General features: G+C 35.6%; 55 protein-coding genes and 1 rRNA gene (1 of these 56 only partly in view). 18 read left to right on the top strand and 38 right to left on the bottom strand.

What is annotated here, in order from left to right; translation table 11 throughout:
• Positions 1-79 (bottom strand): 16S ribosomal RNA (locus tag Q3V31_RS24440); the annotation flags it as partial.
• 411 nt (positions 80-490) lie between these two features.
• Here Q3V31_RS24440 and Q3V31_RS24435 point away from each other — a divergent pair.
• Positions 491-847 (top strand): YgzB family protein, encoded by a 357-nt coding sequence (locus Q3V31_RS24435; RefSeq protein ID WP_000511739.1) that lies wholly within the window; start codon positions 491-493, stop codon positions 845-847.
• 90 nt (positions 848-937) lie between these two features.
• Here the strand turns inward: Q3V31_RS24435 and perR are convergent, their stop codons facing one another.
• From perR to Q3V31_RS24405, 6 genes are all read right to left on the bottom strand, one after another.
• On the bottom strand, positions 938-1366 hold the full coding sequence (perR, locus tag Q3V31_RS24430) for a peroxide-responsive transcriptional repressor PerR (protein ID WP_000237831.1): 429 nt from the start codon (positions 1364-1366) through the stop codon (positions 938-940).
• A 298-nt stretch (positions 1367-1664) separates the two neighbouring features.
• Positions 1665-2120: a thioredoxin-dependent thiol peroxidase gene (gene bcp, locus Q3V31_RS24425; protein ID WP_000633720.1), complete on the bottom strand. Its 456-nt coding sequence runs from the start codon at positions 2118-2120 to the stop codon at positions 1665-1667.
• Between the two features lie 44 nt (positions 2121-2164).
• The gene (locus tag Q3V31_RS24420) at positions 2165-2569 is read right to left on the bottom strand and encodes a potassium channel family protein (RefSeq protein WP_000964348.1); all 405 of its coding nucleotides are present in this window, start codon (positions 2567-2569) and stop codon (positions 2165-2167) included.
• 72 nt (positions 2570-2641) lie between these two features.
• On the bottom strand, positions 2642-3427 hold the full coding sequence (locus Q3V31_RS24415; protein WP_000990191.1) for an ABC transporter permease: 786 nt from the start codon (positions 3425-3427) through the stop codon (positions 2642-2644).
• Positions 3428-3431: 4 nt separating this feature from the next.
• Positions 3432-4223, bottom strand: coding sequence for an ABC transporter permease (locus tag Q3V31_RS24410; RefSeq protein WP_000521526.1), 792 nt, complete (start codon positions 4221-4223; stop codon positions 3432-3434).
• Positions 4216-5229, bottom strand: coding sequence for an ABC transporter ATP-binding protein (locus Q3V31_RS24405; protein WP_000843654.1), 1014 nt, complete (start codon positions 5227-5229; stop codon positions 4216-4218). The genes Q3V31_RS24410 and Q3V31_RS24405 overlap by 8 nt, the downstream gene beginning before the upstream one ends.
• Before the next feature lie 127 nt (positions 5230-5356).
• On the opposite strand from Q3V31_RS24405, the gene hemL reads away from it, so the two are divergent.
• The 3 genes from hemL to Q3V31_RS24390 all read left to right on the top strand — a co-directional run bounded on the left by hemL (position 5357) and on the right by Q3V31_RS24390 (position 12650).
• Positions 5357-6655, top strand: a complete 1299-nt coding sequence (hemL, locus tag Q3V31_RS24400) for a glutamate-1-semialdehyde-2,1-aminomutase (protein ID WP_001011870.1) — start codon at positions 5357-5359, stop codon at positions 6653-6655.
• Positions 6656-6856: 201 nt separating this feature from the next.
• Positions 6857-11302 (top strand): glutamate synthase-related protein, encoded by a 4446-nt coding sequence (locus Q3V31_RS24395; protein ID WP_329767410.1) that lies wholly within the window; start codon positions 6857-6859, stop codon positions 11300-11302.
• Positions 11303-11561: 259 nt separating this feature from the next.
• Positions 11562-12650, top strand: a complete 1089-nt coding sequence (locus Q3V31_RS24390) for an FUSC family protein (protein ID WP_000765794.1) — start codon at positions 11562-11564, stop codon at positions 12648-12650.
• Positions 12651-12663: 13 nt separating this feature from the next.
• On the opposite strand, the gene Q3V31_RS24385 is transcribed toward Q3V31_RS24390, so the two are convergent.
• The 4 genes from Q3V31_RS24385 to Q3V31_RS24370 form a co-directional block, all read right to left on the bottom strand.
• Complete coding sequence (locus Q3V31_RS24385) at positions 12664-14424, bottom strand: ABC transporter ATP-binding protein (protein ID WP_001161607.1); 1761 nt, start codon at positions 14422-14424, stop codon at positions 12664-12666.
• 54 nt (positions 14425-14478) lie between these two features.
• Positions 14479-15009, bottom strand: coding sequence for a nucleoside tri-diphosphate phosphatase (ntdP, locus tag Q3V31_RS24380; protein ID WP_000506630.1), 531 nt, complete (start codon positions 15007-15009; stop codon positions 14479-14481).
• 319 nt (positions 15010-15328) lie between these two features.
• A complete protein-coding gene (locus Q3V31_RS24375; protein WP_000997589.1) occupies positions 15329-15583 on the bottom strand; it encodes a YgaB family protein in 255 nt (84 codons plus the stop codon).
• A gap of 188 nt (positions 15584-15771) precedes the next feature.
• Positions 15772-16053, bottom strand: coding sequence for a gamma-type small acid-soluble spore protein (locus tag Q3V31_RS24370; protein ID WP_000039043.1), 282 nt, complete (start codon positions 16051-16053; stop codon positions 15772-15774).
• Positions 16054-16178: 125 nt separating this feature from the next.
• Between Q3V31_RS24370 and Q3V31_RS24365 the strand changes: the two genes are divergently transcribed.
• Positions 16179-16355: a hypothetical protein gene (locus Q3V31_RS24365; RefSeq protein WP_002094743.1), complete on the top strand. Its 177-nt coding sequence runs from the start codon at positions 16179-16181 to the stop codon at positions 16353-16355.
• An 82-nt stretch (positions 16356-16437) separates the two neighbouring features.
• Here the strand turns inward: Q3V31_RS24365 and mutY are convergent, their stop codons facing one another.
• The gene (gene mutY / locus Q3V31_RS24360; RefSeq protein WP_000171387.1) at positions 16438-17535 is read right to left on the bottom strand and encodes an A/G-specific adenine glycosylase; all 1098 of its coding nucleotides are present in this window, start codon (positions 17533-17535) and stop codon (positions 16438-16440) included.
• A gap of 149 nt (positions 17536-17684) precedes the next feature.
• Here mutY and Q3V31_RS24355 point away from each other — a divergent pair, with 149 nt between their 5' ends.
• On the top strand, positions 17685-18665 hold the full coding sequence (locus Q3V31_RS24355; protein WP_000379144.1) for a metal-dependent hydrolase: 981 nt from the start codon (positions 17685-17687) through the stop codon (positions 18663-18665).
• Positions 18666-18689: 24 nt separating this feature from the next.
• Here Q3V31_RS24355 and Q3V31_RS24350 read toward each other — a convergent pair whose 3' ends face one another.
• Positions 18690-18956, bottom strand: coding sequence for a YfhJ family protein (locus Q3V31_RS24350; protein ID WP_000997857.1), 267 nt, complete (start codon positions 18954-18956; stop codon positions 18690-18692).
• 122 nt (positions 18957-19078) lie between these two features.
• Here Q3V31_RS24350 and Q3V31_RS24345 point away from each other — a divergent pair, with 122 nt between their 5' ends.
• The gene (locus Q3V31_RS24345) at positions 19079-19237 is read left to right on the top strand and encodes a small, acid-soluble spore protein K (protein WP_000517891.1); all 159 of its coding nucleotides are present in this window, start codon (positions 19079-19081) and stop codon (positions 19235-19237) included.
• A 46-nt stretch (positions 19238-19283) separates the two neighbouring features.
• Positions 19284-19436, top strand: a complete 153-nt coding sequence (locus tag Q3V31_RS24340; RefSeq protein WP_000122093.1) for a YpzG family protein — start codon at positions 19284-19286, stop codon at positions 19434-19436.
• 64 nt (positions 19437-19500) lie between these two features.
• On the opposite strand, the gene Q3V31_RS24335 is transcribed toward Q3V31_RS24340, so the two are convergent.
• Entirely contained in the window at positions 19501-19818 is a 318-nt protein-coding gene (locus Q3V31_RS24335) for a YfhH family protein (RefSeq protein WP_001057021.1), read from the bottom strand.
• Between the two features lie 13 nt (positions 19819-19831).
• Positions 19832-20644, bottom strand: coding sequence for a recombination regulator RecX (gene recX, locus Q3V31_RS24330; protein WP_000268515.1), 813 nt, complete (start codon positions 20642-20644; stop codon positions 19832-19834).
• An 81-nt stretch (positions 20645-20725) separates the two neighbouring features.
• On the opposite strand from recX, the gene Q3V31_RS24325 reads away from it, so the two are divergent.
• From Q3V31_RS24325 to Q3V31_RS24310, 4 genes are all read left to right on the top strand, one after another.
• Positions 20726-21631 (top strand): TIGR01777 family oxidoreductase, encoded by a 906-nt coding sequence (locus Q3V31_RS24325; protein WP_000684399.1) that lies wholly within the window; start codon positions 20726-20728, stop codon positions 21629-21631.
• A gap of 120 nt (positions 21632-21751) precedes the next feature.
• Positions 21752-22882 carry an amidohydrolase gene (locus Q3V31_RS24320; protein WP_000698286.1) on the top strand — a complete coding sequence of 377 codons (1131 nt, stop codon included), beginning with the start codon at positions 21752-21754 and terminating at the stop codon, positions 22880-22882.
• A gap of 241 nt (positions 22883-23123) precedes the next feature.
• Complete coding sequence (locus tag Q3V31_RS24315; protein ID WP_329767409.1) at positions 23124-23681, top strand: GNAT family N-acetyltransferase; 558 nt, start codon at positions 23124-23126, stop codon at positions 23679-23681.
• Between the two features lie 110 nt (positions 23682-23791).
• Positions 23792-23911 carry a YfhE family protein gene (locus Q3V31_RS24310; protein WP_000358484.1) on the top strand — a complete coding sequence of 40 codons (120 nt, stop codon included), beginning with the start codon at positions 23792-23794 and terminating at the stop codon, positions 23909-23911.
• A gap of 374 nt (positions 23912-24285) precedes the next feature.
• On the opposite strand, the gene Q3V31_RS24305 is transcribed toward Q3V31_RS24310, so the two are convergent.
• The 11 genes from Q3V31_RS24305 to nagE form a co-directional block, all read right to left on the bottom strand.
• Entirely contained in the window at positions 24286-25452 is a 1167-nt protein-coding gene (locus Q3V31_RS24305; RefSeq protein ID WP_016128292.1) for a diglucosyl diacylglycerol synthase, read from the bottom strand.
• Positions 25453-25914: 462 nt separating this feature from the next.
• Positions 25915-26646 carry a pyruvate formate-lyase-activating protein gene (gene pflA, locus Q3V31_RS24300; protein ID WP_000238490.1) on the bottom strand — a complete coding sequence of 244 codons (732 nt, stop codon included), beginning with the start codon at positions 26644-26646 and terminating at the stop codon, positions 25915-25917.
• Positions 26647-26715: 69 nt separating this feature from the next.
• Positions 26716-28965 carry a formate C-acetyltransferase gene (pflB, locus tag Q3V31_RS24295; RefSeq protein ID WP_000195494.1) on the bottom strand — a complete coding sequence of 750 codons (2250 nt, stop codon included), beginning with the start codon at positions 28963-28965 and terminating at the stop codon, positions 26716-26718.
• 339 nt (positions 28966-29304) lie between these two features.
• Positions 29305-30852, bottom strand: a complete 1548-nt coding sequence (locus Q3V31_RS24290) for a glycosyltransferase family 2 protein (protein WP_001130019.1) — start codon at positions 30850-30852, stop codon at positions 29305-29307.
• Entirely contained in the window at positions 30845-31810 is a 966-nt protein-coding gene (locus Q3V31_RS24285; protein ID WP_000037039.1) for an NAD-dependent epimerase/dehydratase family protein, read from the bottom strand. Before Q3V31_RS24285 ends, Q3V31_RS24290 begins: the two co-directional genes overlap by 8 nt.
• Entirely contained in the window at positions 31807-33051 is a 1245-nt protein-coding gene (locus tag Q3V31_RS24280; protein ID WP_097872334.1) for a nucleotide sugar dehydrogenase, read from the bottom strand. The genes Q3V31_RS24285 and Q3V31_RS24280 overlap by 4 nt, the downstream gene beginning before the upstream one ends.
• Positions 33041-34651, bottom strand: a complete 1611-nt coding sequence (locus Q3V31_RS24275) for a glycosyltransferase family 2 protein (RefSeq protein WP_141534431.1) — start codon at positions 34649-34651, stop codon at positions 33041-33043. Before Q3V31_RS24275 ends, Q3V31_RS24280 begins: the two co-directional genes overlap by 11 nt.
• Positions 34602-34796: an LSm family protein gene (locus Q3V31_RS24270; RefSeq protein ID WP_000899472.1), complete on the bottom strand. Its 195-nt coding sequence runs from the start codon at positions 34794-34796 to the stop codon at positions 34602-34604. The genes Q3V31_RS24275 and Q3V31_RS24270 overlap by 50 nt, the downstream gene beginning before the upstream one ends.
• A 16-nt stretch (positions 34797-34812) precedes the next feature.
• Entirely contained in the window at positions 34813-35214 is a 402-nt protein-coding gene (locus tag Q3V31_RS24265) for an LSm family protein (protein WP_000335535.1), read from the bottom strand.
• 193 nt (positions 35215-35407) lie between these two features.
• Complete coding sequence (locus tag Q3V31_RS24260; RefSeq protein WP_071735288.1) at positions 35408-36658, bottom strand: serine hydrolase domain-containing protein; 1251 nt, start codon at positions 36656-36658, stop codon at positions 35408-35410.
• A 264-nt stretch (positions 36659-36922) separates the two neighbouring features.
• The gene (nagE, locus tag Q3V31_RS24255) at positions 36923-38416 is read right to left on the bottom strand and encodes an N-acetylglucosamine-specific PTS transporter subunit IIBC (RefSeq protein WP_000938875.1); all 1494 of its coding nucleotides are present in this window, start codon (positions 38414-38416) and stop codon (positions 36923-36925) included.
• 324 nt (positions 38417-38740) lie between these two features.
• On the opposite strand from nagE, the gene glsA reads away from it, so the two are divergent.
• Together glsA and Q3V31_RS24245 are read left to right on the top strand one after the other, a co-directional pair.
• Positions 38741-39670 carry a glutaminase A gene (gene glsA, locus Q3V31_RS24250; protein WP_001149848.1) on the top strand — a complete coding sequence of 310 codons (930 nt, stop codon included), beginning with the start codon at positions 38741-38743 and terminating at the stop codon, positions 39668-39670.
• 176 nt (positions 39671-39846) lie between these two features.
• Positions 39847-40188 (top strand): DUF3969 family protein, encoded by a 342-nt coding sequence (locus tag Q3V31_RS24245; RefSeq protein ID WP_000766602.1) that lies wholly within the window; start codon positions 39847-39849, stop codon positions 40186-40188.
• A gap of 159 nt (positions 40189-40347) precedes the next feature.
• On the opposite strand, the gene ytaF is transcribed toward Q3V31_RS24245, so the two are convergent.
• Complete coding sequence (ytaF, locus tag Q3V31_RS24240; RefSeq protein ID WP_071735287.1) at positions 40348-40959, bottom strand: sporulation membrane protein YtaF; 612 nt, start codon at positions 40957-40959, stop codon at positions 40348-40350.
• Between the two features lie 130 nt (positions 40960-41089).
• Between ytaF and Q3V31_RS24235 the strand changes: the two genes are divergently transcribed.
• Complete coding sequence (locus Q3V31_RS24235; protein WP_090814104.1) at positions 41090-41743, top strand: helix-turn-helix domain-containing protein; 654 nt, start codon at positions 41090-41092, stop codon at positions 41741-41743.
• Between the two features lie 102 nt (positions 41744-41845).
• Here Q3V31_RS24235 and Q3V31_RS24230 read toward each other — a convergent pair whose 3' ends face one another.
• The 3 genes from Q3V31_RS24230 to Q3V31_RS24220 form a co-directional block, all read right to left on the bottom strand.
• A complete protein-coding gene (locus Q3V31_RS24230) occupies positions 41846-43120 on the bottom strand; it encodes an acetylornithine deacetylase (protein WP_001071199.1) in 1275 nt (424 codons plus the stop codon).
• Between the two features lie 108 nt (positions 43121-43228).
• Positions 43229-44650, bottom strand: a complete 1422-nt coding sequence (locus Q3V31_RS24225; RefSeq protein WP_000969263.1) for an amino acid permease — start codon at positions 44648-44650, stop codon at positions 43229-43231.
• A gap of 105 nt (positions 44651-44755) precedes the next feature.
• A complete protein-coding gene (locus Q3V31_RS24220; RefSeq protein ID WP_000859494.1) occupies positions 44756-45010 on the bottom strand; it encodes a biotin/lipoyl attachment domain-containing protein in 255 nt (84 codons plus the stop codon).
• Positions 45011-45311: 301 nt separating this feature from the next.
• Between Q3V31_RS24220 and Q3V31_RS24215 the strand changes: the two genes are divergently transcribed.
• Together Q3V31_RS24215 and Q3V31_RS24210 are read left to right on the top strand one after the other, a co-directional pair.
• Positions 45312-46715 carry a sigma-54 interaction domain-containing protein gene (locus Q3V31_RS24215; RefSeq protein ID WP_090814103.1) on the top strand — a complete coding sequence of 468 codons (1404 nt, stop codon included), beginning with the start codon at positions 45312-45314 and terminating at the stop codon, positions 46713-46715.
• A gap of 80 nt (positions 46716-46795) precedes the next feature.
• Entirely contained in the window at positions 46796-46999 is a 204-nt protein-coding gene (locus Q3V31_RS24210) for a hypothetical protein (protein WP_000063866.1), read from the top strand.
• A 52-nt stretch (positions 47000-47051) separates the two neighbouring features.
• Here Q3V31_RS24210 and truA read toward each other — a convergent pair whose 3' ends face one another.
• The 6 genes from truA to Q3V31_RS24180 all read right to left on the bottom strand — a co-directional run bounded on the left by truA (position 47052) and on the right by Q3V31_RS24180 (position 52979).
• The gene (gene truA, locus Q3V31_RS24205; RefSeq protein WP_016128283.1) at positions 47052-47789 is read right to left on the bottom strand and encodes a tRNA pseudouridine(38-40) synthase TruA; all 738 of its coding nucleotides are present in this window, start codon (positions 47787-47789) and stop codon (positions 47052-47054) included.
• A gap of 56 nt (positions 47790-47845) precedes the next feature.
• Complete coding sequence (gene rlmD / locus Q3V31_RS24200) at positions 47846-49225, bottom strand: 23S rRNA (uracil(1939)-C(5))-methyltransferase RlmD (protein WP_000615190.1); 1380 nt, start codon at positions 49223-49225, stop codon at positions 47846-47848.
• A gap of 10 nt (positions 49226-49235) precedes the next feature.
• Positions 49236-50099, bottom strand: a complete 864-nt coding sequence (locus Q3V31_RS24195; protein WP_000269429.1) for a DNA-3-methyladenine glycosylase family protein — start codon at positions 50097-50099, stop codon at positions 49236-49238.
• A gap of 60 nt (positions 50100-50159) precedes the next feature.
• Positions 50160-50942 carry a delta-lactam-biosynthetic de-N-acetylase gene (gene pdaA, locus Q3V31_RS24190; protein WP_000875963.1) on the bottom strand — a complete coding sequence of 261 codons (783 nt, stop codon included), beginning with the start codon at positions 50940-50942 and terminating at the stop codon, positions 50160-50162.
• Positions 50943-51068: 126 nt separating this feature from the next.
• The gene (fumA, locus tag Q3V31_RS24185) at positions 51069-52592 is read right to left on the bottom strand and encodes a class I fumarate hydratase (protein ID WP_000413543.1); all 1524 of its coding nucleotides are present in this window, start codon (positions 52590-52592) and stop codon (positions 51069-51071) included.
• Between the two features lie 204 nt (positions 52593-52796).
• Positions 52797-52979, bottom strand: coding sequence for an SE1561 family protein (locus Q3V31_RS24180; RefSeq protein WP_000513558.1), 183 nt, complete (start codon positions 52977-52979; stop codon positions 52797-52799).
• Between the two features lie 213 nt (positions 52980-53192).
• Here Q3V31_RS24180 and yfkAB point away from each other — a divergent pair, with 213 nt between their 5' ends.
• Entirely contained in the window at positions 53193-54320 is a 1128-nt protein-coding gene (gene yfkAB, locus Q3V31_RS24175; RefSeq protein WP_000156001.1) for a radical SAM/CxCxxxxC motif protein YfkAB, read from the top strand.
• 36 nt (positions 54321-54356) lie between these two features.
• Here the strand turns inward: yfkAB and Q3V31_RS24170 are convergent, their stop codons facing one another.
• Both Q3V31_RS24170 and cax read right to left on the bottom strand, forming a co-directional pair.
• The gene (locus Q3V31_RS24170) at positions 54357-55154 is read right to left on the bottom strand and encodes a YfkD famly protein (protein WP_002094746.1); all 798 of its coding nucleotides are present in this window, start codon (positions 55152-55154) and stop codon (positions 54357-54359) included.
• 81 nt (positions 55155-55235) lie between these two features.
• A protein-coding gene (gene cax, locus Q3V31_RS24165; RefSeq protein WP_002094747.1) for a calcium/proton exchanger crosses the window boundary here: on the bottom strand, positions 55236-55362 show its 3' end. 929 nt of this gene lie beyond the right edge of the window; the window shows 127 of its 1056 coding nt (coding positions 930-1056); its start codon lies beyond the right edge, outside the window — the gene reads right to left on this strand; its stop codon occupies positions 55236-55238.

Genomic DNA, 55362 nt, shown 5'->3' with positions numbered 1-55362 from the left:
CTCAATCCATTCGCTCGACTTGCATGTATTAGGCACGCCGCCAGCGTTCATCCTGAGCCAGGATCAAACTCTCCAATAAAGTTAGTTTGTCTAGCATCTAAAAATAAAAATTGACGTTCACATTGTTTGTTTCGTTCAGTTTTCAAAGAACTACTTGGTCGCTCATTTGCGACTTCCTTATGTTAACATCTTCGTTTTTCGATGTCAACTAAGTTTTTCATTTTCTTTTTTGTCGTTTTCTGCGTTTCCGCATCAGCGACATTTATTAATATATCATGCAGTATATATAGGGTCAATACTTTTTCAAAAAAAATTTCACATCCCGTTAAAAACTTTAAAAACACTTGAACGATAACATTCTATCTCCCAATGTATTCTTTTTACATGGCTATACGCCTTCCTATTTTACACCTTATCATTTCACTAGGTTTATACGAGAATGAAAATTCTGATTTTTGTGTTATATTATTATTATAGGAGTGTGGTGGGAATGGGCATTAAATATTCGAACAAAATCAATAAAATTCGGACCTTTGCATTAAGTCTAGTATTTATCGGTCTCTTCATTGCATACTTAGGAGTTTTTTTCCGTGACAACATTATTATTATGACAACATTTATGATGGTTGGCTTTTTAGCTGTTATCGCTAGTACTGTCGTTTACTTTTGGATTGGTATGTTATCCACTAAAACTGTACAAATTATTTGTCCAAGCTGCGATAAGCCAACAAAAATGCTCGGTCGTGTCGACGCATGTATGCATTGCAACCAACCTTTAACACTCGATCCGAGTTTAGAAGGAAAAGAATTTGATGAGAAGTACAATAAAAAAAGCTATAAAGGGTAACACTTGTTTTCACTTTGATCAGTATTTTTTCATCTCCATATAATAAAGAAAGAGGGTGACGTAATCGTCACCCTCTTTCTTTATTATATATTACGCCTTATGACACTCTGGACAAACGCCATAAATTTCTAAGCGATGACTATTAATAACGAAGCCTGTCGTTTTCGCAGCTTCCTCTTCAAGCTGTTCCAAACCTCCATAAGGAAAATCAACAATCTTACCACATTTTTCGCAAATCACATGATAATGTTGACTTGTAACATAATCAAATCTACTTGAAGCGTCTCCATAAGTTAATTCCTTTACAAGTCCAACCTCTTTAAATACACGTAAGTTATTATAGACAGTTGCAACACTCATATTTGGAAACTTACCTTCTAATGCTTTATAAATGTCATCCGCTGTTGGGTGCGTCATAGATTCCACAAGGTACTCTAAAATAGCATGACGCTGTGGAGTAATGCGTACACCCGTATTTTTCAGCATTTCTAGCGCTTCTTTTAATTCTTCTTTGACCACCGTCATGCACCCCGATTCTATACGGATTATTATTTTATAATTCTTATAAAGAGTGTACTCCTTTTCTTATAAATCGTCAATATTTCTACTATAAGTATGTGGTTTATTTTTGTATATAGCCTTATTCTTATATATCTTTCCCCATTTTCTATACATTTACATAGAAAAAAAGTGCGACATAATCGCACTTGGAATACTATCATCTGAGGAGGTATGCCCTACACTTCACTTTATGTAAGACGATAAAATATGTATAGACACTCGCCTTACTTCTATATATTTTATCTCCACAATGAATTTACTTTATATAAGAAAGAACATCCTCAATATGTCCTTTCACTTTCACTTTACGCCATTCTTTTACAAGCTCACCATCTTTATTAATAAGGAATGTAGAACGCTCGATTCCCATGTATTCTTTCCCAAAGTTCTTTTTCAATTTCCAAACATCGTACAATTCTGCTACCTTATGATCTTCATCTACTAAAAGTACAAATGGAAGCTCATGCTTCTCAATAAATTTCAGATGTCTGTTCGCTGAATCAGGGCTTACACCAAGAATAACTGTATCTTTCTCTTGAAATAATCCATATGCATCTCGAAAATCACATGCTTCAGTTGTACACCCTGGAGTCATATCTTTCGGATAAAAATATAGAACTACATTTTTACCACGAAAATCAGCTAAGCGAACTTGTTCCCCGTTACTTCCCTCTAATGTAAATTCTGGAGCCATTTCTCCTACTGTGATCATTGTTATCACTCCTACTCTTTTCTTTTACTATATCAAATGCTATCTTATTTTTCATTTTCTATTACAGATCTCATTACAAAAGCAAACGGTAATGTATATCCAATTAGTGCTTCTGCAATTGCAATCCATCTCCCTATTCCAATCGGAGCTATATCACCGTACCCAACGGACAATAAAGTAACTGCGCTAAAATACAAGCAAATTTCTACAAGTTGAAAAGATTGGGCATGCAAGCTTTCTCCATCTTCTTTCAAAACTGCAAAACCCATTTCTTCTAATACAACATAACTTAACCCAAACGCAATCAGTACCGTTGTATAAATTAAAAATAAGGAGGCTAAATTATACAGCGAAAAGAAACGCCTAGAATCTGAATATGAACTCCATAATAATTGGACACTTCTCAAAATAGCGATTGCTGCAATTAATAGAATAAATCCCCATAACATGTCCTCCACCTCATTTTATATGTATGAGGACTATAGCTGATTTATCCCTTAGAAGCGAACAAGCTTCTATAATTAATTTCCTGCACCGCGATATCGTTTGACCCCTTGATTCCAAAGGGTAATTGCAATAGTAAAACAGATAATACCAACAAATGGTGTCGCAAAAGCATAGCTATTCCACTCTGTTTTCCTTAAAAAGTATGCTGCTGGATATACCCCCACAAATGCAAACGGTAAAACAAACGTTAAAACAAAGCGAATAACACGGTTATAAATATCAACAGGATAGCGTCCATAATTCCCTATGTTATACATAAGCGGCATAATCGAACTTTTCGCATCCGACCAAAACCCAAGGCTTGCAAGCGTAACAAATATCCCACCATACACAAGCGCCCCTCCCCCTACCATTAGTAGGAATAAGAAGAAATCATACCAGTAAAAAGATAACTGTAATTCTACTGCTGCATATCCCATTACAATAATTCCTGTAATCGCTCCAATTAAAGATTCGAGTTCCATTCTTTCTAATATAATTTGAAACAAACTATGGATCGGTCTCGTTAATATACGGTCCATTTCTCCTTTAATAATGTAACGATCATTAAAGTCCCATATATTAAAGAAAGCTGAAAAAATGGCAAACGGTACTAAAAAGAAACCGTAAATAAAGATTACTTCTTCTCGGCTCCACCCTTTTAGTGCTTGGGTATGTCCAAACACAACAAGAATGAAGATTAAATTAACAGCTTGTAGTGATAAATCTGAAAGTAATCCGACGATAAAATCGCCACGATACTCCAATTTTGTTTTTATATATTGACTTGCATATTGCAAAAATAATTTTATATACATCATCTCATCATCCCCCTTGTACGATTAGACGTTTTCTCGCCGTTTTCCACATCAGTACAATTGGAATAATAAGTATAATTGCCCAAATCATTTGAAATAATAAAGCTTCATATAACTTACTCCCTTGTATACCTTCAGAGAAAATCATACTCGGAATATAACTAATTGCTTGAAACGGTAAAAACACCATTGCTTTTTGGGCCCATAACGGATAAAAACTAATCGGTAATAATAGACCAGAAAATAAATCGATAACAACACGTTTCGCATACATAATTCCACTATTATTAAATAAGAAGAATGTAAGCATTCCTGTCATTAAATTTATTTGTGTATTAATGATAAAACTAAATATTAAAGATAAGAAGAAATATAACCACGTTTGAAAATTCGTTGTAATTTGTAATGAAAATAATAACGTAACCATAACCATACCTGGAATTGAAAAGAAAGCAAAACGAAATATCCCTTCTCCAAGACCTTGCATAACTTTCATACCTAAATAGTTATACGGACGAATTAGCTCTACCGCCACACGTCCTTCTTGAATTTCCATCGCAATTTCTCTATCTATATTATTGAAATAAAAAGCACGCGCCATCCATGCGATCGCAATATACGTAGTCATTTGCGAAATAGATAAACTTTCAATATTTTCTTTCCCGCTATAAATCGCTTGCCATAAAAAATAATACGCACCGATATTAATCGTATAAATTAAAATCCCGCTGTAATAATTTGTACGATAGGCGAGCATCATTAAAAAGCGAATTCGAATCATTTCAATATACTTACCCATGCATAATACCTTCTTCATAAATGTTACGAATAATTTCCTCTGTAGACACTTCGTTAATTTTCAAATCTTTAATTTGAAAGGCCTGTACTACTTTAGAAATCAACATAGAAATGATAACTTCTTCATTCGGTATTTTTGCCACCCAAGCGTTTTCTTCTTTCGCCTTTGACCAAGCAACATGACTATCTGGCATAACCATTGATAACTCCTGGTATGAAACTGGGGCAATAAATTGAAAATGTATTTCCTTCTCTGCTCCCCACTGCGTACGAAGATTATTTAAAGAACCGTCATACATAATATTTCCTTCATCAAGCATGATAACGCGTTCACATAAAGCTTCAATATCAGTAATATCATGCGTCGTTAATAAAATTGTTGTTTTATAACGTTCATTCATCTCTTTTAAAAATTCTCGTATTTTCAATTTCACAAGAACATCAAGTCCAATTGTTGGCTCATCTAAAAATAATAATGGCGGATTATGAATTAACGCCGCTGCTAGTTCACAACGCATTCTTTGACCAAGAGATAATTTTCGTACCGGTTTATCTAATAAAGGACCGATATCTAACGTTTCAATAACATGTTCCATATGTTCCTTATACTGAGCGTCTGATACACCGTACACTTTCTTCAACAAACGAAATGATTCTTGTACAGCAATATCCCACCAAAGCTGTGAACGCTGACCAAACACGACACCAATTGTTCTTACAAATTCTTCTCTCTGTTTGTGCGGATTCATTCCATTCACTGTAATTTGTCCTGATGTCGGAGTCAAAATCCCTGTAAGCATTTTAATTGTCGTTGATTTACCAGCACCATTCTCACCAATATAACCGACCATTTCACCTTGCTTCACAGTAAAAGAAACATCATTTACTGCTGGTACTATTTTATAATTACGATTTAATAAATCGCGAAATGCACCCTTTAATCCCGGACGACTTGAATAGGCTGTAAACTCTTTACGTAACCCTTGTACCTCAATTACCGATTTCATAATCGGACCCCCTTCCTAAATGTCACAACGAATAGTTTACCCAACTGCTCCTTCTATCACAAACAATACGTCTTTTCAAAAAACATGTTAGAATAATACATAGATTTTTGTAAGGAGATGAATTGAAGTGAATTTCACAAAATCAGAAGCGTTACATAAGGAAGCTTTAGAACATATCGTTGGTGGTGTTAACAGTCCTTCCCGTTCTTTCAAAGCAGTTGGAGGCGGTTCTCCGGTTGCAATGGAACGCGGAAAAGGTGCTTATTTCTGGGATGTAGATGGAAATAAATATATCGATTATTTAGCAGCATACGGTCCTATTATTACTGGACATGCTCACCCGCATATAACAAAAGCAATTACAACTGCTGCTGAAAATGGTGTACTATACGGAACGCCAACAGCACTAGAAGTAAAATTTGCAAAAATGTTAAAAGAAGCAATGCCCGCATTAGATAAAGTCCGTTTCGTAAACTCTGGTACAGAATCCGTTATGACAACCATTCGTGTTGCCCGCGCTTACACTGGTCGCACAAAAATTATGAAATTCGCTGGTTGTTACCACGGTCATTCCGATTTGGTACTTGTAGCAGCTGGCTCTGGTCCTTCTACTCTTGGAACTCCTGATTCAGCTGGTGTGCCACAAAGTATTGCACAAGAAGTTATTACCGTTCCCTTTAATAATGTAGAAACGTTAAAAGAAGCTTTAGATAAATGGGGACATGAAGTAGCAGCTATCCTTGTAGAACCAATCGTTGGAAACTTCGGTATCGTAGAGCCTAAACCTGGATTCCTTGAGAAAGTAAATGAGCTTGTCCATGAAGCTGGCGCATTAGTAATTTATGATGAAGTTATTACTGCTTTCCGCTTTATGTACGGTGGTGCTCAAGACTTACTTGGCGTGACACCAGACTTAACAGCACTTGGTAAAGTTATCGGCGGTGGCCTTCCAATTGGCGCTTACGGTGGTAAGAAAGAAATTATGGAACAAGTTGCTCCGCTCGGCCCTGCATACCAAGCTGGTACAATGGCTGGGAACCCTGCTTCTATGGCATCCGGTATTGCATGTCTTGAAGTACTTCAACAAGAAGGCGTATACGAGAAATTAGATGCACTTGGCGCAATGCTTGAAAAAGGAATTTTAGAACAAGCTACAAAACATAACATCGATATTACAGTAAACCGTCTAAAAGGTGCATTAACTGTATACTTCACGACAAATACAATTGAAGATTACGATGCAGCCAAAAATACAGATGGGGAAATGTTCGGTAGATTCTTCAAGCTAATGCTTCAAGAAGGTATTAATTTAGCACCTTCTAAGTATGAAGCATGGTTCTTAACAACAGAACATACAAAAGAAGATATTGAATATACAATTGAAGCTGTCGGCAGAGCATTTGCTGCTTTAGCAGACAATAAATAACCCCTATAATTAAAAGGAAAAAAGAAAGCAACCTTTCTTTTTTCCTTTTTTCTATTTCATAAATCCCTCATTAATAGTATAATTATTCATAATTATCTGTTTTACATTCTTTTATATCCTTACTATCCCTGTATACAAGGCTACTTACGCCTTAAATAGTAAGATTATTCAAAATTCATTTTCCAGAGGGGGGATTGACGGATGCTCAATAAAAAAAATAAATGGACACCGTCTTTATTTCGGAATTATAAAAATACAGAACATGATGCGTGTGGAATCGTTTCCGTTATGGGAAAACGAAGAATTCCTACAAAAGAAAACATCGACCTTTGTATACAATCACTCGTCAAAATGAATCATAGAGCTGGTTTCATTAATGGCGAAGGAGATGGTATCGGAATTCATATCGACATGCCAAAAGCACTTTGGAATGAAAAACTGAAAAGTAGCGGATATAATCCAACGATTGTGGATCATCCCCACTTTATCGTTGGACATTTTTTTCTAAACAAAAAAGAAAACATTGCTGAGTTAAAAGATTACATTCGTACGCAACTAAACAATGAAAAATTGACAATTGTTCTCGAAAATGATGATGTAATAAACTCAGATGCACTCGGTCCTCTTGGTAAACAAGAAGAACCTTTATTTTGGCAAGTTGCCCTTATCGCTGAAAATGAAGTTAAAAATATTGAGCAAACATTATTTTCTGTAACAATAAAAATCGAAGAAAATGAAGCAATTCATGTTGCCTCATTAAGTCATGAACATGTTGTATATAAAGTTCTAGGTGCTGGAGATACACTTGTTGCCTATTACAACGATTTACAACACCCACTTATCGCTTCAACTATGACACTAGGACATAATCGCTATTCTACTAATACATTATCTAATTTTTTTCGTGTACAACCATTTAGCATTCTCGGACATAATGGTGAAATTAATACAATTGCCAAATTACGTGATCAAGCCGAAATGGTTCATGTACCACTTACTGCAGGGGGAAGTGACTCCCAAGATTTAAACCGCACCTTAGAAACCCTTCTCGTTCAGTATAACTACAGCTTATTTGAAGCAATGGATATATTATTCCCACCAATTATTAATGAAATAAAACTTTACGAAACAAACTTACAAAACTTATACACTTATATACGTGAGGCTTGGGGGCATTTCGCTCAAGGTCCAGCTGGCATCATTTCACGTTATAAAGATGAAGCTGTTTTCAGTGTCGATTCTCTTGGATTGCGCCCAGTTTGGAAAGTAGAGACAGAGAGCTCCTATATTTTCTCTTCTGAACCTGGAGTTGTATCACCAACTGAGTATGTAGCAGAGCCGAAACCACTCGCTCCTGGAGAAAAAGTTGGACTAAAATGGAATGAACAAGATGAGCTTATTCTCTATGAATACGACAATTATCAAATTGAAGTATATAACCGTTTTAAGAAACGAATCGATGTTACCAACTATCATGTAAACTTATCTATCCCTGAAACGAAAGAAATTCAAGGGTTATGTGATTCCGTTCAAGTTGAAACGAAGCAATACGTTGCTTTCGGATGGGATCGAGAACATATTCAGCTCCTTGAACAGATGGCAACAAAAGGTGTCGAACCAATTCGTTCACTTGGGCATGACTCACCACTTGCCGCACTTGATACAGATAGACGAAATATTGCCGATTTCATTAAGGAAAGTGTAGCCGTTGTAACAAATCCAGCCATCGATCGTGATCGAGAAGTCGAACACTTCTCCACACGTACCGTACTCGGAGAACGTCCAAGTTTATTAGATAACTCTAAACAACCATTTGTAATCGAGATGCTTTCACCAATTATTTTAGAAGGAAGTTTAGCTCAGCCTATCGCGGCAGACTTACAGACGATTACGTACGAACAACTTATACAGCTATTCACCACTCATAGCTCTGTTTCTACAATTTCTGTTACATTTAGTCCATCAGAAACTTTACAAAGCGCGTTAAATCGAATTAGTTCCGAGGCGATAGTAGCCGTTAAAAATGGGGCTTCCCTACTATTATTAGATGACGCTAACTCTCATCAAAATGAACTATTATGGATTGATCCACATTTAGTTACCGCTAAAGTACATCAAGCATTAACTGAAAATAATTTACGCCGGAAATGCTCTCTCGTTATACGTTCTGGTGCCCTTCGCTCCTTACACGATATCGTCACACTATACGGATTAGGGGCAGACGGTATTAATCCATATTTATTATTCGCAACTGTAAATGATGGAACAAAAGCACCAATTACTAATTTGTATACCGCACTTAATAAAGGACTAGAGAAAGTAATTTCAACGATTGGAATTCATGAATTACGCGGTTACGGTCGCCTCTTCTCCTCTATTGGATTACATGAGGAAATCGCAAACACATTACAAATTACAAATTTCTTCGGTTCAAATGATTTAGCATTTTCACTTGAATCACTTGCTGAAGATGCAAAAATTCGTGCGATTGATTATAACAATCCACAAGTTAGAATGAGAAAATCATTTCATATATTCCCGCGGATTTGGAAAGCAATTGGTGATGTTGCCAAAGGAAACTCTTATGATGATTACCGCGACAAGTTAAGTGAATTAGAAGAAAATAACTCTATCGCAATCAGGCACCTTATTCAAACAAAACAAACAAAACAAACAAAACATGTAATTCCAACTGAAGAAGTGTCCATCGGCATTCACAATCATGATTTACCATTTATTATTAGTTCCATGTCATTCGGTTCTCAAAATGAAATAGCCTTCCGTGCATATGCAGAAGCTGCCGATCAGCTAAATATGATTAGTTTGAACGGTGAAGGCGGCGAAATTAAAGATATGATTGGCAAATACCCAAATACACGCGGACAACAAGTTGCATCTGGTCGATTTGGAGTAAACGCTGAACTACTAAATTCATCAAATTTAATTGAAATAAAAATTGGTCAAGGAGCAAAGCCTGGTGAAGGTGGACATTTGCCTGGCTCAAAAGTAACTGCCAAAATCGCTGAAGCACGTAATGCTACAATTGGTTCGGATTTAATTTCACCTTCTAACAACCATGATATTTATTCAATTGAAGACTTAGCCCAAATGATTACAGAAATTAAAACGGCTAATCATCTTGCAAAAGTAGCTGTAAAAGTCCCTGTCGTTCCTAATATTGGAACAATTGCTGTCGGTATTGCAAAAGCTGGTGCTGATTTTATTAACATTAGCGGGTTTGATGGCGGAACAGGTGCTGCACGTATTCATGCATTGCAACATGTAGGTCTTCCTGTAGAAATCGGTGTTAAAGCTGCACATAACGCTCTATTAGAAGCACATATGAGACATAAAGTAGAGATTTGGGCAGACGGTGGTATCCGAAGCGTAAATGATGCCTTAAAAATCATGCTCCTTGGAGCAAACCGGATTGGATTTGGTACATTATCAATGATTGCCATTGGCTGTACAACTTGCCGTGGTTGTCATCTCGATACGTGCCACGTCGGAATTGCAACACAAATTGAATCTGAAGCTCAAGCAAAAGAACATGGACTGCGCCGTTTCGTTCCACGTGAATTAGAAAGCGCAGTTGCCGGGCTATTAAACCTATTCACTACTTTCGGTACAGAACTAAAACGTTTAACAGGGCAGCTCGGTTACACAAACTTACAAGATATTGTCGGGCGATCAGATTTATTAGAACAAACTCGAGGCCAGAACTTATTAGACTTACGAAACTTAATACAAACGATAGAAGATTCATCCGTGAAAATAACGGAATCTGTACAAGAAAAACAATTTGAATCAACTAATTCTCTCCAGTCAAAAGAATTAGTAAGCGTCGGCGTAGAGCAACGTGTAATGGGCGGTCTAGAATCCTGTTATCGTGTTCGTAGTAAATTATATGAAAACACTCATCTTGAACCACTTACATTAAAGTATACAAACGGTTCTGTTCCTGGAAACGGATTAGGCGCGTACAATAGCGAGAACTTATTTATACACGTAAATGGCGGTGCGCAAGACGGCATTGGGAAAACTTCATTTGGTGGTGGCATTTATATAACGAAAGCAAAAGGGAAAGATGGAACATATTATAACGGTTCTGTCGGAAAAGGATTTGGATACGGCGCTCAAAAAGGTGCATTATACGTGCAAGGTAACGCTGATGCTCGTGCTGGCATTCGCCTTTCTGGGGCAGACATGATAATTGGAGGTAGAATTACAAAACCACTCCGTGAAAAAGAACAAGGGAATATAGGCGCATATTCCAATATAAAAGGGTTTGCTTTTGAATATATGACAAATGGTCGTGCTCTTGTTTTAGGAGATCCTGGTCCATGGATTTGTGCCGGCATGACTGGTGGTGTTGTTTATTTACGTCATGAGCCAAACTTAGGTTTAACAGAGCAAGCCCTAAAACAAAGAATCGCTAAAGGTGCAAATGTAACATTGCAGCCAATTAGTAAAAATGGTTTGCAAGATGTAAATGAATTATTATTAGACTACATTCGTGTATTAAATGAGCATGAACAATATGAAGAAGTCGCTTTATTAACACCCTTATTAGATAATATCCAGCTTCACTTCTATGAAATTATCCCGAAAAAAGAACAGGCGGACCCATCTATCTCAACAGAGTGATATGCCTAATTTTCATTTTCAAGAAAAAATTGACGAAGTACACTTCTCATAGTAATCTATAGTAACAATTTGAAACCTGCTGAAATTCAGCAGGTTTTTTTACTAAAAATTGATGTTTAAAAAGAATTAGGAAAAATTATAAAATGAATCTTAATTTCTTTTTAACGTCACTAAAATATCACTTGCTAACATATTGTAATGAATGTATAGTATCATGTTGTACATTCATTATGACAAGAGAAAGGATATCAATAAGGGTATGAAACTTGGTGCTCGCATTTTAAAAACGGGTATTGCCATTACATTAGCTTTATTTGCTTGTATTTTACTTCAATTACCGAGTCCAGTATTTGCGGGAATCTCAGCTATCTTTGCTGTTCAACCGTCTGTATACCGCTCGTATTTAACAGCTCTTGAGCAAATTCAAGCAAACGTAATTGGTGCGGTATTCGCTATCGTATTTGCTACTGCTTTTGGACATAATCCTTTTATTATTGGATTAACGTGTATATTAGTAATTGCTCTTACTTTACAATTACGCTTAGAAAACACAATATCAATCGCTTTAGTAACAGTTATCGCCATTATGGAGTATCAAGGCGAAGATTTCTTTAATTTTGCCTTACTTCGATTCGCGACGATTATGATTGGAATTATTGCGGCTTCGCTTGTAAATTTAGTATTTATGCCGCCAAAATATGAAACAAAACTTTACCATCGCATCGTTGATAATACAGAAGAAATTGTTAAATGGATTCGTATGAACAGTAGGCAAGCTTCTGATTTTACAACGCTAAAAACCGATATTGATCGCATGAAAGAAAAAATGATTAAACTAAATCATTACTATTTGCTGTATAAAGAAGAAAGAAGTTACACGAAGAAAATACAATTCGCAAAAATTCGTAAGCTCGTTTTATTCAGACAAATGTTAGCGACAACAAGCCGCGCTTTAAGCACGTTAAAGTCATTACATCGTACTGAAAATGAACTGCGCTATATGCCAGAAGAGTTTCAGGAATCTATTCAAAACGAACTTGATTCATTAACGCATTATCACGAACAAGTTTTATTAAAATTTATTGGTAAAGCAAAGAAACAACAATCCGTTGAGATGCTTGATGAAGTTGAAACAGGTAAACAAGAATTGATTGATATCTTTATGGATTATCAAAATAAGGACGATGAGGAAGCATATAAAATATGGTTACACCTCTTCCCTCTTATTTCTTCAATTATTAACTACAGTGAGGAAGTAGAGCATTTAGATTTACTTGTGGATAGCTTCTACACATACCATAAACCAGAGAGTGAACTCCAAATCGAAGATAAAAAAGAAGACGAATAAAAAACAGCTCCTTTTATGCTAAAGGAGCTGTTTCTGTTATATGCTGAAGTTGATATAGATTGTAATAAAATCCTCTGTTTTTCATTAACTCTTCATGAGAACCCGTTTCTTTTATTTCACCATCTTCAACATAAATAATTGTATCGACATGCGTGATTGTCGCTAATCGGTGTGCAATGATAATTGTTGTCCGATCTGCCGCTAACGTTTGCAGTGCCTCTTGAATATATCGTTCATTTTCTAAATCTAAAGCGGAAGTTGCTTCGTCTAATATAAGTAAAGACGGATTCTTTAGAAACACTCGTGCAATCGCTACACGTTGTCTTTGCCCGCCCGATAATTTCACACCACGTTCCCCCACGACAGTATCATAGCCGTCTGGCAACTCTGTAATAAAATTATGAATTTGCGCAGCTTTGGCAGCTGAAATCACTTCCGCCTCTGTAGCTTTCGGATTACCATATAAAATATTAGCCCCGATTGTATCGCTAAATAATAAATTATCTTGTAGCACAATTCCAATATGACTACGCAAATTTCTCATATTGTACTTTCTTACATCTATCCCGTCTATATACACTGCTCCTTCAGAAACATCATAAAAACGCGGAATTAAACTAGCAAGAGATGACTTTCCTCCACCACTTGCCCCTACAAGCGCAACCTTCTCTCCTGGCCGCATAGTTAATGACAGATTATGCAATATTTCTTTTTCATCCGCATTATAACGAAAAGAAACATTATCAAATATAACTTCTCCATCTAACCTTTTCGTTTGCACCGCATTTGGCACATTAACAATATCGTATTTTTCATCCAACAATTCAAACACTCGATCCATCGAGGCGAAAGACTGTGTTAATGTTGTAGATGAATTAACAAGGCGACGAAGCGGACTATATAAACTATCCATATATCCAACAAAAGCAACCATAGTACCCAATGTTAACGATCCTTGAATTACCTCATACGCCGCAAAACCAATAACAAGTAATGGCCCTAAATCCGTTAACGTATTCACTGCCGAAAACGTTCTCGCCGTCCAACTCGTATGAGTTAGTGCTTTCGTTAAAAATTCATTATTCCTCTTTTCAAACTGTCCTCTTTCATATTCTTCTAATGCAAAACTACGTGTCACTTGCATCCCTTGAATACGTTCATGTAAATACCCTTGCATAGTTGCTAACGCTTGTGAGCGCTCTTTCGTCAGTTTTCGAAGGCGCCCGAAAAAATATTTCACTGCAACTACATAAATAGGTAAGATTAATAAAGCAACAAAGGTTAATTTTATATTCATCGAAAACATAACGATAATAGCAATAGCAATTGTTGCAGTATCTAACCAGACATTCATAAGACCGGTAATTACAAAGTCCTTCGTTTGTTCTACATCATGGATTACACGTGAAATAAGCTCCCCTGTTTTTGTGTTCGAATAATAACGTAAACTCAATTTTTGCAAGTGCCCAAAAATATATTTTCGTAAATCGTATAGTATTGTATTGGCAATGCGCTGCGCAAAATATTGACGATAATATTCTATCGGTGGTCTTAATATCGCAAAGATAAAAAAAGCAATCCCAATTGCGGTTATTAATTGCGACGTTTTTTCTTGAAGTGAGCCTGTGCCTTGAATAACATCATCAATAATATACTTTAATAACCATGGCATAATAAGCGGGATACCGAACTTAACAAGACCAATAATAATTGTAATAGCAATGAGCCATCGATATGGTTTAACAAATTGTAAATATCTTTTTATACCTTGCACATAATCCCCCCTCTAATAGGACAAACCTGCCGGGAAATCCCCTGCAGGTTTGTTTTAATTTCTGTACATTAAATATCTTTCGTACCACATATCTACGAAATCCGGTGCAAATGGACCTTTTCTTTGATGAATCCACTGTGTTAAATGTGCTACATTTCGTTTTAAAATTGTATCAATAACAGGTGGATACTGCATGATTTGACTATGCTTTTCATACTCATCTTCATCTAAAAGTGTATATGTCATATCTGGATACACTTTTATGTCTAAGTCGTAATCAATATACTTTAATGCTTCAGAGTCATATGCAAAAGGAGAACTTAAATTACAATAATAATATACTCCTTCTTCTCTCAGCATTCCAATCACATTAAACCAATAATTAGCATGGAAGTAACAAATCGCAGGTTCGCGAGTAACCCATGTTCGACCATCTGATTCCGTAACTACTGTACGATCATTTGCTCCGATCACAAGGCTCTGCGTCCCTTTTAAAATTGTTGTCTCTTCCCACATTCTATGAATGGAGCCATTATGTTTATAACTATGTATTTGTACCTTTTCTCCTTCTTTGGGAAATCCCATATATGCTCCCTTCTTTCAACCGCAAATGCTTTTCTTAAGTTGTCTTAACTACCCCTTGAACTGCATTCACTTTTTTTCTATTATAACTTTTTTGTCAAAATTTTAAAACTAAAGCGATAGGACACTTGTTTTCATGAGGAATATAATGAAGTTTGTATTATTGAATACCACATCACTAACCCTTTTAACGAAGGAACATTTTCTATGAATTAGCAATACGTATTTTAGAAGATCAAGCGAAGATATAACAAAAAGAAAAGCCCCCTCACCTCTGTTTAAGAAAGGACTTTTCACCTAAAATCAACAACATATCTCACCCTTAATTTGAAATTATTTTTTCGGTTTCAAAAGATTGAATCACATTATTCGTTTGCTGTTCAAATTTTTCATGTAAAAGTTTTAATGCTATTTCTGTTCTATATATTTCTTGACGGATAAAATGCAATTCTTTTTTATCGCACGTATCCCTTTCACTCATTTCAATTTGCTGATACTTCTCTAAATGCGATTGTAACTTTAAAAGCTCATCCATCGTTTCCAACTGCTCTCCTACCAACTTATCAAAATCGTTCATCACTTACCCCCTTTTAAATTCATTCGCTAGTTATAATTCCTATTACATATTTCTAATCGCGCACTTCTTTCTCCTTTGACTACATTTGTTGACTTATTAGAAGTTATGTCGTTCCCTTTATTTTCATTACAATGACTCCTGCACACATAGAAAACACTTCTCTCGAACGGAGAAGTGTTTTTCTTTCATTACTGATTTGAGCTAGAAGATTGTGATTGTTTTGCAGCTGATTGTGCATTTTGTTTTTTCACTGCATGCACATCTGTTTCAGTTGCAAACTCTGTACCATAACTAGCATTTGCACTTTGAGCAGCAGAAGCTTGTGCTTTCTGTGCCTCTGATTGTGCGTTCGCTTGTTTTACTGCTTGTACATTCGTTTCAGTTGCAAACTCTGTACCATAGCTAGCATTTGTACTTTGAATGCTAGCACCAGAAGTTGCCTTATTATAACCTTGTTGTTTTTTACTCATCTTTCTCACCTCCACAATCAATAATGTAACCCATTCACTTAGAAGTTATCCTTAATTTTCTTTAAAAAAATTCACGAATATATCTCTTATCACTCATTCAAACTACATATGATGGAGGTGGGAATATGTATACTGGACGTGATATGACTGAGCTAACTATGATTTCCAAAAATGAATGGAACAAGGATGAATTAGCTCATTTTCATCATTCATTTCAGCAAATTATGCCTTATCTAAATGTAGAGGGACAAACGATTTATAAAGAAATTGTGAAAGAAATCGAATCACGTGGCGGATTATAAAAGCATCGATTTTTAGCCTCGAAATACAAATTTCTCCCAATAAAAAAACGTGTTCCAAAGTTCTAGAACACGTTTTTTTCATTTATTGCATTGTAATTTTCTCCACACAATTTTCGTAAATTGTACGATGTGATTTAGAGAAAGGTAACTGTTCGAATGCTTCTTTTGATACAAATTTCAATGTATCTGTTTCAACAATATCACCGGTTACTTTTCCGTAAAATACGAATATATCCCAAGTGCGATGTGTAAACGTATGTTGCACATTCATTGCGTATTCTTCAATAGAAATCGAAAGCTCAAATTTTTCTTTCATATAATCTGTAAGCTGTTCCTTCTGATTCCGAATCCCTTCGCCAAGTTCGGCATTCGGAAACTCCCACATGTTAGCTAATAATCCGGTACTTGGACGTTTATTAATGACGTAACGACCATCTTCCGTTTGAAGTACCCCTGCAACAATCGGTACCATCGTAGGAGCCTTCGCTTTACTTTTTACTGGTAACTCCTTTTGAACGCCTTCAGCATATCCTCGGCAATGTTCACGTACAGGGCAAAGTAAGCAAGATGGATTTTTCGGTATACAAATTAATGCTCCTAATTCCATCAAACCTTGATTAAAATAAGATGGATTTTTAGCCGAAATAATTTCACGCACAATCTCTTCAAACACTTTTCTAGTTTTGGGTTTTGCAATGTCATCCCATACTGATAAAATACGAGATAATACACGCATAACGTTTCCATCAACCGCCGGCTCTGGTATACCGTATGCAATGCTTAAAATGGCACCTTTTGTATATGGTCCCACTCCTTTTAGTTTTTCGATTTTCTTTACATCACTCGGTACTATCCCGCCATATACTTCTTTTACCTCTTTTACAGCCGTGTGTAAATTTCGCGCTCTAGAATAATATCCTAAGCCTTCCCATGCTTTTAATACTTCTTCATCATCGGCATTTGCTAACGCTTCAAGTGTAGGAAACTTCCCCATAAAATTTGCGTAATATGGTTTTACAGCTTCCACCCTTGTTTGCTGTAACATAATTTCCGAAACCCAAACACGGTATGGATCTTTATTTTTTCGCCACGGTAAATCACGTTGTTCTTTTTCAAACCAACCAATTAAATCATTTTGAAACTGCTCTATGTTAAACTTATTTAATATTTCAAGTGTCAAACTTGATCCCCCTCATTTTTTTGCATATACGTACTATTATAAAGATTTTAGGAAAAAATTTAAGTAAGATGACATAGGAAATAGAAGGCAAAGGACTTGAGGTATCGAATAAAAAGAGTTACATTAATAAAAAACGGAGGTGGATTTCTATGGACACAGCCACTCACCTTGTTATGGGCGTTACTCTAGGCAGTTTGGCAACATTAGATCCAACCATAGCACAAAGTGATATTGGGCCTCAAGCAGTGATGCTTGCAACAATTGCTGGTTCCAATATTCCTGATATCGATACAGTTTTAAAATTGCGTAATAACGCTAAATATATAAGAAATCATCGCGGGATTACTCATTCCATTCCTGCAGTAATTCTTTGGTCATTCCTTATAAGTGGCATCTCGTTCGCCTTCTTTTCAGACGCTCCATATTTGCATCTACTACTTTGGTCATTTATTGCCGTCTTTCTTCATGTCTTTGTGGATATTTTCAATGCCTATGGTACACAAGCATTAAGGCCCTTCACCAAAAAATGGGTAGCACTTGGCATAATTAATACTTTCGATACTGTCATTTTCTTTATCCATATACTTGCGATTGCTTGTATGCTTGTCGGATCACATAAAGGATATACTGCTTTAGCAGCGTATATATTAATGTTTGTTTACTACATCGGCCGCGTTATGATGCATCGAAATATTAAAAGTGTAGTATACAAACGTTTCAAAAATGTAGAGAAAGTAATTATTTCTCCTTCTTACAAATTTTATCATTATCATTTAGCCGTCGTTACAACGGAACATTACTACGTCGCAAGATGGCACCGCGGTAACATCCTTGTATACGATAAATTTGATCGCGTACCGTTCCCGAATACTGCCATTATGCAGGCTGCTGTGAGAGATGAAAATATATCTGCTTTCTTATCTTTTTCACCTGTATATCGCTGGGATATTTTCGATTATGATAACTATTATGAAGTTCGGTTCATTGATTTGCGGTATCGAAGCAAAGATTATTATCCATTCGTCGCAATCGTTCAGCTCGATCAAAATTTAAATATTATTAGTTCATATACGGGATGGATTTTCAGCGAAGAAAAACTTCGAAAGAAATTAGAATTGCTTCCACATTAAAAAAAGCGACTTAAGTCGCTTTTTTTAATGTTTCAAATGATCTTCTTGATTGATTAAATGGCTATACTTCGGATTATTTGTACGCATTTCATGAAGGCGCCCTCCATGATTATTAATCCATGTTCGTACTACTTGCTCAGTCATTTCATCACCTTGATAACGACCTGATTTCGCATAAGTTGTTTGAAAGTCTTCCCACAGTAGTTCAACCCACGCACGAGCTTGTGCGTAAGAAAGTTTGTCATTTTTGTCTAATAGTTCTTTCGTTAATGTTTCGTGAATATCATTCATGTTCTAGTCTCCTTTTACCTATTTATCCCTTCATTTCTAAAGGATAGTTTCTTCTATTTTGCACATTCTATAAGTGATACTTCTTAAAGAGGTATCAACTGATGATGAGGAGGGCGTTCGCAATGGGTAAACAAGCCGAATTTTGGTCTGAGTCAAAAAACAACAGCAAAATCGATGGTCAGCCGAAAGCGAAATCACGCTTCGCTTCGAAACGACCTAACGGCACAATTAACACGCACCCACAAGAACGTATGCGTGCTGCAAATCAGCAGGAAGAGTAGTACAGGTACAACCTAAAAAATTAACTTCCTACACGAGGTGATAAAGATGAGCTACCGTGATCGTTTAGATAGTCGTTCTGAATTATTTAACCATACGTGGACTCGTCCGAAACATGCGAAAGCGCAAGTTAACGGACAGACGCAGCAAACCCAGTCTCTCATTATACTGGCGAATGAATGTAAAAAACGCCAATTTTAGAATCTCCTATCTCCTTTAACGCCTACCAAAGATGAAAACCAGAGAGATATTCGCTCTCTGGTTTTTATTTTTCCTGTAGCAAGGAAATTGGTATCCCAATCTCTTCATTATCATTTTGCTTATAACCCCAAGCAAATACCCCATTGAAATACGTGATTTTAAATACTACACCAGGTTCTTCTACTAATTCATATGTCTCACCAATATGGAATTTGTTTATATCAGTCATGTAAGCACGGGCCATGGCCATCTTTCTCATTAATACATCGAACTCATTTACAATTCCAAGTTGCTCAGCCTTTACTGCTTGCTCCTTCAAAGCCCCAATTTCTTCCCTAAGCTCATGCGGTGTCATTTCACTGTAGCGTTTTGGCATATTCATCTTATTATTCCCCTCATCCCTCTTCACGTTTCATTTGTAAAAATATCTCTATCTCATCAATAGAGAATCCTTTTCGATATAACGCTTGTTTCATCTTATTTACGAATGTCCATCCATCATACTTCTTATATTTCTCATAATATTTATTCCCATGATAGTGTAACGCTTCTTGTTGCTGTTCGTCATCTTTTTCGTCTTTCAATTCTTCAAGACAAATTTGAATCACATCTCTAGGATACCCTTTACGAACAAGCATTTCGTCTAACTTTAGCTTCATCTGTAAAAATGAATGCTTTTGATAAGATTTTTTCTTCTTTTCTATAAGAACCAAAGCATTTTCAATTTGCTTCTCCTTTGGATACTCTTGTAAACTATGTGTAATGATTAGATCCTGAACACCTTTATTTAATAACTCTCTTTTTATAACAGTTGGACCCTTTCGATTCACATTACTTTGCGTTCGCGTATATAAAATGGCGTACTCTTTATCATTAATATATCGATCATGTAATAATTTCGAAACGACTTCAGAGATGACGGCCTGTCCCACTTCTTTTTTCCGTAAAAAATCTTCTATTTCTTGTTTCGTTCTCATTTGATAGGATAAATAGGAGATTGCTTGTAAATATGCTTTTTGTACCTCTTCGTTGTACAAAATATTGCCTAACGCTACTTCATCAATTTCTAACCCTTTTTGTAATCCATGTTTCATTAAGATTACTTGATCCACACTAAATCCGTATTCTTCACCTTGACCTTTATCAATATAAATATTAAATCGTTCTTTTGATCGTTTTTGTACTTCTATTTTTGTAATGACAGCCATACTCTCACCTCTCTATTATTTTAACATAGTCGAGGAACATTTTTGTTTTTCAAGAATATATATAATGAGGAGGAAATGATTGTGAAAATCGCAATTTCTGGTGGCACCGGTTTTATCGGTAAATACCTTTCTACTTTTTTTATTCAAAAAGGATATACTGTTTACATTCTGACTCGAAAAAAAACTGCTGAAACTTCACACACTAACCTTCAATACTTACAATGGACACCGGATTTACAGACATTCCCCCTCTCTTCTATCGATGTAGTTATTAATCTAGCTGGAGAGTCTATTAATAGTAGATGGACAAAGAAACAAAAAGCAGCAATTTTAAACAGTAGAATTCAAACAACAAAAGGACTCATTAAACAATTGCAAGCACTTGGTACAAAACCACACACATTTATTAACGCAAGCGCTATCGGATACTATGGAACATCTGAAACAGAGTCTTTTACCGAGCAGCAAGAAATTCTAGGAAATGACTTTTTAGCAGAAACAGTATTTTTATGGGAGCAAGAAGCATCTAAAGCACGTTCTCTTGGAATAAGAACAATCTACTCAAGATTCGGAGTCGTATTAGGTGCAGACGGAGGAGCCCTTCCAAAAATGCTACTTCCCTATCGATTCTATATCGGAGGTACAATTGGATCTGGAAACCAATGGTTATCATGGATTCATATAGACGATGTCGTTCGCATGATTGATTTCATCATACACAAAGAAGAAATTGATGGTCCTCTTAATATTACAGCCCCACTCCCTATAAAAATGAAGGAATTTGGAGAAACCATTGCAACTATAATGGGAAAGCCTCATTGGTTACCTGTCCCTTCATTTATGCTTCACGCTTTATTGGGTGAGATGAGTATACTTGTACTGGAAGGGCAACATGTATTACCTATTAAAGCAATTGAACATGGGTACCAATACACATTTCCGACAGTAAACCATGCATTACAAAATATACTTTCGCATACAATGTAGTACTTCTAAAACACAGTTTTACAAGGGGTCTAGGATCCAGAGCATTACTACACAAATAACCTTTCAGTTACTTTTTCTGAAATTCCATTAACATTGTAAAGTAACAGAAATGAGGTACCTATGAAAATATTGCTCAAACAAGCCATTGTGTACCCTATTACATCTCCAAAGTTCCAAGGTGATGTACTCGTTATAGGCGAACGAATTGCTGAGGTCAAACCTGCTATTCAGCCTACTCAAGATATGACCGTTATAGATGCGCGAGCTCTTCATCTCTTACCTGGATTTATTGATGTCCATACTCACCTTGGTCTCTATGATGAAGGCACTGGTTGGGCTGGAAATGATGCAAATGAAACCTCTGAAGTTTCAACACCACATATCCGTTCTTTAGACGGAATCCATCCTTTTGATATTGCATTTCAAGATGCTGTACAAAATGGTATTACAACTGTTCATGTTATGCCTGGGAGTCAAAATATTATCGGGGGTACTACTTGTGTAATAAAAACTGCTGGAACTTGTATTGATCATATGATTATTCAAGAACCTGCTGGTTTAAAAATTGCCTTTGGAGAAAACCCTAAAAAAGTTCATAGTAACGGAACAAAAGAATCAATTACACGTATGGGTATTATGGGTTTACTTCGAGAATCATTCTACGAAGCACAACACTATGGACATGAAGCTGATTTTCGAATGCTTCCCATTTTAAAAGCACTTCGCCGGGAAATACCAGTACGTATCCACGCTCACCGCGCAGATGATATTACTTCTGCTCTACGCTTTGCAACAGAATTCAATCTTGATTTACGTCTTGAACATTGTACAGAAGGACACTTTATTGTTGAAGAGCTTTCGAAACACAATTTGAAGGTTTCAGTTGGCCCCACTCTTACACGCCGTTCTAAAATCGAACTAAAAAACAAAACATGGGATACTTACCATATATTATCAAAAAATGGAGTGGAAGTTTCTATAACAACAGATCATCCCTATACCCCCATTCAATATTTAAATGTTTGTGCTGCTGTCGCAGTAAGGGAAGGATTAGACGAGAAAACTGCATTGGAAGGAATCACTATATTTCCAGCGCGAAATTTACGTTTAGAGGATAGAATTGGAAGCATTGAGGTTGGAAAAGACGCCGATCTCGTGCTATGGACACATCATCCTTTCCATTATTTAGCCAAGCCTGTACTAACTATGATTGATGGGAAAATAATTTACAAAAAAAATAAAAAAAACTAGTTTATTTTTTTGACTAGATAAAGTATTATACGATTATAAACTGAATGAAACCATAATCAATTTGTGTCGTGATTATCATTTTCAAATTGATGAATGGGGAAGGCAAATGGTGCGCCACCAGCGTTATAAACTGGTTCTAGTGGGTTCGATTCCCACCCCGAAATTTTTTAAAGATTGATATAAAAATTTCGAGGGTGGGGTGCTTTTTCGTCATGCTACCCTCGTGTGAGGAGGAGTTAGTGTGTTGAAAAAACGCGACTTACACGACAGCCACGTTCTATACGAATTAATGGTGGATCCAGCTGTCTTCCCTTTTGTGCGTCAAAAGGCTTATTCTTATGAGGAATATTTATTTTTAACGAAACAAACGATTGAAGCTGAAGAGCGTGGGGAATTAATTTCACGCACAATTTTAGATGAATGGGGTAACCCTATCGGAACAATTACTTTATTTGATGTGCAAGAAAAAGCCGGATTTCTTGGAACATGGCTTGGAAAACCGTACCATGGCAAAGGCTATAATAAATTGGCGAAAGATTCATTTTTTAGTGAACTTTTCTATGAATTAGATATTGAAACAATTTTTATGCGTATTCGCAAAATAAATATTCGTTCTATTAAAGCTGCCGAAAAACTACAATATGTAAATCTAGCAAATAAAACAAGAAAAGCCGTTTATGATGAAATTAACGCAAATGAAGAAGTATATAACCTATATGAAATTCCAAAAGATCAATATACACTTGCTACAATGCGAGATACAACATTCCAAGATGCTCATCAATTAAAAGAAGCATAGTCTAAATTTTTTGAAATGATAATTATTCAATACTAGTTTGACATATATGTATATCACCCCATGTCTTTGGAAACGATAGATAGTGACTTTAAGACACGAGGTGATTTGTAATGGATAAAAAGAAACGTGACAAAGCAAAAAACACATTATCTAGTACACAAGAAGTTCTTTATCAACGAGAATTTCGAAAAGCAGATCGTGCAGCGGGATATCGCTCAAAAAGTATTTAAAGTGAAACTGAATAATTAGAAGGTTTTCCCCCCTAATTATTCAGTTTCATTGCATAAGATTTTCCAATGGATTGGCAAAAAAGGTTCCTTATAAATAAGGAACCTTTTTTGTGGACAACTTTATCCACAAAACCCATAGAATTGTGCATAAATTCCAAAAACCTTTTGCGAATTCATTCATTTAAATGAACACCAAACGCGCGAATTGTGGATAATTTTCTAAAAATTGTGGATTATGTGGATATAGTTGTTAATATTCCGATTTTACTGTCTAATGAAAGCGCAATCCTTTGTGGATAAGTTAATAATTCACGCTTACTTTTGTTACAATAATAAAAAAACCCTCTTTAAAAGTTTAAAAGAGGGGTTTCATATTAAGTAAAAGATTCGGCAAGAGCTGGTGATTTAATAGGTATACGACTCGGCTCTGCATGATTTTCTGCCAAAATTGCATCCACAATATGACCAGCTGGTTCAGGACGATAAATACTTTTCATCGCTTCTTTCATTTGGAGAAGCTTTATATCATCTTGCAATAACGTCTCTGTTTTTGCAAAAACTTCACTATCATCACGGATTACAACTGCAGCACCTTTTCTTTCAAAATACAACGCATTTTCATTTTCTTGTCCTGGGACAGGCTTATATAAAATGACAGGTACTTGTAATGCTGCTGCTTCGCTTAATGTAATGCCACCTGGCTTCGTAATCATACAAGAAGTAACACGGAATAACTCATCAATGTTTTCAACATAACCAAATACTTTTAAAGCATCAGAACTTTGCTCCTGCAGCCCCAATAATTCCTGCTTTAAAGCTTCATTTTTCCCACAAACGACAACTACTTGTAAGTTTGGTACTGACATAAATGACTGGCATAGTTCTTTTACACTTCCTAGCACACCATGAGCACCTGCTACAATTAGTAAAATCTTTTTATCCTTACATAACTGATATTTATTATATATAATTTCTGGATTTATCTTTAGCTCAAAACTACTACGAATCGGAATCCCGGTTTCAACAATTTGCTCTGCAGGCACACCAATATCAACCATCACTTTTTTCACATGATCGGTTGCTACAAAATAACGATCTACTTCTCGATGGATCCATATTTTATGAACGCAAAAATCTGTTAATACGTTATAAACAGGAATAGAAATACCTATTTGCTTTTTCAATTCTGGTACAGCGATGATTGGAAAGGTATTAATAACAATATCCGGTTTCTCTACCTCTAATAGCGACTTCAAACGCTTCCTTCCAAAATTCGCATACCACGATGCTATTTTTTTATCATAAATTTTCTCTACACCATAATAAAACAAACGATATAATTCTTTTCCTATCGTATAGCTTTTTAAATATAAATATTTTGTAATATCGGTTATAACTGGATGTGATTCTCCAAACAAGTCGCATACAATTACATCTTTGATTCCTTTTTGGCGAAAGGTTTGTTCTAATGTTTTCGCTACTTGCACATGACCGTTACCGTAATGTGCAGTTAATATTAAAACCTTGGGGTTTTTTATCAAACAAATCCACTCCTAGCTTTTTGTTTCTCCATATTGCATATACGACAATAGGAAAAACATTTTCCTTAAACATTACATACTCGGATTCCAATATTCCCCTGTTAGCTATGTACCTGTCGTGGATATGCAAAGCATATAAGATTGACCCCTTAATCCTATCTGTGCTCATATCTTTACATTATACTTTCCTATAAGAGCTTTCGCAATAACTTACAAATGTTCTATATTCCATGATACTCACTCTTTTACTTCTTAATTCTTTTTACTATTTTGATTTCCCTTTACAATTATGTAAATTTCTCCGCTTATTCTTTACAAAAATATGGATATTCTTTCTTCAGTATACTCTGTTCTGAATATATACTCTAGATTTTATTATAAAGTGAAGGCTAATAATCAGTGGGCGTTTACTGTCCACAAATAGAGGGATAAAGAAACAAAAAGTCTAATCCAATATTTGGATTAGACTGCTTTTAAAATATGTTTCGCATGCTCAACATTTTCTTCTGTCGGTGGATTCACATCCGCAAGTGGATACTTATGTCCAAGTGCCTCCCATTTATAAACACCGAGTTTATGGTATGGTAACACTTCTACTTTCTTAACATTCGATAGACTTTGAATAAAGCTTGATAATTTTTGCAGATCCTCTTCACCATCGGTAACACCAGGGACCAATACATGTCTTACCCAAATTGGTTTCTTTTTATCCGATAAATAACGAGCAAATTGTAAAATGTGTTCATTTGGTTTCCCTGTTAATTTACGATGTTTCTTTGAATCAATATGCTTCAAATCCAATAAAACTAAATCTGTATAGTCCATTAAAATATCTAGCTTATTTTGGAATTCTGGCTCTTCAGAATAACAACCGCCAGAAGAATCGATCGTTGTATGGATACCAGCTTCTTTACATTTTTTAAACAACTGGGTTAAGAAGTCTAGCTGTAATAGTGGCTCTCCACCGCTAACCGTTATACCGCCTCCAGAAGCTTCAATAAATGGAAGGTAACATGTCACATCCTGCATCACTTCTTCAACTGTTATTTCTTTACCTTTACCGATTTCCCACGTATCAGCATTATGACAATATTGACAACGTAATAAACACCCTTGTGTAAATATGACATAACGAATCCCTGGGCCATCAACAGTACCACAAGACTCTACAGAATGTATTCTTCCTTTTACCATGTTACTTCCTCCTTTATTGAAACAGCCTCCCTCCGCTATATATTAAAAGCGAAGGGACACTTTTTTCACTTACATGCTTTCATGCATTGTACGGTTAATTACATCAATTTGTTGTTCACGAGTTAATTTAATAAAGTTAACAGCGTAACCAGATACACGAATTGTTAATTGTGGATATTTTTCAGGATGCTCCATTGCATCCATTAATGTTTCACGATTAAATACGTTAATATTTAAGTGATGTCCTTCTTTTATTGCATATCCATCAAGCATAGATACTAAGTTGCGTACTTGTACATCATCTTCTTTACCAAGTGCTTTTGGAATGATAGAGAATGTATTAGAAATACCATCTTGTGCATCTTCATATGGTAATTTAGCTACAGATAATAGTGACGCTAATGCACCTTTTGTATCACGTCCATGCATTGGGTTTGCACCCGGTGCAAATGGTTCTCCAGTACGACGGCCATCTGGAGTATTACCAGTTTTCTTACCGTATACGACGTTAGATGTAATTGTTAAGATTGACATTGTATGAACAGAATTTCTGTATGTTTTATGCTTACGAAGTTTATTCATAAATGCTTTCACAAGATTTACAGCGATCTCATCTACACGGTCATCATTGTTACCGTATTTAGGGAAATCTCCTTCAATTTCAAAGTCAACTGCAATACCATTTTCATCACGAATTGGTTTTACTTTTGCGTATTTAATTGCACTTAATGAGTCCGCTACTACAGACAATCCTGCGATACCTGTTGCCATTGTACGAAGAACATTTGTATCATGAAGCGCCATTTCAATACGTTCGTAGCTATATTTATCGTGCATGTAGTGGATAACATTTAATGTGTTTAAATATAGACCCGCTAACCATTCCATTGTCATATCAAACTTATGCATAACCTCTTCATAATCTAATACTTCAGAAGCAATTGGTGCATACTCAGGACCAACTTGCGCTTTCGATTTTTCATCTTTACCGCCGTTAATCGCATATAGTAATGCTTTCGCTAAGTTTGCACGCGCTCCGAAGAACTGCATTTGTTTACCAATTCTCATTGCTGATACACAACAAGCAATACCGTAGTCATCGCCGTAATCAGGACGCATAATGTCATCATTTTCATATTGAATTGCTGATGTTTTAATAGACATTTTCGCACAGTAGTTTTTAAAGTTCTCTGGTAATTGTTTAGACCAAAGAACTGTTAAGTTTGGTTCTGGAGCTGGTCCTAAATTATCTAATGTATGCAAGAAACGGAATGAGTTTTTTGTTACTAACGGACGACCGTCTAACGCCATACCACCGATAGATTCAGTTACCCAAGTTGGATCACCAGAGAATAGCTCATTATAATCAGGTGTTCTTGCGAATTTCACAAGACGTAATTTCATAATGAAGTGATCCACAATTTCTTGTGCTGCTTCTTCTGTTAAAGTACCATTTGCTAAATCTCTTTCAATGTAAACATCTAGGAATGTAGATGTACGTCCAAGACTCATTGCTGCCCCGTTTTGCTCTTTAATTGCTGCAAGATAAGCAAAGTATAACCATTGGAAAGCCTCTTGTGCATTTGTAGCTGGCTTAGAAATATCGAATCCATGAGAAGCAGCCATCTGTTTTAACTCTTGAAGTGCACGCATTTGCTCAGATAATTCTTCGCGTAAGCGCATTGTCTCTTCGCTCATTACACCACCAGTTAAATTAAAATCAGCTTTTTTCGCTTCAATTAAACGATCTATACCATATAATGCTACGCGGCGATAATCACCGATAATACGTCCACGTCCATATGCATCTGGAAGACCAGTAATAACACCTGACTTACGAGCCGCTTTCATTTCTGGTGTGTATGCATCAAATACACCTTGATTATGAGTTTTACGCCAGTCTCTGAAAATACTGCTAAGTTCTTTATCCATTTCATATCCATACGCTTCACAAGCTTGTTCCGCCATACGAATACCACCATACGGTTGTAAAGAACGTTTAAATGGTTTATCAGTTTGGAAACCGACCACTTTTTCAATATCTTTATTTAAATATCCTGGTTCATGTGATGTAATAGAAGAAACAATTTTTGTATCCATATCAAGAACGCCACCGTTTTCACGTTCCTTTGTTGTTAAATCCATTACTTGATCCCAAAGTTTTTTCGTTTCTTCAGTTGCTTCCGCTAAGAAAGAGTCCTCTCCCTCGTAAACGTTTACATTATTTAAAATGAAATCGCGAACATCAATCTCTGCTTTCCATTTTTCACCTTTAAAGTTTTCCCACGCGTTTTTTACATTTTCTAATACTTGAGTCATCCTAATCTCCTCCATTTTTGATTAGTACAGGACTAAGATTTTTTATATAACAGCTTACACACTTAGAATACTACTTTTTTTCGAAAGTGGACGAAATAGTTGTGACATGTTTGTGAAATGTTGAGCAAACTACTACATACATAGTGTTAACCTCATATAAAACTCTTTAGAATTAACCCTTTCTTTAATTGTATTTTTTTGGTATTCTTATATACGAGTCCTATTTTGTAATATAAGAACGATACCCATTGTAGAGCTGTAATACTCTTATCTCCTAATCTGTTATAGTTTTTATAACAGAGCAAAAAAGTGTACATACGTTGTACACTTTTTTTGTTACTACTCTAAAACATCTCTTTTTCTATTCCCATCATCGAATCCACCACGACTACCTTCCAATACAATTAATTGCTCGAATCCTTCTATATGATCACCTATAATTCGAAGGACAGCTGGAGGATGACCTATTTTTGCAAAATGTTCACTGGGACGAATACGGTTCATCTTATCGACCTCAACACGACTTACACATGCGATTTCGAATCCTGAAAGAATAGCTTTCACTTGCGCTACGCAAGGTGACAGTAACGATCTATACCCAATTGATTTCAAACACATCCGGCTAAACGCATTAGGTACAGCAATAAGAGAGCCTACTCCCAAATCTTTTCGATCACAAGCTAAATTTAATGCATATTTAAATGCAGTTACAAGATGCAGTGGTACTCTCAAATCTAAATAATGATTTAAATCATTTAATGCGACATCTGTTCCATCTGCAATTGCTTTTGCAAAGGGATATAGCTCACTAGCTGGAATAACAAAATCGCCGTCTATAAATAACACAATTTCTCCTTTTGCAAAATAAGTTCCAAGCGAACGCCCTACATCGTTTCCAAGTGCTTCTTTATATACAATTGTTGTTGCTCCCTTGTCTTTTGCAATTGTTGCCGTTTTATCGGACGAACCATTTACAACAACGATGATTTCAAAAGGTTCAATTTTGCGAAGCTCTTCTATAACGTTCCCAATTGTTTTCTCTTCATCTTGTACAGGAATAATTACCGATAATTTCTCTCCTTTATACAAGTTAGATGTAACGCCCCATCCTTGATAAAATTCTTCAAATTTTAAAGTATGATAAACACTCTCTCTTTTCCTATTTCCATCATAGTATCCTCCGCGCTCATCGCTGCCTACTATCCGCTCTGCTACAGCTTCTATATGATCACCTATCATTCGTTTTTCAGATTGAGAAAGATCCGTGCCATACGCAGCATGCTCAAGTGGACGAAATTTATTCGGCGTAATAACGTCAATTGCACAATGACGACTAATTTTCCATTTACTTTGTGCTAAGCGTAAATGAGCCACAATAGGATTAACAAAACATTCATATCCAATACTTTGAACGACTTCTTTCGTCAACGCATGAGGTACAGATAATAAAGAATCAATTTTTAATTCTTCGCGCTCTAACATTGCATTTAATATTTGGCGCCATACTGTAATAGAATGTGGTTTTTGATTCTTTAAAAATAATGCGTCCAAATTATTTAAAGCGATATCCGCCTGATCATGCAAAATCGGATTAAGGAATAGTTGTAGTTTTGAAGTTTGAATAGCAAAATCACCATCTACAAACAGTAATACATCACCTATCGCATGTTTCGCACCAACTGCACGTCCAACGTCGTTACCAAGTGACTCTTTATACTGGATTACTGTACATCCTAGGCTCTCAGCAATCGCTTCTGTGCCATCATTACAACCATTTGCTACTACAATAATCTCTACTGGATTTAGCGGTTTTACCGATTGAATCACGTCTGAAATCGTATCTACTTCATTACATACGGGAATAATAACCGATAATGACTTAGCCATTGCTTTCTTCACGAAACCATTTAATAGTTTCTTTCAATCCTTGTTCCCACGTTACTGTCGCTTGAAATTGAACAAGTTCTCTTAATTTTGTTACGTCTGGTCTTCTATTTGGAATTTCCTCAAAACCATGTGGGTATACTTCTTCAAAAGGAACCTGTACAATTTTCGAAGAAGAATCCGTTAGTTTTTTGATTACTTCTGCTACTTCTTTAATATTTTTTTCATTCTCAGAACCTATATTAATAATTTCACCATTTACATTCTCACCCATTGCACGAATTGTTGCCTCAACCGCATCACTTACATACGTAAAGCAACGTGTCTGCTTTCCATCTCCATACACGAGAATATCATCACCCTGTAAAGCCGCACGGATAAATCGTGGGATTACCCCTGCATACGGACCATCTTTCGCTCTTGGACCATAAATATTAAAATAACGAACAATTGTTACCGGTAAACCTTCTAATGCGTACCCTAAACATAATGTCTCTTCTAACGTTTTACAAACTGCATAACTCCAGCGTATTTTAGAAGTTGCCCCGTATAAACGATCTCCTTCTTCAGAGAATGGCGGCTCTCCCTTTCCATATACTTCAGAAGTAGATGCAAATACTACTTTCTTCTTCCCTTTTAACGCTGCTTGCAAAATGTTTCTCGTCCCATCAAAATTTGTTTCAATAAGCTCTACACTTTTTTCCATTGTCGTTTTAACACCTAATATTGCCGCTAAATGAAATACTACATCATGTTGATTTACTAATTCATAAATAGAATTTTTATCTAAAACACTTATTGGAATAACCCGAATTTCTTTCATTAACTCATCATGATATTTAATTTTCCCTTTATAGAAGTTATCCACAATCGTGACTTCATAACCTCTTTTCACCAATTCTTCAGCTAGATGCGACCCAATGAATCCTGCTCCACCTGTAATTAAACATTTCTTACTCATACACTCACCTTCTTTATAATTCCACGTGTATCTATTAATCGCTCAATTCCTTTAAATAGATTCCAATCGATATTAGAGTGATCCGTTACAATTAAAATACAATCCGCTTGTTTAATTCTTTGTTCATCTAATGAGACGGATTGATATAGTGTATCCCCAATTTTCGCTGTAGAAATATACGGATCATGATATTCTATCTTGTATCCTTCTTTTATTAATAATTGAATAATCGGCAACGCTGGTGATTCTCTCAAATCATTTACATCTTTCTTATAGGCAATCCCTACAATTAAAACCGTTGCTGGTGATTGCACCACACCTTTCACTTTCCCGATTATTTTCTCTGGCATTTCTTCATTAATTACATGTGCTGCCTCAATTAATTGACTAATTGCTCCAGCCTTTCTTATTCTCCATTGAAAATACAAAGGATCTACCGGGATACAATGTCCCCCTATTCCTGGTCCTGGCCAATACGGAGTAAATCCAAACGGTTTTGTAGATGCAGCTTCAAGCACCTCATAAAAATTAATATTCAAACTTTCACAAAGTATATTTAACTCATTTACTAATGAAATATTAACTAAACGCTGAATATTTTCAAATAGCTTACACATCTCTGCTACTTTCGGAGAGCTAACTGGAACGACTACATCAAATATAGTGCTATATAAATCCTGTACTTTTTGTTTACACTGCTCGGTTTGTCCACTAATAACTTTTGGAATTGTTTCAACTGAATACTGGCTATTCGCTGGATCAATTCGCTCTGGAGAATACCCAATATAATAATCTTCTCCTACCTTTTTACCTGTTTGAGAAATAATAGGAATAATAACTTCCTCCAGTGTACCTGGATATGTGGAGCTTTCAAAAATGAAGGTTTGTCCTTTTTGAAGGTGTTGTTGTATATAATAAGAGGATGAAACGAGGGCACTTAAATCGGGTTCTTTATTCTCATTAATTGGCGTTGGCACAGTCACAATAACATACTCACTATTTTGGAACTCCGTAACACCTTTATCTGGTGTACTTACTATTAATTTTCTTTCGTTCAATAAATTTTGTAATACATTAGAAGAAACATCAGGAATATAACTTTCTCCTTTGGTTATTAATTCTATCTTCCTAGTATCTTTATCTAATCCAAGTACAGCATGTCCTCTTTCTGCAAAAAGGACAGCCAAAGGAAGGCCAACATATCCTAATCCAATAATAGTTACTTTACTACTAGCATCCATCTATATTTTCTTCTTCCTTTCTCAATTGTTGAATTATATCTCTATCCCGCTCTCCATCTGTAAATCCTCCGCGTTCGTCCGTATATTGTAATAAATACGCAATCGCCTCAAGCTGATCACCAAAAATACGGTCAAATGCTGGGATACGTCCATTTACAAAACCATGTTGCTCTGGGCGTACTCGATTTGTTTTTATAACATCTACAAATTCCACTGCTGTAATGGAGCATTCTTCTAAAATAGCTTTCATTTGAGCTAATGGTGGAATGATAAGAGAATCATACCCAATTTTCTCTATTACCTTTTTACGCATAGCATGTGGTACTGCCGTTAACGAGTTGTTCCATAAATCTGGTCGTTTTGCTACCAAATTCACGAAATATTTCCCCATACTAATTGGATCTGCCGGGTGAAACATATCTAACAAACATTGCAAATCATTTAACGCCACATCATTCCCGTCTTCAATAGCATGCAAAAATGGAATTAGTTTTTTTGCCGGAATAGCAAAATCACCATCAACAAATAAACAAATATCTGCCGTAGCATGCATAGCCCCTATCGCTCGTGCTACATTATGGCCAAGCGCCTTCGTGAATTCAACTACAATAACATTCTCTAACTTTGCTTGTTTAATCGTCTCACCATCTGCTCCATTCGCAACAACTATAATTTCATCTACACCTGCTTTTTTCACTTCTTGTATAACAGATCTGATAGTCATTTTTTCTTCTGACACTGGTATAATCGCACTATATTTCGCCTTTTCCTTTTGTAATAAAACTGGTTTATACTTCCCTATAAACTCTCTATCCCTATTTCCCTCCGAAAAACCGCCACGTTTACCATATGTTTCGATTACATATTGCAAAGCACGTAAATGATCACCCATAATACGACTTGTCGCTTTCGGATAAGGAGAACCAGGTGATATACCAGTATGCACAGGACGAACTTTATTTGTGTGAATTACATCGACCGAAGCCATATCAACAATATCTACTCCTCTAGACATCGCCATCGCTTGAAATAATGCTGGATCCGCTAAATTCCACCACCCAAACCTCTCGATAATTTCTCTACTCATCGCATGTGGAATTGCGATTAAAGATCCGACAACAAGCTCTTTTTTATTCAAATAACGATTCAACATACATTTTCCAACTGTCGTATAATGTGGTCTCACCTTTAAATACACAGACCATGTTAAATTATTCACAACAATTTGATGCCCCTGCTGGATTCCTTTCACGAAACGTTGTAGCTCTACATTATCAATAACAATATCACCATCTAAAAATAATACGATGTCACCTTTTGCTTTTCTAGCTCCAATTGCCCTTCCAACATCATTGCCAAGAGAATGTTTATAATAAATCACGCGGCAATGATGTTGGAAGGCTATCTCTTTTGTCTCATCTGTCGATCCATTATCTACTACGATAATTTCATAAGGCTCGAGCTTCTCCACTTCTACTAAGACTTGTGATAAAGTACTTGCTTCATTATGCACAGGAATAACAACTGATACTTTCATACTTGCATCACTCTTACCCTTCCAAGCGAACATAAGAAATAATAGGGATACGTACAAGTACATCTTCCGGTGGTCCATAAGAAGGAGAAGTACGAACACTTACTGCTCCATCCGTCACAGATAAAAGAATGCCTGCAACAATTTCTACAGCTGTCACAACTTGCACTAACTCACCAACATGGTTACGCAATTCATCAGTAAATAACATATATAAGTCTCCTTTCTTACACTTCTTTAATTGATATAATACTTGTAAATGGTAATAAAACTTCAGTTCCTATTCCTTCTTGCAGCGTTAAGAAATCGTCACCAACTGCTACAATAACACCCGTTAACTGTCCAACTGTCACAGTAATTTCGACGTTTTTCCCTAAATACTGCTTTGCAATTTCTTTAAATGGTGATGTATTACATTCTTTTAAAATGTTACAAATAATAGATTGGAATTGACTTGATTCTATAAAATCTTCCGTAGCTTGCTTAGAATTTCTTTGAATAAACCTTGCGAAGTTTTGCGAAAATAAAAGTCGTTCCACAGCAGGCAATAACTTGTCATCTAAAAAATAACCTAATTGTCTATTAAACAGTCTGGATAATTTATGCCAATATTTTCTGAACAGACACATACGCTTCTCCTCCTATTATTTTTAAAGTATAAAAAATAACATCCATACATCTTAATGTATACAAAACAGCTTTTTTTGTGATAGGTAAGACATACATTTTCTAGAACATATTCATTATTTTTGTATTACATTAATGAATAATCGTGGATATATTTTCTCAATACAAAAAAGACTATCCAAAAGGGATAGTCTTTTACACTTCAATATTTCGTAACATCGTATAAATGTCGTTATTCACTTTGCCAAATGATTTAATATTGTTTTGAATGTTAGATAATAAAACAACATATACACTGCCATTTTTACTAAATCCATTTAAGCAATTCCAACCTGGCATTACACCATGATTTGAATAACTGCCTGGGTCTACATACCAGCCAAATCCGTAATCTTTTTTGACGGCAGTAAACATTTGATTATAACTCTCTTTTGATATTAATTTTCCAGAGAATAGCGCTTCATTAAATAAATATAAATCATGCGCGCTCGTATATATATCACCACAACCATATAATTGTGACATGCTCGGAATGTTAGGTGTTGTCATATTATTATTTACTATTTTATAACCCGTTGATGGGAATCTTGTTTGTTCTAACGCTTTACCAAAACCAGAATGCTTCATACCAGCAGTAGCAAAAATATGTTGTTTAATATATTCTTCTAATGGTTGTCCACTTACCTTCTCGGCAATGTAGGCAAGTATAGAGTAGTTCGAATCTGAATACTTCCATTTCTCTCCTGGGCCTGCAATACGCTTTTGATTGCCTATCCGCTTTATCAGTTCCTCATGAGAAATATCCTCTGTTCCCTGCTCATATTCCGGAATCCCTGATGTATGTGTTAATAAATGTTTTAGTTGAATGCTATTACCTTGAGGAAAATCTGGAATATACTTTGCAATCGTATCCTCTACTTGTAATTTATTTTGATCTTTTAATTGCATAATAGCAGTCGCTACAAATGCCTTTGAAATAGAGCCAATATAAAAGGTCGTTTCTGAATTATTCGGTACTTGCTTCTCTTTGTTCGCCATACCGTATCCTTTATTCAAAAGAACTTTTCCGTTCTTCACAATAACAGCTGTCCCACTAAATCCTGCGTTTTGTAAATATTGATCCAATTGAGCGTTTTCATTAATTTCTTGAGGCGGCCCTTCGGCAGGTTTCTCTATAACTTGCGCCTGCTTTATCTGTTCTTCCTGTTCTTTTTGTTTTCTTTGTTTTTCAGCTTCTTGTCTTTTCATTTCTTCTTGCTTTTTTATCTCTTCTTGCTTCTTCATTTCTGCTGCTGCTTTTAAAGTTTCCTCTTTTTTATTATGCGCAACAATTTTTGTATACATGAAATATACAAGTGAAAATAGTAGGACGAGAATGATTGTTCTTTTTATGTATACAACCGGACGACGTACTTTCCCATTAACAGTATTTTTTTCCTGATCCATGATTACCCTTTTCCCCTTATTTACCGATAATTTAATTCATCTACACAAGACTTTTTCCAAATCATTTCAGTAGATTATAGACACTCCATTCTATGTCATCCCTACTTTATCACGCGCTGAACATATTACCAACCTATATGTATAAAAAAGAAAAAGAAAATTTACAAAAGTAAGATTCCCTTTAAAATTTCAACATAATAAAAGAGGATATCCTGGAAAAGACTGTTGTTATCAATCTTTTTGGATATCCTCTTATCTAACTATTTATACGTGTTTTTTCATATCATCGGCAACAGACTCAACGTTTGTACCTACGATAACTTGTACACTTGTGTTACTTAATTTCATAACGCCTTTTGCACCTGCTCGTTTTAATGCTGGTTCATTTACTAAACCTGCATCTTTCACTTGTAAGCGTAGACGTGTTGCACAGTTATCAATAACTGTTAAGTTTTCTTTTCCACCTAAAGCTGCTACGTAAGTTTCACCAATTGAACCTGCAACTGGAGCTTCTTCACCTTCAGCTAGTTCCTCTTCATCTTCACGACCAGGAGTTTTTAAGTCGAACTTCTTAATTAAGAAGTAGAATACTACAAAGTAAATTGCTGCGTAAATTAAACCGATTCCTGCTAGTAACAATGGTTTTGTTGCAATACCGAAGTTTAAGAAGTAATCGATTGCCCCGGCACTAAATGAGAAACCATCGTGAATGCCAAGTGTTGTTGTAATGAATAGAGACAGACCTGTTAGTACAGCATGAATACCATATAATACTGGTGATAAGAACATGAATGAGAATTCAATTGGCTCTGTAATACCAGTTAAGAATGAAGTTAATGCTAGACCACCTAACATACCTGTAACCATTTTACGCTTCTCTGGTTTAGCAGCCGCAATCATTGCGAAACACGCTGCTGGTAAACCGAACATCATGATTGGGAAGAAGCCAGTCATAAACATACCTGCTGATGGATCTTTTGCAAAGAAGCGTGCAATATCACCATGAACGATATCACCAGCTGCATTTGTAAAGTCACCAAGTACAAACCAGAAGTATGTGTTCATTACGTGGTGTAAACCGATTGGAATTAATAAACGGTTTAATAATCCGAATAAACCAGCACCAACTGAACCTAAGTTCACGATGCCGTGTGCTACTGAATCAATACCACTTTGAATCGTTGGCCAAATTTGACCGAATACTAATCCTAAAAGAAGCATTACAATAGAAGTAATGATTGGTACAAAACGTTTCCCTGCAAAGAAACCTAACCATTCTGGTAATTTAATCTTATGGAATTTGTTATATAGTAACCCAGCAACAACCCCAGCAATAATACCACCGAGTATGGCCATATTTATTTTTGGCGTTAACGCCGCTGCTTTTGAAACTTTTGTCATTGTATCTGCTAATTTAGTTGGATCTGCTGAACCAACTAAATCCTGAACACTTTTTAATTTATCATTCAGCTCTGCTGCTGAATATGCCTTACTTAGAGCGTTCGTTGTATTTTGTAAAACAAGATATCCGATTGCCCCAGCAAGTCCTGCTGCTCCACTACCATCAATAGACAAACCGATTGCAACACCAATTGCAAAAATAAGTGCTAAATTATCAAAAATTGCTGCACCGGCCTGTGCCATAACAGGAATGTTAAATACGTCTTCTTGTCCTAAACGAAGCAATAATCCTGCTGCTGGTAGTACGGCGATTGGAAGCATTAACGCTTTACCAATACGTTGTAGAAACTGCAACATTTTAATTCCCCCTATCAAATTTATGAAATCGTTATCATTATAAGTACGCCTTAGAAAACGCTTTCTATTTACATAACCATAATAACATATAGTTGTATAGATGTGTAGTTTTTATTTTTGAATTTTTTATGGATAAATCTCCTATTTCCAAACTGTTATATAAAAGGAAAATTCTCCTTTTTTAATACAAAATACTTAAAACGAAAGACCCACGATATAACATGTAACTTTCGTTTTATCATTCCACTTTTTCATGTTATTATTTATTTCCGAGCATATCGGGAAAAGTAAACTTAGTTAATTCGAAATAGGAGCGTTGGTACTATGCAGTGCATTGAAACAAACAACTTACAACAGTTGTTAGAACAAGTAAAACCATATACGAAAAAAGGAAAGCTTGCTACTTATATCCCCGAACTAGGAAATGCAAATCCAGATGATTTAGGGATTGCCATTTTCCATAAAGAAACAGAATATATCCATGCTGGCAACTCACAAACACTATTTACTCTTCAAAGTATTTCCAAAGTAATTACACTTGCAATTGCACTTTTAGATCGTGGTGAAGAATATGTATTTTCTAAAGTTGGAATGGAGCCAACTGGTGACCCTTTTAATTCTATTATTAAGTTAGAAACAACAAGTCCTTCCAAACCTCTTAATCCAATGATTAATGCAGGTGCACTAGCTATTACAAGCATGTTAGCAGGAAAAAATAACGAAGAAAAAATGGAGCGTATTCTTCATTTTGTACGTGAAATAACAGATAATCCTACAATTAACTATTCTTCTAAAGTTGCCAATTCAGAATTAGAGACTGCTTACTTAAACCGTTCACTTTGTTACTATATGAAACAAAACGGCATTATCGATTGTGACATTGAAGAACTTATGGATTTATACACTCGTCAATGTGCAGTTGAAGTAAACTGTATCGATTTAGCACGTATTGGTTTAATTTTTGCAATGGATGGCTACGATCCATACAAGAAAAAACAAATTATCCCTAAACATATTACAAAAATTTGTAAAACATTTATGGTTACTTGCGGGATGTATAATGAATCTGGTGAATTTGCAATTCGCGTTGGAATCCCTGCAAAAAGTGGTGTAGCAGGCGGTATTTTCGGCTGCGTAAAAGGCGAAATGGGAATCGGCATTTTCGGACCCGCTTTAGATGCAAACGGAAATAGTATCGCTGGTTTTAAAATTCTTGAATTACTTTCTGCCCAAGAAGGCTGGAGTATATTTTAATTTCGGAAGTTATCCTGCTATACTAGCAGGATTTTTTATTTCACGAAAAATTTAGTTTCACCAATCATTAATAACAAAACAAAAACAATAATGAAAGTTTCGCCTTATTATGCATATTTGCTCCCCCCTCCTGAATAATATAGTACAACCTAACGCTATATGTGGAGGTGTAAAAGATGAAACTGATATTTCAAATGGAAAAACAACCTGTTCTTGAAAAAACAATTCTTCTTTTTATATTGAGTATTGTAGAAAGCTTGAAGTTAAAAGTTGTTTCACTCGATGAAGCTCACCGATACATATTCAATTTAGAAGTGCTTGAATTATTAATGGATCGGAACATCGATGATCAAGTACTAGAGCTTATTCATTTCGGAATGGGACTTGAAGATATTCATCATGTCCTTCCTGAAGAACTTGAGCATACTATCGAAGAATTAAAGTGGCTTTGTATCCAAGTATTAAGTGAGTACAGTATGCATGAAGAATCGGAACAATTAATTGAAGATATACGTTAAGAAAGCACCTATGTAGGTGCTTTTAATGTTTATTAACAAATATTTATACATAATGTACTTTTATATGATAGCTACTTTATATTTAAAGAAGAAAATATCCGATGTCGATATATGCGATTCATTCGAGTATTTCCGAGGAAATGCTCGAACATTGTATTTTTACAATAACTGATCTATCCCTATAAGAATTAATAACACGCCTGCAATAACTGTAGCCCATTTCCCTAAGTGTTCAGCTAAAAATCGTTTTCCTACATACGCAAAGCCACTAATACAAATAAAACTAAACACTCCCGAAATACATGCCGTAAGCCATAGGTTTAAATTTGTTACTCCAGCATCAAAGCCACCTGCAATATTATTAATAGATAATGCCACCCCTAAAATGATAGCTTCAGAAAAACTAATTGTTTTAGATCCATCAAAATCTGCTTTTTCTGGATTACGTAAAATCCCCATAAGTACACTACCATCTTTAGATTCTATGGTTTCTTTTTTACTCAAGAAAGGCTGACATAAAATAAACACTCCGATTATCCCTAAAACAATTGCCCCAATAAGGTTTGCTGTAAACTCCGAAATAAATAGTGCGATCCAATTCCCAAAAAATCCAGCTAATAAAGTAAATAAAAATCCAAAAAATGCGATGATAAAATTGTTAAACCACGAAATTCGAATTTTACGAATGCCATACGCAATCCCAACACCTGCATTATCTAAATTGGACGCAATTCCAATTAAAAGAATTGAAAATAAACTTGCCGTACTCATCAACATTCACCCCTTTTTCTCACTTTTCCATGCATATTATGAAAATGTTGAGCAACTGTGCCTGTCTATTTCATATACTTGTAATAAATGCTCAACATTTTTTCAACAATAAAAAAGGAGTGCCTTCACTATGCCTAAAGAAAATTCAAATGAGCGGCTTAGTACATTAATAAAAAAACTTTTAAAAGAACGTGCCTTATCAATGCGCCAACTAGGAATGCTTACAAATATTGATCCCGCAACAATCTCAAGAATTATGAATGGCAAACAACCGCCAAAACAAAAACATCTACAAAAATTTGCAGAATGCCTTCAAGTTCCACCTCAATTGTTATTTGATGAAATGTATCCTAATTCTCCGCACATAAATAAAGAAAAGACGGATATGTACACATCTCTTGATACAATTCAGCAAACTTTACAATCCTCAAACTTATTCGATTTCGATTACACAACAACTCGCGTAAAACAAGAACTTGAAAATTATGAGCGCTATGCTCAAACAACAGAAGGTGAAAAGCGTATTCATGAAAGTTTCGTAAGCAAGTTAGAACAAATTGATAGTGCTGGTCCTTTCATTGAACAATTAACAGATATGTATCAACAATTTTGCAATGAAACTATTTTAAAAGAAGAACGTGCAGTACTGGGAGGCGCATTACTTTATTTCATTTTATCGACAGATATTATCCCTGATTACCTCTTTCCAATTGGCTATTTAGATGATGCAATTGCCGTTGAATTAGCGAAAGAGAAATTGATTGAAATAAGACGCAAAACATAGAAAAGCAAAAAACTATTTCAGTTGTTGTTTATGTTCAACTCTGAAGTAGTGCACTAAAAAATCGTACAAGTATACATACCCGTACGATTCCAATATACCAATCTATTTTTTCCTATGACACCATTCATATATGAACGCCGTTATCACTTTTGTAAATTCAATTAACTGTTTAACTTCAACTTTCTCATTTACAGAATGAGCTTCTTCTAGTGTACCTGGTCCATAAATAATCGCTGGAATGTGAAACTCACTAAACCAACCACCATCAGTTACCGTTGCAGACATATCTAAAATTGCATTTTTAGATAGAATAGATTCATGTACTGAACTAAGAGTTTTTACAGCAACGTGTTCGCTATCTACTTCTAATGAAGGGAAAATTTCACCTCGATCAACAATCATTGACTCTCCGCCCCACTTAAATTGTAGTGGGTTCTCGCTTAACCATGGATCTGCTGCTGCCACTTTTCCTAAATACTCTTCTATTTCTTCTATTATTTGTTCATGCGTTTCATTGGGATAAAAGTGTACTGTTATCCATAACCGGCACTCATCCGCAATAAATGCTGCATGACGCCCTCCTTCAATGACAGCAGGATTAATTGTTGTCGTCCCTGATGGATATCCTTCATACGTTTTCATTACTGCCCAATGACGCTCTAACTCCTGTAAACTTTGAACAATTTTCATCATTTTCTCAATAGCACTCGCTCCAAATAAACGTCCTCCAGCATGAATCATCTGTCTACGTGTTGCATCATGAAACGTTTGTGGGCTTTTCACTGTAATCCATCCAGTAATTACGCCGCCCTGCCCTTGCATATGTAAATTACTCGTATCCACTACGACTGCAAAATCAGCATCATAACCTCTTTTACAACATTGAAGTGTACCTGCCTCTCCAACTTCTTCCCCAATTACCGATTGAAACATTAAGTCACCTGGCAATTCAATTCCCGCTTCTTCTAAAAGCTGAATTGCAAATAAGGCTCCAGCTAGTCCACCTTTCATATCTGCCGCGCCTCTCCCAACTAACCAACCATCTTTTATAAACGGCTCAAACGGATTTGTTTCCCACGCCTCATCTACTGATACTTCAGCTACATCCATATGGCCATTAATAATAAGACTTTTATATAACTCACTTTCCGTCCCTTTTTTCACCCCAACAACGTTCGGGTCATTCGGATATACATCCCATTTATCAACACTAAAATTTCGTTTTCTTAGAAAATCTGCAATAAATTCTTGCGCCTCATTTGTGTTTCTCGCCGGCGGTGCTGGTGTTTCAAAACGAATTAAGGTCTTTGTAAGCTCTAGTAATTCATCTTTTCGTAAATCAATCTGTTCTAATAGCTGTGAAACTTCTTGATTCATTGCTAATTCCCCTTTGCATACGTAGTATGTTTCCAGCTATATTGTCACAAAAAAAGAGACTGTTTACAATTTTACAGTCTCTTTTTTTAGCATTAGTTTCTAATGTATTTATAAACTTTCTGCTTCTGTTGTGTTTACTTTTTCAACATGTTCTATTTTGCTTTCCTTATTTTTTGTCGCACGATAAAACAGTAAACAAACTATCATAAATGGAATACCACAATACAATGCCATTCTTTGTTCTGGAATAAAAGCCATAGCTACAATTACTGTTAAATTTAATACTAAAGCAAGCAGTGGTACGAATGGATACAATGGCGTTTTAAATTTCAAGTCTTTAATATCCCCGCCCTGCTTCACGTATGTCCTTCTAGCTAATAGATTAGATAGAGCGATCGATGCCCAAACTAATATCGCTCCAAACCCTGCAATTGAAAGAAGCCATAAATAAACTGTATCTTCCGCATAAATACCTGATAGTAATGAAAGACAACCTACAATCGTACTTACAATCAATGCATAAATAGGAACACCGTTTTTAGATAACTTACTAAAAATCGGGCTAATCATTCCTTGATTAGACATCGACCATAGCATACGAGAAGTTGCATATAATCCTGAATTCGCAACTGATAGTACCGCTGTAATAATAACGAAATTTATAATATCAGCCGCATAAGGAATACCAATTTTATCAAATACAACTACGAATGGACTTTCTATCACGCCTGCTTGCTGCCAAGGAAATAGTCCCGCAAGAATAAAAATAGATAGTACAAAGAAAACAAGTATGCGCCAAACTGTATTATTAATTGCCTTCGGGATCGTTTTCTCTGGATTTTCACTCTCACCAGCTGCAATACCAACTAGTTCTGTTCCTTGGAAGGAAAAATTAACTGCAATCATCGTAATTAAAATTGCTGATAATCCATTTGGGAACAATCCACCATAATCAGTAAAGCTAGAAAACATCGGTGCTGGTTCATTTCCTTTCATATCTAGAAAACCAAACATTGCTGCCCCGCCTAAAATGATAAATGCAATAATTGTAATTACTTTAATACTTGCAAACCAGAATTCAACCTCCGCAAAACTTCTTGAAGATAACGCATTAATAACAAAGAGCAATACGGCAAACACTACACACCAAATCCATGATGATACATCTGGAAACCAACGTTTCATTAATATACTAACTGCAATTAATTCAATGCCTATCGTAGCCGTCCAGTTTAGCCACGACATCCATCCCACTACATAACCCGCTGCAGGTGAAATATGTTTTGTAGCATATGTTTGATACGATCCTGCATCAGGCATCGCAACCGCTAATTCTCCAAGACAGAGCATCGTTAAATACATAACAAATCCACCGACAAGATACGCTACAATCGCTCCTCCAGGTCCAGCTTCATGAATTGTATAACTGGATCCTAAAAAAAGCCCAGTACCAATAACACCTCCGAGTGCAATCATAAATATGTGCCGACTTTTCAATTCTCTTTTTAATCCTTGGTTTTGATCCATCATATAACTCCCCCCTTTTCACTTTGCAAACCCATTTAATGTAAGCGTTTTTAAAATTCTTCATAGTAAAAATAATTATTAAAAAGTGCAAAATACATATTACTTCTATTAATCACTACCTGTTATTAATAGATCATCCCTTACTGTTATTAATAGTTTTTGATCAGCGATAGCTTGTCCTTCTACCACTTCTAAAGATTCGATATAACCACTGATTCCTACCTTAATTTCTACTTTCTGCTTATCTATCGTTTCAATTAACGCTAATTTCTCCCACTCATATACGTAAGAACTTTCAGTAACAAATAATTTCTCTACTTTTCCGTAACAAGGACTATACACGCCTTCTATAACCGTCTTCACTTAATAAATTCCTCCTCTTAATTAATTTGCACTGAAATGTCGCATACCCTATGAAAAGTTCTAATTCACCCACTCCTTCAATTTAAAGATTTCAATTATTATTTATGCAAGATACGTACCAACCTCAATATCTATATAAAAATTAAGATTTCGCACAAAAAAATCTACATAACCGCAAAATTTTTCTATCGTTTGAAAAGTTTTAAAAGAAAATAGCAAAAAAATTTTGCGATTTTATGAGAATTTTAATAAAATTATAAAAAGTCAGTCTTCATAGGGTAAAACGAGGAGAAGATAATACATGCATACAGAAGAAATTAATTTTAAACAAATTACTGAAATGAATGCGCTATATGAAGCTTTACTCAATGAACTCGATATCGGGATTCATATTATTAATGAGGAAAGTAAAACGATTATCTATAACCGCAAAATGATGGAAATTGAATCAATGGACCGCTTAGATGTGCTATATAAAAGTCCTTTAGAGGTATTTGCATTTGAAGAAAATAAAAATAGTACTCTTATAGAGGCATTAAAATTTGGAAAAACCAAAAAAAATATAAAACAAACGTATTTTAACAATAAAGGGCAAGAAATTACGACGATTAACGATACTTTCCCTATAATAGAAAATGGAAAAATTAAAGGCGCTATTGAAATTTCAAAAGAGATTAGTCACTTAAAACAACCGATAAGAATGAGTCCTTCTCGAAAACAAAATAACAAGTTTACCTTTGATCACATAATCGGTGATTCTAGTGCTATTCAATCGGTCATTACAGAAGCAAAGCGGGTAATTCGTACCTCCTCATCCATACTTCTCATAGGAGAAACAGGGACCGGTAAAGAACTATTTGCACAAAGTATCCATAATGAAAGTCAGCGTTCAACAAAACCATTTATTTCGCAAAACTGTGCCGCTATACCTGATACACTCATGGAAAGCTTATTATTTGGGACGAACCGAGGTGCATTTACAGGAGCTATCGATAAATCTGGTTTATTTGAAGAAGCAAACGGAGGAACTTTGTTATTAGATGAGATCAACTCATTAAGTCCATCACTTCAAGCTAAGTTATTACGAGCTATACAAGAAAAAACAATACGAAGAATCGGGGGCGCACAAGAAAAAGAAATTGATGTTCGTATTATAGCAACTATTAATGAAGACCCTCTTGAAGCTATTGCACACAATCGGTTAAGAGAGGATTTATATTACCGATTAAGCGTCGTTACTTTATGTCTTCCACCTTTACGTGAAAGAAAAGAAGATATTCCAGCTCTTGTTCAGCACTTTATCGAAAAGTACAATATTCAATTCGGGCTCGGCGTAACCGATGTAGATGTACATGTAAGAGAATTCTTTTATGCACACGATTGGCCCGGAAATGTACGAGAATTGGAACATATAATAGAAGGTTCAATGAACTTAATAGAAGATGAAAATATCATTACAGCGTTTCATCTTCCCACTCGCTTTCGCGAACGAATAAAAAAAGAATTCCATATACAACCTTCCCTAACTAGTCAGGATGCTGATACACCTAAAACTTTAAAGCGCACAATAGAAGAAATGGAAAAGAACTACATCAATCAAATCCTTAAAGAGAATCATGGTAATATCTCACAAGCGGCAAAGTTTTTAGGATTGAGTAGACAAAACTTACAATATCGAATAAAAAAACTGCATTTGCACATATAAAATGAACATACTACTAAGTGCAAATAAATGGAAAACTTTGCTATAATAAACATATAACATGCTAGAAAGGGGCGATATATATGAGTAATGATAAAAAATTAAAGTTATTACAATACTTATACCTTCTTCCTGCCGTTCTATGTATGATGTTATTCATTAATGCTGATATGAGCAGCTTTCCTTATGCAAAGCTCTTAGGAACAATTAGCGGCTCCTTTGCGGCTATTATGCTTGCTGCTTTTTGGAATTTGAAGCTACGCATGAAAAAAGAGAAATCTTCTTAATTTCAGAGTGCAAAAAAATCGAGCCTTATCAGCTCGATTTTTTTACTTATTATTAAAACTCAACATTCTCCAAATACAAACCACTCGCCTCAGCAAGGCAATTAATTTGATTGCGCTGTTTTCCCTCTAAAATGTTTGGAATTGCTTCAGCATCTAGTTGTCCTAATCCAACTTCAATTAATGCCCCAACAATTTTTCGTACCATGTTATGAAGGAATCCGTTACCACTTACTCTAATTTGTACAAATCCAGCCTCTTCCATCACTTCAAGTGTATATACTTCTCGAACCATAGACTTTTTCTTTGATTTCGCATTTGAAAAAGCAGTAAAGTCATGTGAACCAACTAAATGTTTCGCAGCTTCTTTCATGCTTTTCACATTTAATTTTTTATTCACGTGCATGCTGTATTTACGCATAAATGGATTTGTATGCTCTTCATTCCAAATTTTATAAAGATATGTTTTTGCTTTAGAATTGTAACGAGCATGGAAGCGATCTTGTACTTCTTCTACATTCGTAATGCTAATATCATTGGGTAAATATTGATTTAAATATTTTTTCACTTTATGTTCCACTAACTTCTCATCACTTTGAAAGTTAGCAACTTGATTCAAAGCATGTACCCCAGCGTCTGTTCTACTACAACCGATAATCTCAATTTCTTTTCCGACCATTTCAGATATGACACTTTCGATTTTTCCTTGAATCGTATTATCGTTATTACCGAGACGTTGCCATCCTTTAAAACGTGCACCATCGTACTGAATCGTTAATTTATAATTGTTCATTTTATTCTCCTTCATAGAAAATATTCCCTCATACCATGAGGGAATATTAATAAACTTTACTTTCTAACAAGCTTCACTACATTTTCTACATGAGCTGTATGTGGGAACATATCAACTGGTTGTACATATTCCACTTCATAACTCTGCATTAATGCATTTACATCACGTGCTAGCGATGACGGGTTACAAGACACGTAAACAACTTGTTTCGGTTTCACTTTTAAAATCGTTTCCAGTAATTTATCATCGCAACCTGTACGCGGTGGATCGACAACAATTACATCTGGACGCCATCCTTCTTTTACCCACTTTGGTAACCATTGTTCTGCTTTACCTGCTTCATATTTTGTGTTTGTAAATCCGTGGCGTTTTGCATTTTTCTTTGCATCTTCAATCGCTTCTGGAATTACATCCATACCACGTACTTCTGCTGCATCATTCGCAAGCCAAAGACCAATTGTACCAACACCACAATACGCATCTACAATTTTCTCATTTCCTGTTAAAGCAGCTGCTTTTTTCGCTTCATCGTATAAAACAACCGTTTGCTCTGGATTCAATTGGAAGAATGCACGTGCTGATAATTCAAATGATAAATCACCAAGTGTTTCTTGAATTACTTCTTTTCCAGCTAATTTAAACGTTTTGTCACCAAAAATAACAGATGTTTTACGCCAGTTTACGTTTTGCATAATTGATTTAACCGCTGGCATCTGTTTTTGTACTTCTGCAATAAATTGTTCTTTATTTGGCAATTCTTCTTTTGTTGTAATAAGTGTGACTTGTACTTCACCTGTTTGAACTGCAGTACGTGTCACAATTGTACGTACTAAACCTTTTTGTTTTTTCTCATTGTAAATAGAAACATTTAACTTTTCTAATATACGTCTTACAACTTTTGTCGCTTCATTCGTTGCCTTATGTTGAATCATACAATGAGAAATATCAATTAACTGATGTGAGTTTTGTTTATATAGCCCTGTAATAACCTTTTCATCTTTACGTCCCACTTGTAATTGACTTTTATTACGATAATGCCATGGATTTTCCATGCCAAGCGTTGGACGAATTTTCTCTTCTAGACTGTTATTCATGTACTTCTCGAATGCTTGTACAACGATATCACGCTTTTGATTTAATTGTTCTTTATAATCTAAATGTTGTAACTGACAGCCACCACACTCCTCATATACTGAACATGGTGCTTTCACACGATGTGGTGATGATTTACGAACTTTTTTCACTTTCGCTTCAGCGAAGCCACGCTGAATTTTCGTTGCTTCAGCAACAACTTCTTCTCCTGGTAATGCCCCGGGAATGAAAACAACTTGTCTCTTAAAATAACCAACGCCTTCTCCGTTAATCCCAAGACGTTTAATTGTCACAGGGAACGTTTGACCAACTTCCAACTTACTCTCATGTTGCTTTTGTATCATTATTACACCTCTACTCTATACTTTTCCATAAATATAACGCTGCATAACTGCAGTATGGTTCACACTCTTGTTTCACTTTTTCTAAAAATGCATCATCAGGTTTATCATCTAATTGAAATACACCTTGCACTGCGCGCTGAATTCCAATGTCTGCTTTTGGAAACATATTTTTTCGTCCAAGCCCAAACATTAAAAAGTTTTGCACTGTCCATGCTCCAATACCCCTTATTGGTAACAATTGTGCCGATACTTCTTCTTCTGTTTCATTTTCTATCCTTGCTAAATCTAATTTTCCGCCTACGATATGCTTTGCTAATCCTACTATATATTCGGCTTTTCGCTGACTAAACTTCTGCTCTCTCAATTCTTCTATTGAAATGTTCGCTACTCTTTCTGGTGTTGGGAAAAAGAAAACGCCGTTCTTCTCTGTCCCATATCTTTTTACAAATTGATCTGTTAGCACAGTAGCAAATTTCAAATTTATTTGTTGATGAATAATACAGCGAAGAAGACAAGCGAAATAATCGAATTCTAAAATAATTGGAGTATAAGCATATGTTTCAAATAGTGGACGTAATGATGTGTTTAAAAAATGATTTTGTATATTTTGAAACGGTTCATTCCAGTGAAAAATAGATTTCATTCGTTTCATTACTTTTTCTTGATCTCCTGCCTGACTAGAGATCCAAAATTGTGGATTTTGAACAGTACCAATCCCTTGCAAACGAACAACAATCTGTTCTTCGTCTATAAAAAGCGGGATATAAATTACTTTCTCGTCTAATTGAATGACGTTTAACGGGTCGAAAGATAAACGCTTCAGCACTTCCTCAAAATGGTACGGATATTCTAACGTAACATGTTCGCTCCACATACGTTTCCCCATCCTTTTTTACACATCATTATAGCATGAGAAAACCGCAAGCATACATGCTTACGGTTGATTGCTGTTTACTAAATCATCTAGGCTTTTAAAATGATACCCTTTATCGCGCAAATCATCAATGATTTTCGCAAGTGCTTCCGCATTATCTTTTGATATCGCATGAAGTAACAAAACAGATCCTGGATGAATCATAGTCATTACATTATTATGAGCGTATTGCCAACCTCTTTGCTGATCTACTTTCCAATCAAGAAATGCAAGCGACCAAAACACATTATAGTATCCCATTTCTTTCGTAAGAGCTAGCGTTCGCTCACTAAACACGCCTCGCGGAGGACGTACATATTTCACTTCTTTTTGTCCTGTCACTTTTTTAATTTCTTCCGTTACACTTGTTAATTCTTCACGAAGTTTTGCATCGTTTACTGCTGTAAAATCAGGGTGACTCCAAGAATGATTACCAATAATATGTCCTTCATTTTTCATTCTTAATAATAAATCTTTTTGTGTTTTTATATAGTGCCCCGTCACAAAGAAAGTTGCGGGTACTTTTTTCTCCTTCAGTACATCTAAAATCTTTCCTGTATATCCATTTTCGTATCCATTATCGAATGTTAAATAAATGTCTTTTTTCTTCGTATCACCTAAGTAAAATCCACCATTTTTTTGTAGTAATTCTGTATATAATTTCCCTGCATCTGGCACCGTTTCATTTTTAGGGCGTGGGATCCCCCAGTTATGTGGTGTATTCGTATAAGCAAATGTTGAAACTGGAACAAGTGCCATCATAATTGAAAAAATGAGACCTATATATAACCATTTATATTTCATAAATAGTCTCCTTTCCATATATAATCGTACCTGTAGTTTCTGTTTTCACTCTTTCTTTCATGCTGAACATGTTTTTCTATATATACCAAAAAAATACACCTCGAATGATTCGAGGTGTATTTCTCTTTACTTAAATACAGGTTCTTTAAAGCTCGCCAATTTTTCAAGTGATGTTTTATCTACATCAGCATGTAGGCTTTTCCCATGAGAATCCATCGTTACAACTGCTTTAAAACCATTGATACGTAAATGCCACATTGCTTCCGGGATACCGAATTGTAAGAAATCAACATCTTTCACTTCTTTAATACATTCAGCATAATATTGTGCTGCACCACCAATTGCATTTAAGTACACACCACCGTGTTCTTCTAAAGCAGCTAATGTTTTAGCACCCATACCACCCTTACCAATTACAGCACGAATACCGAACTTTTTCATAATATCGCCTTGATATGGCTCTTCACGGATACTTGTCGTTGGACCTGCCGCTTTAATTTGCCAATTATCATTTTCATCTTTCACTACAACTGGACCACAGTGATAAATAATTTGTCCATTTAAATCTACTGGACAATCGTTATCCATTAAATGTTTATGAATTGCATCACGTCCTGTATACATCATGCCGTTAATTGTAACAACATCCCCAACACGAAGTTCACGAATTTGCTCTTCTGTAATTGGAGCTTGTAATACGATTTCGCGCTGCTCTGATTGTTCTTGTGTAGCCTCTTGCTGAAGTGTATCTTCACCTTCTTGGTATAACCAATCCATAATTTCTCCTGTTTCAGGATGGATTTTTACACCAAGACGGCGATATGCCCAGCAATTATACGCAACAGATACATAGAAGCTAGCTGGCAAGCGATTATATACGCCAATTTTACACCCAAGTAAAGTTGTTTCTCCGCCGAATCCCATCGTACCAATGCCAAGTTTATTCGCATTTTCTAATACGTACTCTTCAAGTTTTTGTAACTCTGGTACTGGATTAACATCATCTAATGTACGGAATAATTGATTTTTTGCTAATTCGTAACCTGATGTTCGGTCTCCCCCGATACCAACACCAATTACACCTGCACTACATCCTTGGCCTTGCGCTTGATATACAGCATGAAGAAGGCATTTACGAATTCCTTCTAAATCACGACCTGCACGTCCAAGCCCTTCTAATTCACACGGTAAGCTATATTGAATATTTTTATTCTCACATCCGCCGCCCTTTAAAATTAAACGTGCATCAATGTAATCTTTTTCCCATTGCTCAAACTTAATAACTGGTGTTCCTGGTCCTAAATTATTTCCACTATTATCCCCAAAAAGAGAATCAACAGAGTTAGGACGAAGTTTACCATCTCTTGTCGCCCGCTCAAGCGCACTATAGATAGCTTCCTTCAGTTTTAATTGATTCACACCAACTGGTGTATAAATTTTAAACGTTGGCATCCCTGTATCTTGGCAAATCGGCGAGATATTATCATCTGCCATTTTAATGTTATTCGTAATTGTGCCAAGTGCCATCGCTGAACGAGTTCCTGCGTTTTCTCGCTCTTTCGCTTGTTGAATCGCACGACGAACATCTTTCGGTAAGTTCGTTGACGTTTCAACAACTAGTTGATACATGCTTTCTTGAAGCTTTTCCATTGTTACTTCCCCCTCAATTGTGAACGCTACCAAAACGTTATGAGATGAAAATTCCATTGTTATGCTCTTCAGCTTTTTATTTATCACGCTATTAAAGTATAAATGAAATTTTTCACAACTTGATTATACCTTTTTTTCTATATTCCTTCTATTATCCGTACAGAAAAAGGCTACCAATTTTGTATTGGCAGCCTTTTTAATATATTATTCGTCTTTTTTAAATTGCTCACATTTTAATTCTAATTCATCCAACATCGCAAGAAGACGATCTACATCTTCTAACTCTACTTCTTCAGGTTCAATTGTATCAATTACTTCAATGAACATATTTAAACGCTCTTTTAAATATACTAATTGTGTATCTTTATCTTGAATTGCTTTTCCCATGAAGGCACTCTCCTTTTAATTCGAGTTGCTTTTATTATACCGCAAAAATGATTGCTATGGGCATGTAATTTCATCGATTTTGTAACAGTAATTCATTCTAATGTAAGCCCTCTCTCTTTTTCCACAAAAAAGTTTCACTTTATAAAAAGCACATATTCTTCTATTATAGAGAATGGACAAATTGTTATTTCAATAGTCAAAGGAGTATTTCATATGACGATATCACAAATAATGAAGCCGATTACTCCTTCTTACGATCCATGGGAAGCGTATATGGACCTTGAAGAGTACGGCAAACTACTATTAACAAACGTTGAGTTTACAACGACAACGTTATGCAATATGCGTTGCGAGCATTGCGCTGTTGGTTACACATTACAGCCGAAAGATCCAAATCCGCTTCCGATGGAGCTTTTATTAAAACGATTAGATGAGATTCCTCATTTACGTTCTTTAAGTATTACAGGCGGAGAACCTATGCTTTCAAAAAAATCCGTCGACAATTATGTAACACCACTCTTAAAATATGCCCATGAACGAGGCGTTCGCACTCAAATCAACTCAAACTTAACTATAGATTTAGCACGTTACGAACAAATTATTCCCTACTTAGATGTATTGCATATTTCACATAACTGGGGAACAATTGATGACTTCGTTGAAGGCGGATTTGCAATGATGGAGCGTAAACCTACTTATGAACAACGCGCAAAATTATTCGAAAGAATGATTACAAATAGTAAAGCTCTATCAAATGCAGGTGTACTCGTATCAGCAGAAACAATGTTAAACAAAAGAACTCTACCACATATGGAACATATTCATCGTCAAATTGTCGAAGAAATGGGATGTAAGCGTCATGAGGTTCATCCGATGTATCCAAGTGACTTCGCGAGCAATTTAGAAATTTTAACGAAAGCTGAAATTCGTGATGCAATTGAGCATTTACTAGAAATTCGCGATGAAAATGTATGGATGTTATTCGGAACATTACCTTTCTATGCTTGCAGTGATGATGAGCGAGACATCGCTACATTTAAAAAATTACAAGAAAGCAAAAATGTAACAGTTCGTAATGACCCGGATGGCCGTTCTCGTTTAAACGTAAATATTTTCGATGGAAATATTATTGTGACGGACTTTGGTGATGTTCCACTTCTAGGAAACATACAATCAAACACATTACAAGAAGCGTATGAAAAATGGAGCGCTTCAAAAACAGCAAAATCATTAAGCTGTCACTGTCCTGCAGTAAAATGTCTTGGACCAAATGTTCTTGTAAAAAACAGCTACTATCCGACAGAAGATTTCTTATCAAAAACAGCAAATATTACATTATAAATAGAAACGTCAGCTTATAAGCTGACGTTTTTCATGTTATTGCGAATGCGATGAAGAAATAAATTTAAAAAACAAATGATCATGAATTGGAATAGCCGCTCCAATTCCTTGAGATGTAATATTTTTCACGACAAGCCTTTTTTGATTCCCTTTTAACACAAGGTAGACTTCGCCAAATGTTACTTTTCCTTTTTCATTTACCGCTGGTGTATAAGCGTATAAATATCCAAGTTGACTCGGACTAATATTATATACACGCTCATGTCCTGTACCATAACCAATGGTCGTTTTAAATGAAAGTGGCAATTGTACTTTTTCAAGCGCTTTTAAAAGCATCATTTTTTTCACATCTGCAGCATCTTTCATATCTGCTGTTAAATCACCTTCGATTGTCTTTTGGGTTTCTTGTTTGTAGCGAAGTGGATATAAGCGATCCCCCCCGCGATTGTCATATACATTTCGATTCACTTGCTTATATTCCCAGTTAATCGATGTATCTATTGATTCATAATTTAATGCCCATTGACCTAAATAAATTTTCGCTCGGTATCCTACTGCAAGTGGTGCATTCGAAATTGTTGTTTCATTGAACATTCGAATTAAATCAGGGTTTTCAATTTTGATATTTGCTGTTTTCAATAGTTCTTGCGCAAACTTACTTGGCTGTAAACGCGGCAAATCTTGTGCGTCATTTGGAAATGTATTATCTTTTGAAATATTTAAAACAGATGAAGGCATTTTTACTTCTACCGTTGTCTTTGCAAAACTACTGTTAGGAAATAATAAAATAAACGAGACCATGGTTGAAAGACATATGCTGTATACTCGTTTCACCTGCCTGGCTCCTTCCTACATAAAGGTATATATACTACTTTGTTTATTGTTTTCTCTGGGCACAATTGTTATGCCTATTTTTCATAATAAATAAAAACCAATTCCCATAATGACATACGCCGCTAATAAAGTGCCTCCTTCAAACCAGTTTGTATCCCCATCATTTGAAATCGCAATCGTTAAGAAAACGGCTGTAATCATGGACACA

It is taken from the genome of Bacillus nitratireducens, from assembly GCF_036320425.1.
In the GTDB taxonomy this organism is placed as follows: Bacteria; Bacillota; Bacilli; order Bacillales; family Bacillaceae_G; genus Bacillus_A; species Bacillus_A nitratireducens.
This window is presented reverse-complemented; position numbering and strand designations above follow the sequence as displayed.

Bases quoted from the DNA above. Each gene is read 5' to 3' on its own strand.
- Q3V31_RS24375 (WP_000997589.1), bottom strand. From the start codon at position 15,583: ATGAACGATTTTGATAAGTTGGTAGGAGAGCAGTTGGAAACGATGGAT.
- Q3V31_RS24335 (WP_001057021.1), bottom strand. From the start codon at position 19,818: ATGAATATGCCAAAACGCTACAGTGAAATGACACCGCATGAGCTTAGG.
- Q3V31_RS24230 (WP_001071199.1), bottom strand. From the start codon at position 43,120: ATGAATCAAGAAGTTTCACAGCTATTAGAACAGATTGATTTACGAAAA.
- Q3V31_RS24370 (WP_000039043.1), bottom strand. From the start codon at position 16,053: ATGAGTAAAAAACAACAAGGTTATAATAAGGCAACTTCTGGTGCTAGC.
- nagE (WP_000938875.1), bottom strand. From the start codon at position 38,416: ATGTTGCAGTTTCTACAACGTATTGGTAAAGCGTTAATGCTTCCAATC.
- Q3V31_RS24285 (WP_000037039.1), bottom strand. From the start codon at position 31,810: ATGAGTAAGAAATGTTTAATTACAGGTGGAGCAGGATTCATTGGGTCG.
- Q3V31_RS24420 (WP_000964348.1), bottom strand. From the start codon at position 2,569: ATGTTATGGGGATTTATTCTATTAATTGCAGCAATCGCTATTTTGAGA.
- Q3V31_RS24260 (WP_071735288.1), bottom strand. From the start codon at position 36,658: ATGGATCAGGAAAAAAATACTGTTAATGGGAAAGTACGTCGTCCGGTT.
- bcp (WP_000633720.1), bottom strand. From the start codon at position 2,120: ATGATCACAGTAGGAGAAATGGCTCCAGAATTTACATTAGAGGGAAGT.
- Q3V31_RS24395 (WP_329767410.1), top strand. From the start codon at position 6,857: ATGCTCAATAAAAAAAATAAATGGACACCGTCTTTATTTCGGAATTAT.
- Q3V31_RS24340 (WP_000122093.1), top strand. From the start codon at position 19,284: ATGAGCTACCGTGATCGTTTAGATAGTCGTTCTGAATTATTTAACCAT.
- glsA (WP_001149848.1), top strand. From the start codon at position 38,741: ATGCAGTGCATTGAAACAAACAACTTACAACAGTTGTTAGAACAAGTA.
- Q3V31_RS24180 (WP_000513558.1), bottom strand. From the start codon at position 52,979: ATGGGAAAAGCAATTCAAGATAAAGATACACAATTAGTATATTTAAAA.
- truA (WP_016128283.1), bottom strand. From the start codon at position 47,789: ATGAACAATTATAAATTAACGATTCAGTACGATGGTGCACGTTTTAAA.
- Q3V31_RS24355 (WP_000379144.1), top strand. From the start codon at position 17,685: ATGGACACAGCCACTCACCTTGTTATGGGCGTTACTCTAGGCAGTTTG.
- Q3V31_RS24390 (WP_000765794.1), top strand. From the start codon at position 11,562: ATGAAACTTGGTGCTCGCATTTTAAAAACGGGTATTGCCATTACATTA.
- pflA (WP_000238490.1), bottom strand. From the start codon at position 26,646: ATGGTAAAAGGAAGAATACATTCTGTAGAGTCTTGTGGTACTGTTGAT.
- Q3V31_RS24415 (WP_000990191.1), bottom strand. From the start codon at position 3,427: ATGATGTATATAAAATTATTTTTGCAATATGCAAGTCAATATATAAAA.
- Q3V31_RS24310 (WP_000358484.1), top strand. From the start codon at position 23,792: ATGGATAAAAAGAAACGTGACAAAGCAAAAAACACATTATCTAGTACA.
- Q3V31_RS24280 (WP_097872334.1), bottom strand. From the start codon at position 33,051: ATGGATGCTAGTAGTAAAGTAACTATTATTGGATTAGGATATGTTGGC.
- pdaA (WP_000875963.1), bottom strand. From the start codon at position 50,942: ATGAAATATAAATGGTTATATATAGGTCTCATTTTTTCAATTATGATG.
- Q3V31_RS24435 (WP_000511739.1), top strand. From the start codon at position 491: ATGGGCATTAAATATTCGAACAAAATCAATAAAATTCGGACCTTTGCA.
- Q3V31_RS24245 (WP_000766602.1), top strand. From the start codon at position 39,847: ATGAAACTGATATTTCAAATGGAAAAACAACCTGTTCTTGAAAAAACA.
- Q3V31_RS24275 (WP_141534431.1), bottom strand. From the start codon at position 34,651: ATGTACTTGTACGTATCCCTATTATTTCTTATGTTCGCTTGGAAGGGT.
- pflB (WP_000195494.1), bottom strand. From the start codon at position 28,965: ATGACTCAAGTATTAGAAAATGTAAAAAACGCGTGGGAAAACTTTAAA.
- ntdP (WP_000506630.1), bottom strand. From the start codon at position 15,009: ATGGGATTTCCCAAAGAAGGAGAAAAGGTACAAATACATAGTTATAAA.
- Q3V31_RS24405 (WP_000843654.1), bottom strand. From the start codon at position 5,229: ATGAAATCGGTAATTGAGGTACAAGGGTTACGTAAAGAGTTTACAGCC.
- rlmD (WP_000615190.1), bottom strand. From the start codon at position 49,225: ATGATACAAAAGCAACATGAGAGTAAGTTGGAAGTTGGTCAAACGTTC.
- ytaF (WP_071735287.1), bottom strand. From the start codon at position 40,959: ATGAGTACGGCAAGTTTATTTTCAATTCTTTTAATTGGAATTGCGTCC.
- Q3V31_RS24225 (WP_000969263.1), bottom strand. From the start codon at position 44,650: ATGATGGATCAAAACCAAGGATTAAAAAGAGAATTGAAAAGTCGGCAC.
- Q3V31_RS24345 (WP_000517891.1), top strand. From the start codon at position 19,079: ATGGGTAAACAAGCCGAATTTTGGTCTGAGTCAAAAAACAACAGCAAA.
- Q3V31_RS24290 (WP_001130019.1), bottom strand. From the start codon at position 30,852: ATGGCTAAGTCATTATCGGTTATTATTCCCGTATGTAATGAAGTAGAT.
- Q3V31_RS24410 (WP_000521526.1), bottom strand. From the start codon at position 4,223: ATGGGTAAGTATATTGAAATGATTCGAATTCGCTTTTTAATGATGCTC.
- Q3V31_RS24215 (WP_090814103.1), top strand. From the start codon at position 45,312: ATGCATACAGAAGAAATTAATTTTAAACAAATTACTGAAATGAATGCG.
- Q3V31_RS24235 (WP_090814104.1), top strand. From the start codon at position 41,090: ATGCCTAAAGAAAATTCAAATGAGCGGCTTAGTACATTAATAAAAAAA.
- Q3V31_RS24365 (WP_002094743.1), top strand. From the start codon at position 16,179: ATGTATACTGGACGTGATATGACTGAGCTAACTATGATTTCCAAAAAT.
- Q3V31_RS24350 (WP_000997857.1), bottom strand. From the start codon at position 18,956: ATGAATGATATTCACGAAACATTAACGAAAGAACTATTAGACAAAAAT.
- Q3V31_RS24320 (WP_000698286.1), top strand. From the start codon at position 21,752: ATGAAAATATTGCTCAAACAAGCCATTGTGTACCCTATTACATCTCCA.
- recX (WP_000268515.1), bottom strand. From the start codon at position 20,644: ATGGCTGTCATTACAAAAATAGAAGTACAAAAACGATCAAAAGAACGA.
- Q3V31_RS24210 (WP_000063866.1), top strand. From the start codon at position 46,796: ATGAGTAATGATAAAAAATTAAAGTTATTACAATACTTATACCTTCTT.
- Q3V31_RS24270 (WP_000899472.1), bottom strand. From the start codon at position 34,796: ATGTTATTTACTGATGAATTGCGTAACCATGTTGGTGAGTTAGTGCAA.
- Q3V31_RS24195 (WP_000269429.1), bottom strand. From the start codon at position 50,099: ATGTGGAGCGAACATGTTACGTTAGAATATCCGTACCATTTTGAGGAA.
- Q3V31_RS24265 (WP_000335535.1), bottom strand. From the start codon at position 35,214: ATGTGTCTGTTCAGAAAATATTGGCATAAATTATCCAGACTGTTTAAT.
- fumA (WP_000413543.1), bottom strand. From the start codon at position 52,592: ATGGAAAAGCTTCAAGAAAGCATGTATCAACTAGTTGTTGAAACGTCA.
- yfkAB (WP_000156001.1), top strand. From the start codon at position 53,193: ATGACGATATCACAAATAATGAAGCCGATTACTCCTTCTTACGATCCA.